This is a genomic window from Micromonospora lutea, assembly GCF_016863535.1.
Lineage (GTDB): Bacteria > Actinomycetota > Actinomycetes > Mycobacteriales > Micromonosporaceae > Micromonospora > Micromonospora lutea.
In genome coordinates this window covers 226,174-266,877 of the sequence record NZ_BOPB01000005.1, presented here as the reverse complement: position 1 = coordinate 266,877, position 40,704 = coordinate 226,174, and the positions used below count along the sequence as shown (strand labels likewise).

Genomic DNA, 40,704 nt, shown 5'->3' with positions numbered 1-40,704 from the left:
TATTCGCTCGCTGCCGCTCGCTCATGCCGGCACCTGCTCCTTCTGCCGCTGCGGTGTCGACTGCGGTGGTGGGGCCCCGTGCCGCCGACGGCGGAACTTGGCCCGGAAGGCCGGCGCCTGGATGAGGCAGACGGCAATGACGACGACCGCCTTGAACAGCAGCGCCGTCTGCGGTGAGATGTTCATGGCGTACACCGTGGTGGTGAGGGTCTGAATGATCAGCGCGCCGATGATCGTGCCGCTGAGGTAGAACCGGCCACCGGCGAGCGAGGTGCCACCGATGACGACCGCGAGGATCGCGTCGAGTTCCACCCACAGGCCGGTGTTGTTGCCGTCGGCGCTGGAGACGTTGGCGGTCATCATGAACCCGGCGATCGCGGCGCAGGCGGCGCTCACGACGTAGACGAGGAAGACGACCCGACCGGAACGGATGCCCGCCAACCGGCTGGCCTCCCGGTTGCCACCCACCGACTCGACGATCATGCCGAGCGCGGTGCGGCGGGTGAATGCCGCGACGAGCAGCGCCGCGGCCAACGCGATGAAGATTGCCAGGGGCAGGGTCAACAGGTGTCCCAGCCCGATCGCCCGGTACGGACCGGAGTTGATGGTGATGATCTGACCCTCGGCGATCAGCTGGGCCAGGCCTCGGCCGGCCACCATCAGAATCAGCGTGGCGATGATCGGTTGGATGCCGATGACGGAGACCAGGACGCCGTTCCAGGCGCCGAGCACCAGCGCCACCCCGAGCGCCATCGCGAGCGCGGTGAACACGGTGACGAGATTGTTCTGATCGGGCGCCCGACTGATGTAGAGGCAGGCGATGGCACCGCTGATCGCGCAGAGCGAGCCGACCGACAGGTCGATGCCGCCGGTGGAGATGACCAGGGTCATGCCCAGCCCCACCAGGATCAGCGGAGCGCTCAGCCGCAGGATGTCGATCGGAGTGCCGTACAGGTGCCCGTTGTTGATTTCCACGGCCAGGAACCCTGGACGGTAGATGGTGTTGGCCGCCAACATGACCACGAGCACGGCGATCGGCCAGAACAGCCGGTGACCGAGCAGGGTCCGGAAGCGGTTCCCGGCGTCGCTCATCGGCTCGCCTCCTTACGCACGGTGCCGCTGGCGATGGTCTGCATGACGCGGTCCGCGTCAACGGTGTCGTCGTTGTGGAGATGGGCGACCATCTCCCGGTCGCGCATCACCGCGATCTTGTGGCTCAGGCGCAGCACCTCCTCCAGTTCGGCGGAGATGAACAGCACCGCCATGCCGCCGTCGGAGAGCTGCACCACCAGCTTCTGGATCTCGGCCTTCGCGCCGATGTCGATGCCCCGGGTCGGCTCGTCGAGGATGAGCAGCCGTGGCTCGGTGATCAGCCAGCGGGCCAGCAGGACCTTCTGCTGGTTGCCGCCCGAGAGGTTGCGTACCGGCATGTCCGGGTTGGCCGGCCGGATACTCAACGCCTTGATGTACCGGTCGACCAGTTCGTCCTGGCGGCGACGCGGGATCGGACGCAGCCAGCCCCGTGCGGCCTGCATGGCCAGGATCATGTTCTCCCGGACCGACAGGTCGGCGATGATCCCCTCCGCGCGGCGGTTCTCGGAACAGAAGCCGATGCCGTGGTCGATGGCCTGCACCGGGTTACGCAGGCCCGCTCGGGCGCCGTTCACCTCGACCTCGCCGCGGTCGGCCCGGTCCGCGCCGAACAACAACCGCGCCACCTCGGTACGCCCGGAGCCGAGCAAACCGGCCAGGCCGACCACCTCACCGGCGTGGATGGTCAGGCTGAACGGGGCGACCGCACCCTTGCGACCGAGCTGCGACACCTCGACGAACGGGGTACCGCCCTCGATGGCCGTCAACTCCGGTCGGGGCTGCTCCTCGATTCGTTCGAGAACGTCGAGCTCCTTGCCGATCATCTTCTCCACCAACGCCAGCTGCGGCAGTTCGGCGGTCGGGTACTCCCCCACGAGCGTGCCGTTACGCAGCACGGTGATCCGGTCGGCGATGCCATAGACCTGGTCGAGGAAGTGGGTCACGAAGAGGATGGCGATGCCCTCGTCCCGCAGTTGGCGCATGATCCGGAACAGTTGCGCGACCTCACCGGCGTCCAGGCTGGACGTCGGTTCGTCGAGGATCAGCACCCGGGCCTGCACGTCGATCGCCCGGGCGATGGCGACCATCTGCTGCACGGCCAGCGAGAAACTCGCCACCGGCGCGGTGACGTCGATGTCGAGGTCCAGGCGGGCCAGCAGCTGCCGTGCCCGCCGCCGGACCTCACCCCAACGGACGGCACCGAAACGGCGCGGCTCCCGGCCGATGAAGATGTTCTCCGCCACGGACAGGTTCGGGCAGAGGTTGACCTCCTGGTAGACCGTGCTGACCCCGGCCGCGGCGGCCTGCATCGGTCCGTTGAAGGCCACCTGCTCGCCGTCGAGGGTGACGCTGCCCTCGTCGATGCCGTAGACGCCCGTCAACACCTTGATCAGAGTCGACTTGCCAGCGCCGTTCTCGCCCATCAGGGCGTGCACCTCGCCGGGAAAGAGCCGGAAGTCGACGTTGTGGAGTGCGCGCACCCCGGGAAAGGACTTGCTGATCCCGGTCATCGTCAGGACCGGACGACTATCCGTCATCCCATCGATCCTCTTCTAATTTTCATCGATGCGGAAGGGCCAATTACCCCGGCACGCCGCCCGACCGGCCTACCGGCCGGTCGGGCGGCGTGGCACGGGATGTCGGGCCAGACGCCCAGCCCGTCCGTCGGGAATGGGCGACGCGGTGGGGCCGCCCGCTGGTGGCGCGGCCCCGTGCGTCATCAGTACTTGCGGTTGGGCAGGGCCTCCTTGGCCTGCTCCTGCGTGAAGGTGGTCTCCTCGGTCTCGATCCGCGGCGGCACCTCCTCGCCGGCGTGCACCTTCTTGGCCAGGTCCATCAGCTGTGGGCCGAGCAGCGGGCTGCACTCCGCGATGAAGTTGAACTTGCCGTCGGCCAGGGCCTGCATGCCGTCCTTGACCGCGTCGATGGTGATGATGGTGATGTCCTTGCCGGGCACCTTGCCTTCAGCGGTGATCGCCTCCAGCGCGCCCAGACCCATGTCGTCGTTGTGCGCGAAGAGCACGTCGATCTTCGGGTGGGCCTTCAGGAACTGCTCCATCACCTGCTTGCCGCCCGCCCGGGTGAAGTCGCCGGACTGGGAGGCGATCACCTTCAACTTGGGGTCGGCGGCGATCGCCTCGGCGAAGCCCTTCTTCCGGTCGTTGGCCGGCGCCGAGCCGGTGGTGCCCTGCAACTCGACGATGTTCACGTCGCCGGTCGCGTCCTTCTTGTTCTCCACCAGCCACTCGCCGGAGAGCCGGCCTTCCTTGACGAAGTCCGAGCCGAGGAAGGTCTTGTAGAGCGACTTGTCGGCGGAGTCCACGGCGCGGTCGGTCAGGATGACCGGGATGCCGGCGTCCTTGGCCTCCTTGAGCACGGTGTCCCAGCCGGACTCCACCACCGGCGAGAAGGCGATCACGTCGACCTTCTGCTGGATGTAGTTGCGGATCGCCTTGATCTGGTTTTCCTGCTTCTGCTGCGCGTCGTCGAACTTCAGCTCGATGCCAGCCTCGGCCGCCGCCTCCTTGATGGAGTTGGTGTTGGCCGTGCGCCAGCCACTCTCCGCGCCGACCTGGGAGAAGCCCAGGACGAGCTTGCCGTCGTCGCCGCCGTCGCCGCCGGTGTCGCTGTTGCCGCAGGCCGCCACGCCGCCGGCGAGCAGCACGGCGGCGACGACCGCCATGGCGCGCCGACGCGCCATGGGGATTCGCATGTTCCTCATCGGATCTCCTCGGGTGGGGGTGCGGTTGTTCACGCCGGCCGCGGAGGTGCCGAAGCGGCCAGCGCTGGTGGTGCGGATCATGTGCGTCGGTTGGTGCCAGCGCCCTGGTTGGCCAGGACCGGTCAGGAATTCGCCGGGGTCGACGAACGTTGGCCGTAGACGTTCTGGTAGCGGTCGTAGAGGGCGTCGATGTCGGCCTGCGCCATCGGCACCGGTTGCCCGAGCGCGCGCGCCAGGTGCGCGGTTCGGGCGACGTCCTCACACATCACCGCGGCCTTGACCGCGGCTCGGGCGTCACGCCCGATGGTGAAGACGCCGTGGTTGCGCATCAGCACCGCGGGCGAGCGGTGCCCGGTGAGAGTGCTGACGATCCCCTTGCCGATGTCGTCGCCGCCGATCAGGGCGAACGGGCCCACCGGGATCTCACCGCCGAACTCGTCCGCCTGCGCGGTCAGATGGCACGGGATCGACTCGCCCCGTGCCGCCCAGGCGGTGGCGTACGTGCTGTGGGTGTGCACGACGCCGCCCACCTCGGGCATGGCGCGGTAGACGTAGGCGTGCGCTGCGGTGTCGCTCGACGGCGACAGCTCTCCCTCGACCGGCGTACCGTCGAGGTCGCAGAGCACCATGTTGTCGGCCGACAGGTCGTCGTAGTCGACGCCGCTCGGCTTGATCACCATGAGGTCATGGCCCGGGACCCGTGCGGAGACGTTGCCGGCCGTCCAGGCGACCAGGCCGTACCGGGTCAGTTCCCCGTGCAGCCGGGCCACGCTCTCACGCAGCTCGCTGATCTGTCGGGTCACGTCGACGTTCATGCGAACACCTCCTGTGGCGACGTCGTCGACTCCACCGCCGCGTTGCGGATCGCCCGCAGGCGCAGCATCACGTCGTTGGCGCCGCGACCGAAGTGGTCGTGCAACGCCCGGTACTCGGCGTAGAGGGCGTCGTACGCGCGTACCCGGTCCGGGTCCGGCTGGTAGACCGCTGCCGCGACCCGACCCATCGCCTGTGACGCCGCGTGGATCGACGGGTGGGCGCCGGCGGCAACGGCGGCGTGGATCGCCGAGCCGAGCGCCGGGCCCTGTGCGGAGCCGATGATCCCCAACGGTCGGTTGGTGACGTCGGCGTAGATCTGCATCAGCAGCTTGTTCGAGGTGAGGCCGCCGGCGACCACCAGGTCGTCGACCGGCACACCGGCCTCGACGAACGCCTCGATGATCATCCTGGTGCCGTACGCCGTCGCTTCCAGCAGAGCCCGGTAGACATCCTCCGGACGGGTGGCCAGGGTCAACCCGACGATCAGGCCACTGAGGTCGTGGTTGACCAGCAGCGACCGGTTGCCGTTCCACCAGTCGAGCGCGATCAGGCCGTGCGCGCCGACGGGCTGCGCGGCGGCCAGTTCGGTGAGCCGCTCGTGCGAGTCGAGCCCGGCGGGGGCGGCGTGCTTGACGAACCAGCCGAAGATGTCGCCTACGCCGCTCTGGCCGGCCTCGTAGCCCCATGCCCCGGAGCTGATGCCGCCGTCGACCACGCCGCACATCCCGGCCACCTCGGCGGGATGGGTGCCGTTGACCACGTGGCAGGTCGACGTGCCCATGATCGCCACCAGCCGACCCGGGTCGAGCGCCTGGGCGGCGGCCGCGGTCACGTGGGCGTCGACGTTGCCGACCGCGACGGCGATCCCCTCGGGCAACCCGGTCCAGGCCGCAGCGGAGGTGGTGAGGCCACCGGCCCTGCCGGCGAGCGGCATCAGCGGACCGTCCAACTTGGCCACGAAGTCCCCGAAATCGGGGTTGAGCGCGGTGAGGTAGTCCACCGACGGGTAGCTGCCGTCCTGGTGGATGCCCTTGTAGCCGGCGGTGCAGACGTTGCGGGTCTCGACGCCGCACAACTGCCAGACGATCCAGTCCGCCGCCTCGATGAACCGCTCGGCCCGGTGGTAGACCTCGGGGTCCTCCTCCAGGATCTGCAGGCCCTTGGCGAACTGCCACTCGGCGGAGATCTTGCCGCCGTAGCGGCCGATCCAGGGTTCCGCACGTTCGTGGGCCAGTGCGTTGATCCGGTCGGCGTGCGGCTGGGCGGCGTGGTGCTTCCAGAGCTTCACCCAGGCGTGCGGCCGCTGGCGCAGCTCCGGCAGCTCGCACAACGGCGTACCGTCGGCCAGCGTCGGCAGCACGGTGCAGGCGGTGAAGTCGATGCCGATGCCGACGACGTCGCTCGGGTCGATCCCGGCGGCGGCCACGGCCGCCGGTACGGCCTGGCGCAGCACCTCGCGGTAGTCCTCCGGGTCCTGCAACGCCCAGTCCGGCGGCAGCGGCGTGCCTCCGTCCGGCAACGCTGAGCTGATCACCGCGTTGCGGTACTCGTGCACCGCGGTTCCCAGCTCGGCACCGTCGCGGACCCGGACCACCAGGGCCCGCCCCGAAAGGGTGCCGTAGTCGACGCCGACGACGTACTTGTCGCCCGCTGCCACACCGCTCATCTTCACCTCCGGCCGATGACGGACCTCAGTGTTAACGCTCACATCCGATGTCGTCAAGACACCTCCCGGCAACAGCTCCGTAACGGACTGCATGGTCGCAGGCTTACCCGCCGGTCGGCTACCCCGGGCCGCCAGATAGCCCTCACTTCCGGCACCGCAGCGCCGTGTTCAGGCCGGCAGACGCGGTGCCGGCGGCGCGGACGAAGGCACGCCGGCGTCCGGCGGAGCAGGGTCCGGCCACACCGCCAACGGATCGTCGAGCAGCCGGGCGAAGCCGAGTTCCGCCGCGCCGACCAGGGTGGCGTCGTCCCCGAGAGCGGCGGTGCGCAGGCGTACCGACTCCCGGGCCACCGGCAGCACGTTGCGGGCGATGCGACCACGCACCTGCGCGGCGGCACCTGGATACAGGTCGCACAGCATCCCGCCGAAGACCACCACGCCCGGGTTGAAGAGGTTGATCAGGTTCGCCACCCCGATGCCGAGCCAGTCACCGACCCGACGCAGCGCCTCCCGCGCCGCCGGGTCCCCACGGTCGGCGTCGTCGGCCACCGACCGGACGGCGTCGCGTCCGAACAGCTCGGCGGGCCGCCCGGCGGCGTCGAGCAGGGCGCGCTCACCGACCTCCGCCTCCAGGCATCCGTGTGAGCCGCAACCACAGGGCCGACCGTCGTACGGGTTGACCACCATGTGCCCCAACTCGCAGCCGTAACCGCCGTCGCCGCCCAACAGCCGCCCACCGACGATGATGCCGCCGCCGACGCCGACGTCACCGTGCAGGTAGATGAGGTTGTCGAGGCCGACCCCCGCGCCGCGCCGCTGTTCCGCCTGGGCACCGAGGTGGGCCTCGTTGCCCACCGCCACCGGCAGGCCGAGGCCGAGCCGGCGGCCGAGTTCGTCGCCGAACGCCTGGTCGACCCAGCCCAGGTCGGGCCCGTACCGCACCATTCCGTCGCCCGGCCGGATCATGCCGCAGTACGAGGCACCCACGCCGACGCACCTCGCGCCGGAGGGTGCCGCCCGGTGCAGCTGACGACCGAAGCGGGCGAGGACCATGACCACGTCGTGCAGGTCCGGCCCGGCGCGCGGACGTACCGCCTCCCGCCGGTCCAGGATCGTCCCGCCCAGCCCGACGCGGGCGGCGACCAACCGGTCCACGGCGACGTCGAAGGCCAGCACGTAGCACCGGTCGGACGCCGGCCGGACCATCAGCGACGGCCGGCCGGCACGGCCGGTGTCCACGGGCGACTCCTCGCGGACGAGGCCGACCCGGCTCAGCTCGGTGGTCAGCGCCATGATGGTGCTGCGGTTCAGGCCCATCCGCTCGCCCAGTTCGGCCCGGGACAGCGGGCCGTCGACATGCACGTGCCGCAGCAGCGTGCCGGCGTTGTGCCGGCGGCTCTGCTCCTGGACCAATCCGACCTCCGGGTCTGTTTCGTGCGACGCGGAGCTGACCCGAGGGAGTGTTTCCAGATCGTGGCGCGACGTCAAGCGCGGGCCGGTGCGCCCCGCCCGGCCGGAGACCGCCGGGCGACCCCGGGGCGGGGGTCACCCGGCGGTGCGAGGATTCCGGCGGTCGTTCAGCGGCTCGCGCCGGCGCGGCGCTTGTTGTAGACGTCGAAGGCCACGGCGACCAGCAGCACGAGGCCCTTGACCACCGACTGCAACGACTGGTCCACGCCCATCAACTGCATTCCGTTGCTCATCACCGCCATGATGAGCCCGCCCACCATCGCGCCGACGACGGTACCGACGCCGCCGGTGACCGCCGCACCGCCGATGAACGCCGCGGCGATCGCGTCGAGTTCGAACATGTTGCCCGCCGCGGGCTGCGCGCCGTTGGAACGTGAGGAGAAGATGATGCCGGCGATCGCGGACAGGAAGCCCATGTTGACGAAGATCCAGAAGTTGACGGTACGGACCTTCACCCCCGACAACATCGCCGCGGAGAGATTGCCGCCGATCGCGTAGACCTGCCGGCCGAAGACCGTACGCCGGGTGAGCAGCCCGTAGACGAGCACCAGGGCGGCCAGGATGATCAGCACGATCGGCAGGCCACGCGCGTGGGCCAGTTGCCAGGCGAACCACATCACCACGGCGCCGACCAGCGCCATCCGGGCGACGAACAGCGCGAACGACTCGACCGGCTGCTGATAACGGACCCGGGCCGCCCGGGTGCGGAAGCAGCTCACCACGTAGCCGGCCACCGCGATGCCGCCGATGAGCAGGGTGAAGGCGTCATAGCCGTCACCACCGATCAGACCGTTGAGGAACCCGGCGGCGATCTTGTTGTACTCGGCCGGGAACGGCGACAGCGAGACGTTGTCCAGCACCCGCAGGGTCAGGCCGCGGAACAGCAGCATGCCGGCGAGGGTCACGATGAAGGCCGGGATGCCGACGTACGCCACCCAGAAGCCGTGCCAGGCACCGACCGCGAGCCCCACCACCAGGGCGGCCAGCACGCCGACCCACCACGGTTGTCCATGCCGGACGACGACCACGGCGGCGACCGCTCCGGTCAGCGCCACCACCGAACCGACCGAGAGGTCGATGTGCCCGCCGATGATCACGATGACCATGCCGATGGCGAGCACCAGGATGTAGGAGTACTGCAGGACGATGTTGGTGATGTTGCCCGGGCTCAGCGAGAGACCGTCGGTCAGGAACGCGAACAGGGCGACGATGACGACGAGGGCGACGAAGATGCCGCTCTGTCGCAGATTGTTCATGATCAGCGTACGGGGGTCGCTGGTGCCGACGTGCAGTGCGGCAGCGGTAGCGCTCTCGGCCGGCTTCTTCTCCACCGAGGAGGGCCTGGTGCTGGTCATCCGACGCTTTCCTTGTCCTTCGCCATGAGTTCCATGAGCTTCTCCTGGGTCGCCTCAGCGACCGGCACCTGGCCGGTGATGCGTCCCGCCGACAACGTGTAGATGCGGTCGCACATGCCGAGCAGCTCCGGCAGTTCGGAGGAGATGATGATGACGGCCTTGCCGGCGGCCACCAACCGGTTGATGATCGTGTAGATCTCGAACTTCGCCCCGACGTCGATGCCCCGGGTCGGCTCGTCCAGGATCAGCACGTCCGGATCGGTGAACAGCCACTTCGACAGGACGACCTTCTGCTGGTTGCCGCCGGAGAGCTTGCCGACGACCGACATCACGCTCGGCGCCTTGATGTTCATGTCGCGCCGGCTGGCCTCGGCGACCTTGATCTCCTCGTTGTCGTGCACCCAGCCCAGCCGGGCGAGCCGGCGCAGCCCGGCCGCCGAGATGTTGCGCCGGATGTCCTCGATGAGATTCAGCCCGAAGCGCTTGCGGTCCTCCGTCGCGTACGCGATGCCGTGCCGGATGGCCTCCGCCACGGTGCGCGCCCTGACCTCGCGGCCGTGCACGAACAACCGGCCGGTGATGTCCCGACCGTAGGAGCGGCCGAAGACGCTCATCGCCAGTTCGGTGCGCCCGGCACCCATCAGCCCGGCGATACCGACCACCTCGCCGGCGCGCACGTTCAGGCTCGCGCCGTCGACGACCATCCGGTCCTGGGTCGGGTGCCGCACCGACCAGTTCTCGATGCGCAGCACCTCCTCCCCCGGGGTGGACACCCGGTCGGGGTAGAAGCTGTTCAGGTCGCGGCCGACCATGCCCCGGATGATCCGTTCCTGGGTCACCTCACCGGCGGCCATCTCCAGTCGCTCCACCGTCCGCCCGTCACGCAGCACGGTGGTGGAGTCGGCGATCGAGGTGATCTCGTTGAGCTTGTGCGAGATCATGATGCAGGTGATGCCCTCGTCGCGCAGGCGTCGCATCAGGTCGAGCAGGTGGGCCGAGTCGACGTCGTTGAGCGCGGCGGTCGGCTCGTCGAGGATGAGCAGCCGGACCTTCTTGGAGATGGCCTTGGCGATCTCCACCAGTTGCTGCTTGCCGACGCCGAGTTGCACCACGGGGGTCACCGGGTTCTCGGCCAGCCCCACCGAGGCGAGCAGCTTCGCCGCTTCGGCGTTGGTGCGGTTCCAGTCGATCAGCCCGCCGGTTCCGCGCTGCTCGTTGCCGAGGAAGATGTTCTCGGCGATCGACAGGTACGGCACCAGGGCGAGTTCCTGGTGGATGATGACGATGCCCCGGCTCTCGCTGTCCCGGATGCCCCTGAAGTGCACCGGTTCGCCGTCGAGCAGGATCTCGCCGTCGTAACTGCCGGACGGGTAGACACCCGACAGCACCTTCATCAGGGTGGACTTGCCGGCACCGTTCTCGCCGCAGATGGCGTGGATCTCCCCGCGGCGTACGGCGAGGGTGACGTCCTGGAGCGCCGCCACGCCAGGGAAGGTCTTGGTGATGCGACGCATCTCGAGGATGTTGTCGTCCGTACGCACCATCCTGAGCCTCCAGATCGTCGTGGGTGGCAGGGGTGACGCCGGGCCCGGTGGCGGGTCGCGCCACCGAGCCCGGCAGCGCCGTCAGCCGGCCTGGCCGGCGGCGACCTCCTCGGCGGTGAAGTAGCCCGAGTCGATCAGGACCGGCTTGATGTCGTCCTTGTACACCGTCTGGACCGGCAGCAGGTACGACGGGACGACCTTGACACCGTTGTTGTACGTCTCGGTGTCGTTGGCCTGCGGGGTCTTGTCGGTCAGGAACGCCTCACCGGCGATGACGGCCTGCTCGGCCAGCAGGCGGGTGTCCTTGAAGATGGTGGAGCTCTGCACCCCGTCGTCGATCAGCTTGACCGAGGCGATCTCGGCATCCTGCCCGGTCACCACCGGGAACTCGGCGCCACGGTAGCCGGCGTTCTGCAGTGCGGTGATGATGCCCCGCGACAGGCCGTCGTACGGCGACAGGACGCCATCGACCTTGGTGCCGTCGTTGTAGCTGGAGGTCAACAGGTCCTCCATCCGCTTCTGCGCGCCCTCCTGCTGCCACCGCAGGATCGCCACCTTGTCGATCGCAGTCTGCCCGGACTTCACCTTGAGGGTTCCGTCGTCGATGAACGGCTTCAGGGTTTCCATGGCGCCGTTGAAGAAGAAGTGGGCATTGTTGTCGTCGAGGGATCCGGCGAACAACTCGACGTTGAACGGACCCTTCGCCTCGCCCTTCGCGCCGTCCTTGGTCTGCACGCCGAGACCGACCAGCAAGGCGGTCGCCTGCGCGACACCGACCTTGAAGTTGTCGAAGCTGACGTAGAAGTCGACGTTCGGGCTGTCCCGGATGAGCCGGTCGTAGGCGATGACCGGGATCTTTGCGTCGGCCGCCGCCTGCAACTGCCCGCTCAGCGCCGTGCCGTCGATCGCCGCGATGATGAGCACGTCGGCGCCCCGAGTGATCATCTGGTCGACCTGCTGGGACTGGGTGGGGATGTCGTCGCCGGCATACTGGAGGTCGACCTTGTAGCCCTTGGCTTCGAGCTTCTCCTTGACCGAGTTGCCGTCGGCGATCCACCGCTCGGAGGTCTGGGTCGGCATCGAGACACCGATGGTCAGGTCGGCCGGCTTGTCGCCGTCGTTTCCGCCGCTGCCGGCGCCCTCACCGCTACAGGCCGCCATGCTCAGCGCCAGGACGGCGCTACCGAGAGCGGCCAGGATCTTTCTGTTCACTGGCATCCCCAATCTGGAACTCGCGCCGTCGAACCGGCTGCGCGGGTCGCACTTGGGGCCCAAGTGTTAGCGCTCACAATGCTGTGGTCAACACCTGGTTCGAAATACTGCGGTCACGGTCTCGTAACGAACACCCGACCCCGTCCAGCAGCCACATCGCCGCAGGTCAAGCCAGCGATCCCGCGACCTGGCCACGGGGTCCGCGCGAGCCGACCCGGCGACATTATCGACGTCCGAGAATACGGCAGCTCGGGGCCGGCGGCCACCCCGGGTCGACCACCGCCCGCGCCGACCCTCGCCCGCTTGGAGCGGGCCCGCCGGTCACGACAGGGATGTCGTGGCCGGCGGGCCCGTCAGGACGGTCCGCTGGATCTGTCGGCGGTGATGTAGGGACCGCCCTCGACCGTCAGCCGCCGATCGCGATCGCGAAGACGTGCATGGTCGGCACGTTGGCCGCCGGACGTGCGCTGATGTTGGGCAGTTCCACCCGGTTCACCGGCTTGTTCTGCAGGGCCACCCCGACGTAGTAGACGCAGGCGGCGGTGTTCTGCCGCTGGTTGCCGGGCCGGTTCTGGTACGCCATCACCACCGCGGCCGTGCCACCGGAGTGTGGTCCGCCGTACCAGTCGGGGGTGCTGAGCGTGAACGTCTGCCGGGTGCCGTCGGCGTAGACCACGGCACCGGTGCCCGACACGGCCCCGTAGGTGCCGGTCGCGAGGAAGCCGAGCGTACGGCCGGTGCCGGTCAGACCGATCGACTGGCCGGAGGCGATGGCGTTGTCGGCACCGCCCGGGGCGACGTTGGGCCAGCGGAAGGTGACCCCGTTGCGGCTCAACGTGCTGCCCGGGGTGACCCCGGCCTGGGCCAGGGCCTGGGCGGAGAGGGTGGCGCCGTTGCCGTCGAAGTTCCCGGCCCCGGTGTTGTTGTCGTTGGTGGTGCTGACGTTGGTGAAGCTCTGCTCCAGCGGCGGCGCGGTCGGCGCGCTGCCGGACCCGGTGGCCCGGTAGGTGCGCCCGGCCGCGACGGTGACCTCGATCAGGTCGCTCTCGATCTTCGTGGTCCGGGGTGCGGTGCCGTCGGCGGCGTCGACCACGGTGTGGTCGCCGGCGAACATGCGGCCCCGCAGCCGGACGGTGCCGGACCGGTCCGGCCGGACGAGGATCTCGGTGGCCTGACCGTTGCGCCAGGTGATGCCGACGGTGTGACCGCCCCGGCCGCGCAGGCCGCTGACCTGCCCGTTCGGCCAGGCCGCCGGCAGGGCCGGCAGGATGTGCAACTCGCCGACGTGGCTGTGCAGCAGCATCTCGGCGATGCCGGCGGTGGCGCCGAAGTTGCCGTCGATCTGGAACGGCGGATGCAGGTCGAACATGTTCGGTGCGAGCCGGGCCGGGGTGGCGAGGTAGCGGATCAGATCGTGGGCCCGGTTGCCCTCCTCCATCCGGGCCCAGAAGTTGATTTTCCAGGCGAGTGACCAGCCGGTGCCGTCGTCGCCCCGGATCTGCAGGGTGCGCCGGGCCGCCTCGAACAGCGCCGGGGTGCCCCGGCGGGTGATCTGGTTACTGGGCGCCAACCCGTACAGGTGCGAGACGTGGCGGTGGTTGCGCTCGGTCTCGACCCAGTCGTAGAGCCACTCCATGATGTTGCCGCGCGACCCGATGCGGTTCGGCGCGAGCCGGTCCCGGGTGGCCCGGACCTGTGCCCGGAAGGTGGCGTCGGTGTTGAGGACCTCGCTCGCTCGGGCGCATCCGTCGAAGAGGTCGCGCAGGATCTGGTTGTCCATCGTCGGCCCCGCGCACACGCTGGCGTCGGCGTGGTGGCCGATCTCCGGCGAGTTCGACGGGTTGGTCACCAGGTAGCCGAGGCTCGGCTCGGTCACCAGAGTGTCGAGGAAGAACTGCGCCGCGCCCTTCATCGCCGGGTAGTTCGCCCGGAGGAACTCGATGTCCCCGGTGAACAGGTAGTGGTCCCAGATCAGGGTGGCCAGCCAGGCGCCGCCGGTCTGCCACATGCCCCAGAACGCGCCGTCGACCACGGAGGTGGCTCGCCAGGCGTCGGTGTTGTGGTGGGTGACCCAGCCACCGGCGCCGTACTGGACCTGGGCGGTGCGGGCCCCCGCCACCGCGAGGTCTCTGATCATGTCGAAGACCGGCGCGTGGCACTCGGACAGGTTGGTGGTGTTGGCCGGCCAGTAGTTCATCGGCAGGTTGGCGTTGATGGTGTACTTCGAGTCCCAGGCCGGGGTCAGCGAATCGTTCCAGATGCCCTGGAGATTGGCCGGCTGGGTGCCCGGCCGGGACGACGAGATCAGGAGGTACCGACCGAACTGGAACAGCAGCGCGGCGAACTGCGGGTCGTTGACGCTGTTGTGCTGGGCGATCCGGACGTCGGTCGGCTGGTCGGCGGCGGAGGTACGCCCCAGGTCGAGGGTGACCCGCCCGAACAGCGCCTGGTAGTCGGCGACGTGCCGGCTGCGCAGTTGGTCGTAGCTGCTGGCCCGGGCTGCGGTGAGGTGCCGGCGCGCGATGCCCTGGTAGTCGCCGCCGACGTTGCGGTAGTTGACGTAGCTGGAGCCGATCGAGATCAGCAGGGTCACACTGGTGGCGCCGGTGACCCGCAACGTGCCACCGGAGCTGCTCACGCTGCCGCCGCTGACGGTGGCGTTGGCCAGCGCCAGGAAACGCACCGCGCCGTTGACACCCTCCTGGTTGCCGGAGACGCCGTCGAGGGCGATCGTGGTGGCGTCCGGGCTGGAGACAGAGTTCCGCTGCGGGCTGTCGAACGTGGCGGTGAAGGTGATTGATCCGGTCCGGTCGGCGGTCAGCCGCATCGCGATGACCTGGTCTGGCGCGCTGGCGAAGGTCTCCCGCTGGTACCGCACGCCGTTCATCACGTACGTCACGGTGGTGGTCGCGGTGGTCAGGTCCAACTGCCGGTCGTACCCAGACACGCCACCGGAGGTCGGAAAGGCCAGCCGGAGGTTACCGACGGTCTGGTACGCCAACTGTCCGACCGGGTTGCCGAGCATGTTCTGGTTGATCAGGTTCTGCGCCTGGGTCCACTGGTTCGCGAACACGAGCCGCCTGATCTCGGCCAGGGCCCCCAGACCACGCGGGTTGCTCGGTTCGTGCGGTCCACCGGCCCAGACGGTGTCCTCGTTGAGCTGTAACCGCTCCGTGTCGGTATTGCCGAAGACCATGGCGCCGAGCCGGCCGTTGCCGATCGGCAGCGCCCGCAGCCAGTCGGTGCCGGCCGGCTCGTCGTACCAGAGCGCCAGGTCACCGGCGGCCAGCACCTGCGGCGGTGCCGAGGAATCCGCTCGGGCCACGGCGGTCCACGGCACCGGTAGCAGGGCGCCACCCGCACCCGCCACGCCGATCTTGAGGGCCTGCCGTCGAGTCAGGTCTGACATCGATCCTCCAACCGTGACCGTCCGGCCAGGCGAAGCCTCACTGATCGCCGGCAGGCCCAGAACGGCCAGACATCTGAGGTGTTTCGCGAATGTTACCGCCGCGCAACTCGATAGGCAATGGTCGATCAGTACCACCGATCCATCGCTCCACAATCCACCAAGGCCCCCGCGCAAACCCTGGTTCAGCAGCGGTTTTATGATTTCGGGCAGCATGATGCCCGACCCGCGGGGCGGTCCGATCGGACCGGATCACACGTCGGGCGAGGTGCGATCTAGGAACGCTATTCATCAGATGTCATCGGCGAGACCGACCTCAGTGTCGATGCGTCACGGCGCTCCCGTCCGTGGTGCGACGAGCCCCGACGGCCGGGCACCGGGACCTGACCGGCATCGCCGGCAAACGTCCGATGTCTCTATAGTGGTGAGGGCCGCCGGTGCAGACCGCGGGCACCGGGTTCACGTCGGTGGCGTGCGGCTGACCGGTCCAGAGGGGGCGTGGATGGCACTGACCGACGACGCGATCGCGAAGATCCGGAGCATGATCCAGAGCGGTGAGCTGCCCCCTGGGACGCGGCTGCCACCGGAGCCACAGCTGGCCGCCCAGATGGGACTGTCGCGCAGCGGAGTCCGGGAAGCGGTCAAGGTGCTCGAATCGGCCCGGGTACTCGACGTGCGGCGCGGCGACGGGACGTACGTGACGAGCCTCGCCCCCCGCCTGCTGCTGCAGGGGCTCGGCGTCGCGGTGGAACTGCTGCGCGACGACACGCTCCTGGAGGTCATGGAGGTACGTCGGATGCTGGAGCCGATGGCGACCGGTCTGGCGGCGTTGCGGATGACTGACGCCGACCTCGACGAGCTGGGTCAGATCCTGGAGGACATGCGGGCGGCGGCCGACGACGCCGAGAAGCTCATCCAGTTCGACACCGCCTTCCACCACACCGTCATCGCCACCACCGGCAACGAGACCCTCACCTCGCTGCTCGACGGACTCTCCGGTCGTACGCTGCGGGCCCGGGTGTGGCGCGGGTTGATAGAGGGCAACGCGGCGCACCAGACGATCGAGGAGCATCACACGATCTACCTGGCCCTGCGTGCCCGGGATCAGTTGCTGGCACAGGCCAGCGCCCTGCTGCACGTCAACACCTCCGAGGCGTGGCTGCGTACGGTGCTCGCCGCCAAGTCGGCGGGCGGATAGCCGCCGACGGGCCCGGCGGGTGCGGCTGTGGCGGAGGCCGGCCACCGGAGCGCCGCGCACCGCCCGAACCGACCAGGCGCAACCGTCCAGCCGGAGCCAAACGTCAGACGATCCGAACCGAATGACGTCGGCGGTCATGTCGTCGGCGCTCCCGCCATCACCGGGGCGTCCGCCCATGCCGGGCCGTCGGGGAAGCGGTACTGCGCCAACGAGTCGGGCAGGATCTGCGCGCTCATACCGGGCGCTTCGGGCACCCGGTACCGGCCGCCGCTGATGCGTACCGGGTCGACGAAGTGCTCATGCAGGTGGTCGACGTACTCGATGGCCCGGTCGTCGGTGCTGCCGCTGAGGGCGACGAAGTCGAACATGGCCAGGTGCTGCACCAGCTCGCAGAGCCCCACTCCCCCGGCGTGCGGGCAGACCGGCACCTCGAACTTCGCCGCGAGCAGCAGGATCGCCAGGTTCTCGTTGACCCCGGCGACGCGGCAGGCGTCGATCTGCACCACGTCGACGGCGTCGGCCTGGAGCAACTGCTTGAACATCACCGCGTTGTGCACGTGCTCGCCGGTGGCCACCTTGACCGGAGCGAGTGCCTTGCGTACGGCGCCGTGCCCGAGCACGTCGTCCGGCGAGGTCGGCTCCTCGATCCAGTACGGGTCGAACTCGGCCAGTTCCCGCATCCAGCGGATCGCCTCCGGCACGCCCCAGATCTGGTTCGCGTCGACCGCGATCCGGATGTCCGGGCCGACCACCTGCCGGGCGATGCCCATCCGGCGTACGTCGTCGGCCAGGTTGCCGCCCACCTTGAGCTTGATCAGCCGGTAGCCCGCCGCCACCGCTTCCCGGCAGAGTCGGGCCAGCTTCTCGTCGTCGTAGCCCAACCAGCCCGGGGTGGTGGTGTACGCCGGGTAGCCCTCGGCCCGGAGCCGCCGCTCGCGTTCACCCCGTCCCGCCTCGGCGGCCCGCACCAACGCCACCGCCTCGTCCTCGGTGAGGGCGTCGCGCAGGTAACGGAAGTCGACCTGGGCGACCAACTGTTCCGGGGTGAGGTCGGCGAGCAGCTTCCACAACGGCTTGCCGGCCCGCCGGGCCGCGAGATCCCACACCGCGTTGACCAGACCACCGGCGGCCATGTGCACGACCCCCTTCTCCGGCCCGAGCCAACGGATCTGGCTGTCACCGACGAGCCGACGGGCCAGCGCCCCCGGGTCGGCGACCAGGTCGTCGACCCGCAGGCCGACCACCATCGGAGCGAGCGCCCGCACCGCCGCCACCTGGAGGTCGGTGCCACGACCCACGGTGAAGACCAGCCCGTGTCCCTCGGCGCCGGCCGATGTCCGCACGATGACGTACGCGGCGGAGTAGTCGGGGAACGGGTTCATCGCGTCCGACCCGTCGCGGTGCCGGGACGTGGGGAACCGTACGTCGATGGTTTCTACGGACGAGATGCGCTCAGTCACCACAACTCCTGGGAGGTCGAACAGGTGGGCCTGGTTGCCTGCCTCGCAATGAGGGCCGGCCGGCGGGCGGGCCGCCTCACGTCTGCGCCTTACCTCCGGTGATACGGGAGACCACGAGGGCCACCAGGATGACGGTGCCGTTGAGGAAGTTCGTCCACTGCGCGGGCACCCCGGCCAGGGTCAACACGTTGATGATCATGAAGAGCAGCAGGACGCCGGTGAAGGCGCCGAAGACGCTGCCCCTGCCGCCGTTGAGGCTGACGCCACCGATCACCGCCGCCGCGAAGACCTGGAAGATCGCACCGCTGCCCTGGGCCGACGGCACCGCCGCGAGCCGACCGCTGATCAGCAGGCCGGCGAGGGCCGCGAGCACACTGGCCACGATGAGGGCCATCCAGAGCACCCGGTCGGTGCGGATACCCGCCGCACGGGCGGCGTCGGCGTTGCCGCCGATCGCGTACAGCGCCCGACCTGCGCGGGTGTAGCCGAGGACGACGATCCCGACGGCGAACAGCAGCAGTGACAGCCAGATCGAGGCCGGCACGCCGGCCCAGGTGGCGGAACCGAGATAGGTCATCGACTCGGGCAGCATGAAGAAGGTCTGGCCACCAGAGATGCCGGTGAGCAGACCGCGCAGGACGATCAGCATGCCCAACGTGACGATGAAGCCGTTGAGGCCGAAACGGACGATGAGCAGGCCGTTGAAGGCACCCACGAGAGCGCCGACGAGCAGCACCACCGGGACCGCCCAGGCGTCCGGTAGCAGGTCGAGTCCGAGGCCCCGGGTCAACGCCGGGTCCACGACCAGCCAGGCCGCGATACCCGGTGCGAGGCCGAAGGTGGACTCCAGCGACAGGTCCATCTTGCCGGTGATCAGCACGATGGTCTGGGCGAGGACCACGATCGCGATCTCCGACATGCTCTGCAGCACGTTGATGATGTTGTCGGTGCTGAGGAAGACCGGGCTGACGATCGACCCGACGATCGCGACCGCGATGATCGCCGGTACCAACGCCAGGTCACGGAGTCGCGCGATGGCCAGGCTGCGCGACGAGGCGCCCGGTGGAGGTGGTGGCGGCGTGGCGGTTGGCCGCGCGCTGGTGGAGAGCGTCTCAGACATGGTGGAGGTCCACCCCTTCCATCGCGGCTACCAGGTCGTTGTCGCTCCAGCCGTGGGGCATCTCGCGGACGACCCGTCCCTGGAACATCACCAGTACGCGATCACAGATCCGCAGGTCGTCGAGTTCGTCCGAGACGACCAGCACGCTGGTGCCGCGACGGCGTACCTCCTCGACCACACCGAGCAGCGTCTGCTTGGAGCGCACGTCCACCCCGGCCGTCGGGGTGATCAGGACCAGCACCTTCGGATCACTGGCCAGTGCCCGACCCATGACCACCTTCTGCTGGTTGCCGCCAGAGAGGTCGGAGACCGGCACCTGCGGCCCGGCCGCCTTGATCGCCAGATCGGCGATGGTGTCCCGGGCCAGGGCATCACGCCGGGCGGGCGAGATGAGTCCGCGCCGACCGATCCGACGCGGGACGGTCATGGTGACGTTCTCGGCGATGGACAGCAGCGGAACCAGCCCTTCGCGGTGCCGGTCCTGCGGCACCAGCCCGACACCAGCGTCGAGAGCGTCCGGCACGCTGCCGGGACGCAACGTCCGACCATCGACGACGACCGTCCCGCCCGCCCGCCGGGCCAGGCCGACGATCGCCTCGGCGGCCTCGACCTTGCCGCTGCCACCGCCGCCCGCGATGCCCACCACCTCGCCCGCCCGAGCCTCGAAGGAGAGCTCGGCACCGGAGACGGTGACCAGGTCACGAACGGACAGCAGCACCGGCGCGTCGACGGTCAGCCGCCGATGATCGGCCTCGGGCAAGGTCACGTCCTCACCCGTCATCGCGGCGACCAACGCCGATCGGCTCAGCTGCGCCACCGGGGCGGTGACGATGTGTCGGGCATCGCGGAAGACCGTCACCTGGTCGCAGATCTCGTAGATCTCCTGCAGGTGATGACTGATGAACAGGAAGGTCACGCCCTGCGCCCGCAGCTCCCGGATCCGCTGGAACAGGCGGTTGATGCCGGCGCCGTCGAGCTGGGCGGTCGGTTCGTCGAGAATGATGAACCGGGCGCCGAAGGAGAGCGCCCGGGCGATCTCGACGAACTGCCGCTGCTCGACGGAGAGAGTCGACGCGGGCTGGCGTACGTCGACCTCCACCGACCACGCCGCCAGCAGTTGCTCCGCCTCACGTCGCAGCCGCGACCAGCAGATGAACCCGGCCCGGCTGCGGGCGTGCCGGTTGAGGAACAGGTTCTCCGCGACGGTGAGCGCGCCGATGATCGTGGATTTCTGGTAGACGCACGCCACCCGCCTGCGCCAGCCGTCCCGGTCGCCCAAGGGCGGTGCCGGACGTCCGTCGAAGGCCACCGCGCCGTTGTCGGCCGCCTGCAACCCGGTGAGGATGCTGACCAGCGTGGACTTGCCAGCGCCGTTGCGCCCGACCAGGGCGTGGGTCTCGCCACGACGGACCACGATCCCCGCGTCGGCCAGCGCCACCGTCGAGCCGAACCGTTTGGTGATGTGCACGGCCTCGACGACGGGCTGGTCGGCACCGGCCAGCCCGTCGGTCGGCCCTTGCGGGATGACGCTCATGCGTTGTTGCCCCACAAGGAAGCGTCGTCGAACTTCAGGGTGGGCTCACCCGCGATCGGCGCACCGTCCGCCGTCACCAGCGGTGCCGGCAGTTGGTCCTCCAGCAGGCCGTCGCGCACCTGGATGATGGTGCTGCCGTGCTCGGTCGGGCCCGGCTGGAACGTCTTGCCCTCGACCGCCGCCTGCACGTACTCCAGGCCGTACCTGGCGTAGAGGTCGGCGGGCTGGCTGACGGTGGCGTCGATCAGCCCGGCGCCGATGTTCTTCAGCTCCTCGGGGATGCCGTCGTTGGAGACCACGAAGACGTGCTTGGGGTCGCTCGGCGGCACCTGGAGACCCCGCTGCTTGAGGATCTGGAGGGTCCCCGACAGGGCGAATGACGACTGCATGTAGATGCCCTTGATGTCCGGGTCGGAGGCAAACCGGGTCTGCAGCTTCGACGCCGCCACGTCCGCCTTCCAGTCGGTGGCCTCGCCGAAGACGGTGATGCCGGGGAACTCCTTCTGCATGCACTCGTTGAACGCCTCGGTGCGGTCCCGACCGTTGATCGAGTCCAGGCCGCCCTGGAGCATGACGACCTTGCCGTTGCCACCGAGCTTGGTGCCGAGGAACCGGCACGCCTTCGTGCCGTAGGCGCGGTTGTCGGCCCGGACGACCATGAACACGTTGCCGGTGTCCGGCCGGGTGTCGATGGTGACCACCGGGATCTTCTTGCTGTCCAGTTGGGACAGCGTCGGTGCGATCGCGGCGGTGTCCTGTGGCGCCATCACCACACCCTTGACGCCCTGACTGATGAAGGTCTGGGTGTTCGAGATGAGGTTGGCGATGTCGTTCTGCGAGTTCGTCGTCTTGACCTCGACGCCCAGGTCGTCGGCGAACTGCGGGACGTATCTGATGTAGGAGTTCCAGAAGTCCGTGTCGGAGCGGGGATAGTCCACCCCGATGACCGGGGAGCCGCCCGATCCGGTTCCGTCGGCCGCGCCCTCACCGCAACCGGCCGCGACGGTGGCCGCAGCGCCGAGGATCAACGTCAGGCTCAGCCTCAGTAGTGCCCTATTTTTCATGGTCGTTCCTCCATATCCGGGACGGGACATGGCGATCCCTCCAAGAAACGCGGTGGCGGAGTGGTGGAACTCACGTGCTTAGACATCAGACGTTAGAGGTTTCCGCCGCGCAACGTCAACGCCCATGAATCGGGTGTGAAGATACGAAGCCGACAGAACGATGACTCGGAGGGATCCAGACATCAGATGGATCGCGCCCAGCGGGCGAGGCTTCCCACAACTACCGCGACGCTCACCGTCGGCCGACACACACCACCGGAACGGCCGCGTGGCGCGGCGGATGACCGCCCGCGAGCCCTCGGGTCCTGAATGTTGACGATCACATCAAGGTGCCTGCTGCCGCCGTGCCAAGTGCGGGAGCATCGCCTGCGCACGTTAACATCGATAAGGTTGAGAATGCTAGCGTCGTCTCCGACGATCAGGAGGGCGCCGAGGTCGCTCGTCGGCACCGCACCGGCCAACCTGTCAGACCTGGCTGGCAGGGTGGTCCCCGGACGCAGGAGCGATTGGAGCAATGTGATGAGCCGCCACATCCAGGTCACCTTCGACGCCCACGACCCCACGGCGTTGTCGACGTTCTGGCGGGAGGCACTGGGCTACGTCCACCCCGGCCCACCCGGAGTCGACCTTCCCGAGGGTGCCGACCCGCTGGCCGCGTGGGACGACTTCCTCGCCGGGATCGGCGTACCGCCCGAGCAGCGCAACACCAGGGCGGCCATTGAAGACCCGGAGGGGCACGGTCCACGGCTGTTCTTCCAGCAGGTGCCGGAGGACAAGGTCGTCAAGAACCGGGTGCACCTCGACGTGCGGGCTGCCCCCGGGCTCACCGGAGCGGAGCGCGGATGACCGCGCTGCAGGCCGAGTGTGATCGGCTGGTCGCGTTGGGCGCCACGCAGTTGCGTCGGGTCGAGCCCGCGCCGCCACTCGAAGCGGGCTTCATCGTGTTGACCGACCCCGAGGGCAACGAGTTCTGCCTCGACTGACGGGAGCGACGTCCCGGTCCCGTCCGGGCTACCCCTGCTCCGCGATGAGCGCCAGCAGATCGGCGTGCGTACGCGCGTCGGCCGCCGCGACGAGCCCGCCCACGCTGCTGCGCCACGGCCGGCCGTCGATTCCGGTCACCACGCAACCGGCTGCTTCGCAGAGCGCGATGCCCGCCGCGAAGTGCACGTTGTCGCGGAGCTGACCGTCGGTCACGTACGCCGCGCGCCGCCCGGCCGCGACCCACGCCACCGCGAGCGTGGTCGAGACGACCCGCGGCCGGAACCGCTCGCCGAACCTCTCGTGGGCGAGCAGCCGGGCGGTCCGGAACACCGACCTGTTGGGAAACGGTGGATCGAGATTGACGTCCACCAACCTCGATTCGGCCGATGGAACGAGCCGCTGATCGACGCCGGCGCTCCGCACGCCGGCTTCGACGCCGTCGGTCCAGAAGGTCTCCTGCGCGAACGGGTCCGCCGAGGCCGCCACCACAACCCGCGTTCCGACCCGCAAGGCCACGTTGACCGAGACCAGCATGGTGCGTACGGCGAAGTTCAGCGTCCCGCACAGCGGGTCGACCAACCAGAGGCGTTCGCTCCCGCCGGTTCCGGTGCGACCGCTCTCCTCCGCGAGCACGGGGTCGTCGGGACGGGCGGCCCGCAGGACGGCGAGGATGGCCTCTTCCGCCTCGACGTCGGCGGTTGTGGCGAAGTCCCCGGCCGACTTCGCGAAACGAACCACCGATGTTCCGTAGTGGGCACGTACCACCGCCGCACCGGCCTCCGCCGCGTTGATGGCCAGGTCCCGGTCACTGATCGACATCCCCGCTCCTTTGTCCAACGAAGGCCGACAAGCAGAAGGTCTCCTGCGCGAACGGGTCCGCCGAGGCCGACGCTGACCCTGACCGAGCGGGATCGTGGCCACGCCGTACGCCTCGTACCGCTTTGGCTCGGCGGTGACAAGGGGTCACCCCAGGCAGTTCCGCACCGCCGCGGCGAGCAGGTTGCCCCGCTCGTCGTCGACTCCGCCCATCTGGTTGACGACATAGCCGAAGCCGACCTGGTGGGTGTCGTCGCCGAAGGCCAGGTGCCCACCCGCGCCGTCGTGACCGAAGCTGCGCTCACCGAGCATCGGGCGCGGCGACGAGTGGACGAGGAACCCGGTGCCCCAGCGGTGACCGGCGTCGGGGTGCCCGTACACCTGTTGACCGGCGGCCCGGACGGTGATGGCGTCGTCGACGGACGCGGTGGTGAGCAGCCGGGGTCCGTTGATCTCGGAGACGCAGGCGCCGTAGAGGCGGGCCAGGCTCTCGGCCGTGCTGATGCCGCCCGCGCCGGGGACCTGCGCGGCCTGGATGGCCGGGTCGTTGAAGCTGACCTCGTTGTTCTCGTCGGCGGGGAAGGGGAAGGCGCCGCCCATGGTGATGGCCCGGTCGGAGACCGGGTCGATGTCCGGGCCGGTGTCGCCGATCGGCCCCAGCATCCAGGCGACCGCGCCGCGTTCGGCGGCCGGTAGCCCGATCCAGGTACGCAGGCCGAGCGGTTCGCCGAGGGTGCGGGTGAGGAAGGCGCCGGGCATCTCACCGGTGATCCGGCGGACAACCTCGCCGATCAGCCAGCCGTAGGTGATCGGGTGGTAGCTGTGCGCCGTGCCCGGCTTCCACAGTGGAGTCTGCGCCTCGATCGCCTTGATCACCGGATCCCAGGCGAGCACCTCCTCGCGGCTGAACGGCTTGTCCAGCGCCGGCAGACCGGACTGGTGGGTGAGCAGCCAGCGCACCGGGATCTCCGCCTTGCCGTGCTGGCCGAACTCCGGCCAGTAGCGGGTGACCGGGGCCGCCAGGTCGAGCCGGCCCTGCTGCACCAGCAGGTACGCGCAGATCGCCATGATCCCCTTGGTGACGGAGAAGACCACGGCGGGCGTGTCCGCGCGCCAGGGCCGGCCGGAGCGGGGGTCGGCCAGTCCGCCGTACAGGTCGACGACCTTGCGGCCGCGCAGGTAGACGGCGACGGCGGCGCCCACCTCACCCCGGCTGGCGAAGTTTTCCCGGAAAACGTCGGCGACCGGGCCGAAGCCCTCGTCGACGTGCCCGTGGATCTGCGGGTCGGTCAACTCGCTATCCCTTCACGGAGCCCTGGAGCAGGGCCTTGATGAACTGTCGCTGGAAGATCAGGAACACGATCAGGGTAGGAGTGAGGATAAGCAGCGATCCGGCGCAGAGCAGCACCAGATCCGTCCCCCACTGGCCCTGGAACGCGCCGAGCGCACCGGCCATCGTCCGCTTGGTGGCATCGTCGACCATGACGATGGCGAGCAGGAACTGGTTCCAGGTCCAGAGGAACAGCAGGATGGTCAGCGAGGCGATGGCCGGCCGGGCCAGCGGCACGTGGACCCGCCAGAACAGTTGCCAGGTGTTGCTGCCGTCGACTCGGGCCGCCTCGGAGAGTTCGGGTGGCACGTTGATGAAGTGCGCCCGCATCCAGAACACCGCGAACGGCATGTACAGGCCGATCAGCGGGAGGATGATCGCCCATCGGGTGTTGAGCAGGCCAAGGTCGCGCATCTGGTAGTACAACGGGGTGACCACCGCCTCGAAGGGCAGGGTCAGGCCGAGCAGCAGCAGTGCGAAGGCGATGTGACCGCCGGGCACCCGCAGGTGGCCGAGCCCGAAACCGGCCATGGTGGCGATGAGTACGCCGATCGGCACCACCCCGGCCACGATCAGCAGGCTCGACTTCAGCAGGGCGCCCATGTTCGCCGCGGTGAAGGCGTCGGCGAAGTTGCCCCACTGCGGATCCGACGGCCAGGCCAGGCCGGTGGGTACGGTGCCGCGCGGTTGCAGCGCCGCCGACAGCATGCTCAGGAACGGCAGCAGGGTGACAACGACCAGCGCGATCAGGAAGATCCGGCCGGTCAGCCGCTCACTGCGACTGGTCAGGTTCACGCCTTCTCCCCTCGGGTCAGTCGCTGGATCGGCAGGACGCAGAGCACGACCAGCAGCATCAGCACGACGCCCAGCGCCGAGGCGAGCCCGACCTGCCGCTGCGAGAAGGCGAGCCGGTAGATCTCCAGGCCGGGCACGGTGGTCTGGATGCCCGGGCCACCGCTGGTGGAGATGTAGACGATGTCGAAGCTGGCCAGAGCAGCGATGATGGTCACGGTCAGGCAGACGCCGATCTCCTGGCGCAGGCTGGGCAGGGTGACGGCGAAGAACTCCCGGATCGGGCCGGCGCCGTCCATCCGGGCTGCTTCGTAGAGCGACGGGTCGATCTTGCTCATGCCGGTGACCAGCAGGATCGTGCAGAGGCCGAGCATGACCCAGGTGCCGATCACCCCGACCGCGGGCAACGCGGTGGTGAACTCACCGAGCCAGGAGCGGGTGAGCGCGTCCAGCCCGACGGCGCGCATCGCCTGGTTGACCAGACCGCTGCTGGACAGCATCCAGCTCCAGGCGATGCCGGCCGCCACCAGCGGAATCACCTGGGGCAGGAAAAGCACGGTACGGACCAGGGTGCCGCCCGGTCCGGTGGTGATCCGCCGCACCAGGCTGGCCACCAGCAGGCCGAGCAGGACGGGGATGAAACTGAAGAAGATGATCAGTACGAACGCGTTCGTGATGATCTTCAGCAGGTCCCGGTCGGTGAAGACGGTCAGGTAGTTCTCGAAGCCGACCCAGCGCGCCGGCCCGATGCCGTTCCAGCGGTACAGCGAGTACTGCACGGTCATCGCGAGCGGGCGCAGCACGAAGAACCCGTACATGATCAGCGCGGGCAGGACCCACAGCCAACCGATCCACCGGGCCGTGCGGCCCCACCGCTTCCGGTGGGGCCGCACGGGCTGGTCGGGGTTGCCCCCGCCGGATCGGGGCGTGATGCCCGACCCGGCGGGGGCGCTGCCGAGGGCAGACGTCATCGGGACAGTTCCTTCTCGTACTCGGCCTGGACCGCCTTCACATAACCTTCGGGGGTCTGCTGGCCGGCGATCAGCTTCTGCATCTCCGGAGTGATGGCCGAGGCGAAGATGCCACCGGTCGCGTTCGCGGTGAAGTCGACCGCGCCGTTGTCGGCACCGAGCTGCTGCGAGGCCTTGAGGGTCTCGGCCAGCACGGTGCCTTCGTTCACCGCCGGCAACGGCAGGTCGGCCGGGCCGCCCGGGTGCGAACCGCCGATCTGGACCGCGATCTCCCGGGCCTTCTCGTTGGTGTGCGCCCAGTTGAGGAAGAACACGGCGGCGTCGGCGTTCTTGCCCCGTGCACCGACGCCGAAGGTGTTCGGCGCGGACATGGCCACCCGCTTGGCGTCGGCGGTCTCGCCCGGGAAGAGGAAGAACCCGACCTCGCCGGCCATGTTCTTGTCCAGGTTCGCCGACTCCCAGTCGCCGTTGAACATGAACAGACCGTTGCCCTTCTGGAACTCGCCCATCATCGCGGTGTAGTCGATGGCGTTGGCGTCCTTCGGGAAGTAGCCGGCCTGGGCCCACTTCTGGATGGTCTGGGTGGCCTTGAGCGCGGCCGGGGTGTCGAAGGTGGCACCCTGCTTCTGGAAGATCCAGTCGGCGATCTGAGTCGGGTCGCCGAAGTGGTTCTGCAGCGCCTGGTGCGGGAAGTTGATGCCCGCGGTGTTCTTGTTGAACTGCATGATCGGCTGCAGGTTGGTCGCCTTGGCCTTGGCCAGCAACTCCTCGAACTCGGCGATGGTGGCCGGCGGCTGGGTCATGCCGATCTGCTGGGCCTGCTTCTTGTTGTAGAACACGCCGGTGACGCTGTAGCCGAGGCCCATGCCGTAGAGCGAGCCGCTGCCGCGCTCCGCGCCGCCCTCGGTGAGCCGCAGCTGCACCAGCGAGGAGGCCGGGAACTTGTCCCATCCGTACGCGTCGAAGTAGGGGTCCAGGTTCTTCAGCAGCCCGTCCTTGACCAGGTCGACCATGGTGGGCAGCCGGATGATGTCGGGTGCGTTGTCCGAGGCGAGCACCCGGGGGGCGTTCTCCGTAATCACGGTGAACTGGTCCTCGCGAATGTTGAACGTGACGTTCGGGTGCTGCTTCGTGAACTCGTCGGCGAGGGCCTTGGCCAGCGGGAAGCCGGTCTCGGCGTACATCTCCAGAGTGATCGGGTCGGTACCCAGTTCGGTGCTGACCGGGGTGTCGGAGTCCCCCGTGGGGGTCTGCTCCGAACCGGGCGCACTACAGGCCGTGATGGCCAGACTGACGCCAAGTAGTGGCGCCAGCAGCGCCAACCGGCGTCGGATGAATGTCGTCGGGAACTCCGGCACCTCTAGCTCCTTGACTAAAACGCGTCGCTAAACTGATTTAGCAGAGCATGCGCGCGTCACCGGTGACTGTCAAGGACGAGTTCGCAACGGTCTGGAAACGGATCTGCTCCATCGGCTCGCGCAGCGCCTGGACGCGGCCCGTGCACACGGAGGCGACGCGACCCGCCATGATGGGACGGCGGCGGCGTCGTTACGCACCGCCGTGAACGGAGGACGCAATGGGTCGGGAGAGAGCGACACTGGCCGACGTGGCGCGACGCGCGGGTCTGTCCAAGACCGCCGCGTCGATGGTGCTGAACGGGCGCGAGGGCACCCGGCTCTCCGCCGAGGCGCACCAGCGGGTCTTCGCGGCCGCGGAGGAGCTCGGCTACCGCCCCAACGTCGCCGCCCGCAGCCTACGCACCCGCAAGACCGCCACCATCGCGTTCGTCTCCGACATCGTCGCCACCACCCGCTTCGCCGGTGGTCTCATCCGGGGCGCCCTGGACGCCGCCCGCGAGCGTGACCACGTCCTGCTGATCACCGAGACGCAGGGCGACGCGACGTTCGAGCGGTACGCCATCGAGGCGATCCTCGACCGTCAGGTCGACGGTGTGATCTACGCGGCCATGGCGACCCGTCGACTGGCGGTGCCGCCGGCCATCCTCGGCGGGCCGGTGGTGCTGCTCAACGCCACCAGTCCAGAGTCGCTGCCCTGCGTACTGCCCGACGACGAGGGCGCCGGCGCGATGGCTGCCGAGACACTGCTCGCTGAGGGCCACCGGGACCGGATCGCCGTGATCGGTCGCAACCGGCAGAAGGAACGTGACCCGGAGATCTCGCTGGCCGCCGATGCCCGGTTGCGTGGCATCCGGGGCGCCCTCGCCGCCGCCGGCGTTTCCCTGCTCACCGAGAGCTTCTGCCCGGAGTGGCTGCCGGAGCACGGCTACGACGCCATGCGTACGCTGCTGGACCGCCCAACCCGCCCCAGCGCGGTGATCTGCATGAACGACCGCCTCGCCTTCGGCGCGTACCAGGCGCTCGGCGAGGCCGGGCTGACCATTCCCGGGGACCTTTCAGTGATCTCCTTCGACGACGACCCGATCGCCGCGTGGCTGCGTCCGGGGCTGTCCACCGCGGCGCTGCCACACGAGGAGATGGGCCGCCGCGCGGTGGAGGTGCTGCTCGACGGCGGGGACGGTGGCGCGTCGTTCGTCCCGATGCCGCTGCGTCGACGGCGATCCGTGGCTGCCCCTGCCGCCTGATCCGCACGTCCCCTGGTCAGGGTGGGCAGCACCCACCGTGGCCGCTAAACCGATTCACTGGTACGTTTCCCGCCATGCTTCGACTGCCCGACCACTGGGTGTGGGACAGCTGGTACGCCCAGGACGACGCCGGCCGCTGGCACGCGTTCTTCCTGCGCGCCTCCCGGGCACTGCTCGACCCGCACCGTCGGCACCGGCGCGCCTCGATCGGCCACGCGGTCTCCACCGACCTCCGCTCCTGGCAGCTGCACGCCGACGCCCTCGTACCGGCCGAGGCGCCCGCCTGGGACGACCTGGCGACCTGGACCGGCTGCACGGTGCGCGGACCGGACGGTCGGTGGTACCTCTTCTACACCGGGGTCAGCCGGGCCGAGGACGGCCTGGTGCAGCGCATCGGCCTGGCCGTCTCCGACGACCTGGTCAGCTGGCACCGGCACGGCGACGCGCCACTGCTGGAAGCCGACCCGACCTGGTACGAGCTGTTCGACCGCGAGATGTGGTACGAGCAGGCCTGGCGCGACCCGTGGGTCTTCCCGGACCCCGACGGCGACGGCTGGCACATGCTCATCACCGCCCGTACCAACCAGGGACCGGGTGACGCACGCGGTGTCATCGGCCATGCCACCTCCCCCGACCTGGTGAACTGGACGGTCCGGCCGCCACTGACCACCCCGGCCGGGTTCGGTCACCTGGAGGTGCCGCAGGTCGCCGTCGTCGACGGGCAGCCGCTGCTGCTGTTCTGCACCAACGCCTTCGCCGCCGGCCGGGAAGCCGGGCAGCGGCTCTGGGTGGCCACCGGTCCCACGGTGCGGGGACCGTGGGACATCGCCGCCGCCCGGCCGGTTCCGCAACCGCACCTGTACGCGCCGCGCCTGGTTCCCGACGGTGACGGATGGTCCCTCATCGGCTTCGTCGAGCACGCCGACGGCGAGTTCGTCGGTGAACTCAGCGATCCCGTCCCGGTCCGCTACGACCCCGCCGTCGGCCTGGTTTCCCGGATCGCAGCCACCGTCGCCGAGTGAGGTACCGGCAACGCCCGTCCACCTCGCCCCCCGCCCAGTCCCCGCTGACCATCGAAACCACCTCGAACCCGTGCCCCAGCACCACCCACCGCTAGTGGGCAGGGGCCAGGGTTGGGGTGGGGGGCAGGGTTGGGGTGGGGGTGTTGGGGGCGATGCGGAGTCGTACGTCGGTGCCGATCCCGATGCCGAGGGCGAGAAGCTCGTTGCGGGTGAGGGTCACCGTGACCGGCTGTCCGTCGGCCGTGGTGACCTCGACCCGGATCTCGAAACCGATCCGGGTGACCCGGGTGATCCGGCCGGGCACGCCGTCGCCGCCGTCGGTCGTGAGCTGAAGGTCGTGGGGACGCACGAGTTGGTCGCCGAGCTGGGTGACCGGGCCGAGGAAGCGCATGACGAACTCGTTCGCCGGGCGGTCGTACAGGTCGTCCGGCGCGCCGACCTGTTCCACTCGCCCGTCGTTGATCACCACGATCTCGTCGGCGACCTCAAGCGCCTCCTCCTGGTCGTGGGTGACGAAGACGGTGGTGACGTGCACCTCGTCGTGCAGCCGGCGCAGCCAGTCCCGCAGTTCCTTGCGGACCTTCGCGTCGAGGGCGCCGAACGGCTCGTCGAGCAGCAACACCGTCGGCTCCACGGCCAGGGCGCGGGCCAGCGCCATCCGCTGCCGCTGCCCGCCGGAGAGCTGCGTGGGCAGCCGGTCGCCGAACTGTCCCAGATGGACCAGGGCCAGCAGTTCGTCGACCCGCCGTCGGATCTCCTCCTTGGACCGCTTGCGGATCTCCAAACCGAAAGCCACGTTGCGGCGTACCGACAGGTGTTTGAAGGCCGCGTAGTGCTGGAAGACGAACCCGACGTTGCGCTGCTGCGGAGGCAGCCTGGTGGCGTCCACCCCGTCGATCTCGACCCGCCCGGTGTCGGCGCGCTCCAGACCCGCGATGATCCGGAGCAGGGTGGACTTACCGCCGCCGGAGGGACCGAGCAGCGCCGTGAGCCGACCGGCCTTGATGCTCAACGACACGTCGTCCAGTGCGACGAAGTCCGCGAACCGCTTGCCGACGTGGGAGATCTCGATGCTCAACGCTCTTCCTTCGGCCTGAGAACGGACACGACGATGATGCAGGCCACCGCGACGAGTGCGAGGAGGAAGGCGGTGGCGTACGCCCCGCCCTTGTCGAAGTTGAGGTACTTCTCCTCCACCACGAGGGTGGCCGTACGGGTGTCACCGAGCACGTTGCCGGACACCACCTTGACCGCGCCGAACTCGCCGAGCGAGCGGGCGAGGCTGAGCACGACCCCGTAGATCACGCCCCACTTGATGGACGGCAGCGTGATCCGACGGAACGTCTGCCAGGCATTGGCGCCGAGGCTGCGGGCGGCCTGTTCCTGCTCGTCGCCGACCTCCTGCAACACCGGCACGACCTCCCGGATGACCAACGGCAGGGCGACGAACACCGTGGCCATCACCATGCCCGGCACCGCGAAGATGATCTGGAACCCGGCCGCCTCCAGGGTCGGACCGAACCAGCCGTCACGACCGCCGTAGACCAGGATCAACGCGAGCCCGACGACGATCGGTGAGACCGACAGCGGCATGTCGAGCAGGGCGTTGAGCGCCCGCTTGCCGGGGAAGTCGTAGCGGACCAGCAGCATCGAGATGCCGACACCGAACACCGTGTTGATGACCACGGCGACCACCGCGATCACCACGGTGAGTTGCAACGCGTGGGTCACGTCGGGGTCGGTGAGGATGGCCCGGAAACTGGCCAGCCCGTCGGCGAAGGCGTTGCGCCCCACCAGATACAACGGCCAGGCCACCAGGAAGAACAGGTAGGCCACCACCACGGCGCGCAGGACATGGCGGGCGGGACGGCGACCGACCGGGGTACGGGCGGCGATCGAACTGTCAGCCACGGCGCACCACCCTCCGCTGGATGACGTCGAGGAACACGATGACGGCGAGCGAGACGGCCAGCAGCACCACCGCGACCGCTGCCGCGCTGTCCGGGTTGTCGTTCTCGACGCTGCTGAGGATCCGCACCGAGGCCACCTCGGTACGCATCGGCAGGTTGCCGGAGAGCAGGACCAGGGAGCCGTACTCACCGACGGCGCGGGCGAAGGAGAGCGCGGCGCCGGCGGCGATGGCTGGGATGAGGCTGGGCAGGATGATGCGTCGGAACGTGACGAGCCGGCTCGCGCCCAGCGAGGCTGCCGCTTCCTCGGCCTCCGGATCAAGCTCGGCCAGCACCGGCTGCACCGTCCGCACGACGAACGGCAACGTGACGAAGAGGAAGGCGAGGAACACCGCGATCCTGGTGTTGGCGATGTTGACGCCGAGCGGGCTGTCCGGCCCGTACAGCGACAGCAGCACCAGACCGGCGACGATCGTCGGCAGCGCGAACGGCACGTCGATGAGGACTTCGAGGGCCCGTTTGCCGACGAAGTGGTCCCGTACCAGCACCCAGGCGATCAGGGTGCCCATGACGACGTTGACCAGCGTGACGAGCAGCGCGGTACCCACGGTGAGCCGCAGCGTGGCGGCGGTCTGCTCGTTGGTGACCGTTCGCCAGAACCCCGCCCAGCCGCCCTCGGCGGCGGTCGCCACCACGGCGGCTAGTGGGATCAGCACCAGCAGGCTGAACCACACCATGGCGACGCCGAGGCCCAGACCGGAGACCCGGGTCAGCGGCAGCCCGGCCCGGGCCGGCCGACGGTCACCCGCCGGCCGGTCCGGTACCAGAGTCGTCGAGGTCACTTCGCCTTCCCGGAAGCCGCGATGACCTTGGTGACGATGCCGTCGCTCTCGTCGAAGAACTTCTTCGACAGCGCCGACCAGCTCTCGAAGTCCGTGTCGACCGTCAGCAACTTCCGCGGTGCGGGGAACGGGTCGTTCGGGTCGAGGGCCCCCTCGATGCCACTGGTGTCGACGCCGTCGATGATCGGCCGGAAGCCGGTCAGCGCGAACTGCCGCTGACCCTGCGGGCCGAGCACGAAGTCCAGCCACTCCTTCGCCTTCGGGTCGGCGTCGGTGAGGATGGCACCCGGGTTCTGGATCAGGATGGTGGTGGGCGGCAGGACCCAGTCGAGGTCCTCACCGTTCTGCCGGGCCAGGATCGTCTCGTTCTCGTAGGCCAGCAGGACGTCGCCGGTGCCGCCGAGGAAGGTGGTGGTGGCGTCCCGGCCGCTGCCCGGCAACGACACCACGTTGGCGAAGAGCTTGGTGAGATACTCCTCGGCCTGGGCCTCGGTGCCGCCGTTGGCGGCGATGTGCCCCCAGGCGGCGAGGGCGTTCCAGCGGGCGGCACCCGACGACGCGGGGTTCGGCGTGACGATGCCGATCCCCGGCTTGATCAGGTCGTCCCAGCCCTGGATGTTCTTCGGGTTGCCCTTGCGTACGGCCAGGACCACGACCGAGGACGAGACGATGCCCTTGTTCGGCCCGTCGTCCCAGCTCTCCTCGACGAGTCCGGCCTCGACCAACCGGGTCACGTCGCTGCTGACGGAGAAGTGCACGTAGTCGGCCTTGAGGCCGGAGACGACGGCCCGGCTCTGGTCGCCGGACGCACCGTACGAGGTGCGGAATCGGACCCCCTTGCCCGCCTCGGTCTTGTTCCATTCCGCGGCGATGGCCTTGTTCGCCGCCTCGGGTACCGCGAAGCCGACGATGCTCAGCGTGGCGGAACTGCCGGCGGCGTCCCCGCCACCGCAACCCGCCAAGGCCATGCCGACGACCACGGCCAGGGCGCTGACTGCTCTGATCCGGTGCCTCATCTGCGAACCCGTCCTCCTCCAGTGCGCCCGCACTAAATAAAACCGATTGGTTAAATAGGTAATTTGCCCAGCACGTTCCCATCGCAGGGACGGCTCGCGCACCGAATATCCCACTAACTTGACAGGTTTTCAAGCCTTCATGACGGTCGTTGGCCGCCGCACCGTCAGCACGGCTCGCTACGGACAGTTGTTGCTGGTCAACCGGACCGTGTACTCGGCGTCATCCACAGTGATGCCGGACGGGGTGCCGTCGAAGAAGGTCTCCACCTTCTGCCAGCCCCGCCGCTGCTCGTAGTGCAGGTGGGGAGCGCCGGAGTTGCCGGTGCTGCCGATCCGGCCGATCTGCTGGCCCTGGACCACCCGCTCGCCGGCCTCCACCATCGGCGGCTCCAACAGGTGCAGGTACTGCGTCTCCCACCGCCCACCGTGGTCGATCTTCACCCAGTAACCACCGCCACGGCCCCGGGGACCGTCCGGGTTGTCCGGGGTACGACCACCCAGCGACCCGTTGATCCCGGCCACGGTGACGATGCCCTCGTACGAGGCGAGCACCGGCTGACCCCACGGGTCACCGGAGAGCGGGAAGAAATCCACATCGTATTCGCCGTGCCCCGGATAGGTGCCGACCTGCCACGTCTCCCCGCAGGTGACCGGCATCTGGAACAACGGTCGAGGCCCCGCCGGACGCAGCACGATCACGGCCGCCACGACCAGGGCGATCACGATACCCAGGGTGAACAGGAGCCCGAACCTGGTCCGGCGGGCGCGGCGGCGGGAACGGGGTTGGCCGGTCGTCACGGCCCAGAGCATGGCAGAGACCGGCAACCTGTCTTGTGGCGCCTCACGATCACTGATAGACATCACATGTCTTGCCGGATCATACGTGACGCGGTATCAGGGGGCGACGGTGAAGCTGCTGCGAGTAGGACCGCCAGGACAGGAGACGCCGGCGTTGCTCGACGAGGCCGGCCACCTTCGTGACCTCAGCGGCGTGATCAGCGACATCGACGCCGGTTTCCTGGCGGCCGACGGCCTGGCTCGGCTGACCGGCCTCGTCCCGCACGACCTGCCACCGATCGACGGCGCCGGGCTACGGATCGGCCCCCCACTGCGACCCGGAAAGATCGTCTGCATCGGGTTGAACTACCGCGACCACGCGGCCGAGACCGGGGCGGCACTACCCGCCGAACCGGTGGTCTTCCTCAAGGCGGCCGACACGGTGGTCGGTCCCGACGACGCCGTGCTGGTGCCCCGCGGCAGCACCAGGACCGACTGGGAGGTCGAACTCGCCGTCGTCATCGGCCGCAAGGCGCGCTACCTGCCGTCGGTCGAGGCGGCGTGGGACTGCGTCGCCGGATACGCCATTTCCCACGACGTCTCCGAGCGGGAGTTCCAGCTCGACCGGGGCGGCCAGTGGGACAAGGGCAAGTCCTGCGAGACGTTCAACCCGCTCGGCCCGTGGCTGGTGACCGCCGACGAGGTCCCCGATCCACAGGATCTGCGGCTGCGGCTCTGGGTCAACGGGGTGCTGCGGCAGGACGGCACCACCAAGGACATGGTCTTTCCGGTGGCCGAGATCGTCCGCTACCTGAGCCAGTTCATGGTGCTCTACCCCGGTGACATCATCAACACCGGCACCCCGGCCGGTGTCGCCCTCGGGCAGCCGGAGCCCAAGCCGTACCTGGTCGCCGGTGACGTGGTCGAGTTGGAGATCGACGGCCTGGGCCGGCAACGTCAGACGTTGACACCGGCGTGACCGGGGATTTCACCGGCCTGTCGGCGGTGGTCACCGGCGGGGCCTCCGGCATCGGCCTGGCCACGGCCACCCTGCTCGCCGAGCGTGGTGCCCGGGTGGCCTGCCTGGATCTGAACCCGCAGCAGGTACCCAAGCCGTTGCTCGGCCTGGCCGCCGACGTGACCGACGACGCGTCCGTGCGGGCCGCGATCGCCGCCGTCCACGTCGCGTTCGGCGGCCTCGACGTCCTAGTCAACAATGCCGCCATCGGCGCGGTCGGCACCATCGAGGCCGACACCGACGACGAATGGCACCGGGTGCTCGACGTCAACGTGGTCGGCATCGTCCGGGTGGCCCGGGCCGCGCTGCCGCACCTGCGGGCCTCGACGCACGCCGCGATCGTCAACATCGGCTCCATCGCCGCCTGGCTCGGCCTGCCGCAGCGGGCCCTCTACAGCGCCAGCAAGGGCGCGGTGCAGGCGCTCACCCTGGCGATGGCCGCCGACTACGTGACCGCCGGTATCCGGGTCAACTGCGTCAACCCCGGCACGGCGGACACCCCGTGGGTGCGCCGACTGCTCGACGCCGCCGACGATCCGGCGGCCGAACTGGCCGCGTTACGGGCCCGCCAGCCCATCGGTCGCCTCACCACCCCGCAGGAGGTGGCCGCCGCCGTCGCGTACCTCGCCAGCCCGCTGTCCGCCGCGACCACCGGCACCGTGCTCGCCGTCGACGGCGGCATGCACGGCCTGCGACTGCCCAGCCCGCGCCCGGAAGCGTAGCGAGGAAGGCACCCTTGTTGCCGCCTCAGGTGTAGCAGGGCCTCCCTGACAATTGAACAACTGGCGAGAGGAATGAATGAGCCTTGAATTGAGGAGCCGCAGGGGCTCACGAATGGCTGTGGCCGCCGTCGCGATCGGGGCGGTTCTCGCCCTCGCCACGGTGGTGACTGCGGGCACGCGTGATCGCGGCCCGGCCCGCCAGCAGGAGGTCGCCAGCAACGGGGTACGGATCTCGGTGCCGGCGGGGTGGCCGCGCAACGCCACCAAATGCGGTACGCCAATGAGCAACACCTACATCGTGGATGTCGACCTGATCGCGGGCTGTGCCGTGTTGCCGAGACCTCGCGTCGACTACGCCGAGATAAAGCGCGCAAATCTCGATCTCGACCCGGAGGCTCAGCTCGCGACCGAGGCGGGTGAAGCATTCGGCCACCCCGTCCTCCGCGGCGGCGACGTGCTGTCGGATGGCCGGACACGGCAAGTGGTGGTGGTCCCAGACCATCAGGTAGTCCTCGTCGCCGTGTCCAGCAACCCGGCGCTCGCCGAAGCGATCACCCATTCACTCCGAGTCGACTGAGATCTTGGAAATCTACCGTTAGCTGCTAACGGGAACTGTCCAAGATCTCGTGCCAGCCTCTCAGCACGGACGTTACCGACCAGGCGGAGGCTGGGGCGTTACTCGGATTCGCGCTCCGGCTCGGCCACGTACACGCCCTTCCCGGGATGCCCTTCGACCAACTCTCTGTCTTTGAGCAACGACATGACACGGTGGATCGTGGAGATGTGCACACCGTGCTGCTCGGCGAGTTGGCGCGTGGACGGTAGCTTCTCCCCCGGTGCGAGCTCGCCAGATTTGATCTTGCTTGTGATCTCGTTCGCTATGCGGCGGTAGTCGACTCTCTCGGTGGGCATGTCGCTCTCCGTCGGTTCCCTGGCTTCGGCACGCCAATCTGATCACGAGGGAACCTGTTCCAGCAAGTTGCATGATCTAGCTATATGCGCCTCCTTGACCTACTTCAACTTGTTGGAGTAGGTTGCTGTCCGGGCCGGTTCCCTGGTTTCGGCAAACTCCTCGGTTCCGGCCCGCATACCCACCTCGGACAGTGCCACGCCCACCTTCGGAGTGGGCACCTATTCGACACCGGGCGGAAGGTGCCAGATGGTCAACCCCGTTGACATGCAGTTGAACGCCGTTGGACCTCCGAACAAGATCAGTGTCTTGGACCATCACGGAGAGGAACGGCGGGGACTGGCGTTCGACCCCCTCAAGTGCTCCCGGTCGGCAACCCATGGGTAGTCCACGCACAGTCGAACAGGAACGCGGCGTGGAGAGCGACGCGGTGCCGATCGGGCGGCGGGTGGCGTACTGGCGGGCGCGGCGGCGGATGTCGCAGCAGGTGTTCGCCGATCGGCTCGGTAAGTCAAAGAGTTGGGTGGACAAGGTGGAGCGTGGGGCGCGGGCCCTGGACAAGGTTTCCACGTTGCGGGAGATCGCCGCTGCGCTGCGCATCGACCACGCGTTACTGCTCGGGCAGGACAGTCGGCCCGCCGACGCGGCCACGCGGATCGAGGGCGTGGAGGTGATCCGGGCGGCACTGTCCGCGTACGACATTGCTTTGGATCGGCCGGCGGCGCGGCGTGACGTGCCGGACGCGGCTCGGCTGGCGCGCGGCGTCGCGCATGCCTGGACCAGTTTCCAGCATGCGCGGTACCCGGCGTTGCTCGGTCTGCTGCCGGAGTTGCTGGCCGGGGCGCAGCGCGGTCATGCCCACGATCCGAAGGCGGGCCGGGTGTCGCTGGTGGAGGCGTACCGGGTGACCGCGTCCCTGCTGGTGAAGCTCGGCGAGACCGAGTTGGCCTGGCTCGCCGCCGACCGGGCGATGGCCGTCGCCACCGGTGATCCGATGGTGGTGGCCGCCGCCACCGTGCAGCTCGGCCAGGTGTTGCGGGCCGCCGGTCGGACGCGGGAGGCGAGCACGGCGACGCTGGCGGCGGCGTACCGGATCGGCCAGGCCGACCTCGATGTGGTGCGCATGTCGCTGTGCGGGACGCTGCTCGTGCAGGCGGCGCTCGCGGCGGCCCGGCAGGGCGACGAGCGGGCCGCCGCCGCTCGGGTCGACGAGGCCGCCGACCTGGCCGCCGAGGTCGGCGACGGCAACGACCACTATCGCACCAGCTTCGGACCGACCGCCGTGGCGCTCGCCCGGGTCACGGTCGCGATCGAGTTGGGTACGACGGACGAGGCGATCGCCCAACACGAGAAGGCTGTCGGGCGGGACGGCTGGCGGTGGCTACCACCCGAGCATCGCGCCGCACACCTGATCGACGCCGGTCGCGCGTACCTTCAGGTTGCCGACCCGGTCAACGCGGCCCGGGTGCTGCTGGAGGCCGACCGGACCGCGCCCGCCGAGGTACGCCACCGGCCCGCCGCCCGCACCGTGCTCACCGGCACGGTGCGCCATCCTGATGCGCCGGCCACGATCGTCGCGTTGGCCGCCAGTCTCGGGGTGGGCAGCGCCTGACCGCGTCTGACGGGTTCACGGTGGTGGGGCCGGGACGGGTGCGAGCAGGCGTTGCCGCTCGGCGGCCACCACTTCCTGGACGAGCTCCGCCTCGGACAGGTCCACCGCTTCCGGACTTGCCTCGGCCATGTCGCTGACCCGGGCGTACTCGTCGAAGATGCGCCGCTTGCCCGCCAGCAGTTCGGTGATCCGCTGGTCGACGCCCTCCTCGGAGAGCAGCCGGTGCACCTGCACCGACCGGACCTGCCCCATGCGGTGCGCCCGGGCGACAGCTTGCGCCTCGGTGGTCGGCTTGAGCTGAGGTTCACAGATGACCACGACGGACGCGGACTGGATGTTGAGCCCGACGCCACCGGCCACGATCTGGGCCACCAGGACCGCACCGTGGCGGGCGGCCGAGAAATCGTCCACCATCTGCTGACGGTGGTTGGCGGGCACCGATCCGGTCAGCGGCCCGAACACCGGCCCGGGCACGGCACCGGCAACCACGTCGAGCACCGCCCTGAAGTGCGAGAACACGAGGACCCGACGCTTGTTCTCGGCCGCTTCCCGGACAATCTCGACGAGTCGCTGCAGCTTGGTCGACTGGGCTGCCTGAAGCATGGCCGCCTGACGCATCTGCATGAAGTTCCCACTCATGACCGCCTCGCGGTAGCGCTCCGTGTCCGCCGGGGACATCGGCAGCCACTCCTGCACCTCGATGAGTTCGGGTAGTTCGTCGAGCACGTCGTCCTGGTTACGGCGTAGGTACGCCGGTGCGATCTGCCGCCGGAACCGTGCGGGTGTCAGGTCGGTGGCGTCGACCGTGAGGTCGGGGCGTACGAAGGAGGCGAGGTTGCGGAACTCGTCGACCTTGTTCTCCAGGGGCGTACCGGTGAGCAGGATGGCCCGTTCGGCACGCGCGACGAGTTCCTTCGTCCTGATCGACCGCTGCGCCTGCGGGTTCTTGACGTAGTGGGCCTCGTCGACCACGACACACCCCAGGTCGGGGTGGTCGCGCAGGGCCGACTCCCACCAGGCGAGGGTTTCGTAGGTGGTCACCGCCACGCCCCCGTGCCGCATCCAGGTGCGGGCCGCGGCGTCGCGTTCCGGGCCGTGCACCCGGTACGGGCGCAACGTCGACTTGCCAGTGATCTCGCGGACCCAGTTGGTGACCACGGCCGCCGGGCACACCACCAGGAAATGGGTGCTTCCCCGGCTGCTCAGATGTGCCAGGACCGCGATCGCCTCGACGGTCTTACCGAGACCCATCTCGTCCCCAATGATGATCTTGCGCTGGACGAGGGCGAAGCGCGCGGCGAAGCTCTGATAGCCGCGCAGGGACGCGGTCAGATGTTCGCCGTCGAGCGCCTGGTCGCGTACCGCCTTGACGATCTCGTCCGGGAGGTCGCCGTGCACCGCGTTGTCGTCGTGGGTGGCGAATCCCAGCTCCGAGAGCATGGCGAAGTAGTCGGCGGGTCGGGTGAGGAAGTCGTCCCACGGATCGGCGCGCACGCTTCGCCGGCCGGGTGCGGACGACCGCTTGAGCAGCTCGGCCCGTCGTATGACGAGCTGGATGCTCTCGCGTAGTCCGGTGACGGCGAGTCCCCGGGTCGGCACCACGAGCAGATGACTCGTCCTGCGGTCGATGGTGCTGCCCAGCGACGCGAGTTCGGCGGCACGTTCGAGGTCGGCTGCCGCCCCACGCGTCCTCCGGTGCGTGTCCCACTCGGCGAGGCATC

General features: G+C 69.2%; 33 protein-coding genes and 1 pseudogene (1 of these 34 only partly in view). 8 read left to right on the top strand and 26 right to left on the bottom strand.

The features are described 5' to 3' along the window. Positions 1–21: 21 nt before the first annotated feature. The 10 genes from Vlu01_RS06475 to Vlu01_RS06430 form a co-directional block, all read right to left on the bottom strand. Complete coding sequence (locus Vlu01_RS06475; RefSeq protein ID WP_203995392.1) at positions 22–1,092, bottom strand: ABC transporter permease; 1,071 nt, start codon at positions 1,090–1,092, stop codon at positions 22–24. Continuing rightward, positions 1,089–2,630, bottom strand: a complete 1,542-nt coding sequence (locus tag Vlu01_RS06470) for a sugar ABC transporter ATP-binding protein (protein WP_203995390.1) — start codon at positions 2,628–2,630, stop codon at positions 1,089–1,091. Before Vlu01_RS06470 ends, Vlu01_RS06475 begins: the two co-directional genes overlap by 4 nt. Before the next feature lie 182 nt (positions 2,631–2,812). Continuing rightward, positions 2,813–3,814, bottom strand: coding sequence for an ABC transporter substrate-binding protein (locus Vlu01_RS06465; RefSeq protein ID WP_373307296.1), 1,002 nt, complete (start codon positions 3,812–3,814; stop codon positions 2,813–2,815). Positions 3,815–3,936: 122 nt separating this feature from the next. Further along, positions 3,937–4,629 carry an L-ribulose-5-phosphate 4-epimerase gene (locus Vlu01_RS06460; RefSeq protein ID WP_203995389.1) on the bottom strand — a complete coding sequence of 231 codons (693 nt, stop codon included), beginning with the start codon at positions 4,627–4,629 and terminating at the stop codon, positions 3,937–3,939. Further along, positions 4,626–6,296, bottom strand: coding sequence for a ribulokinase (gene araB / locus Vlu01_RS06455; RefSeq protein ID WP_203995388.1), 1,671 nt, complete (start codon positions 6,294–6,296; stop codon positions 4,626–4,628). The genes Vlu01_RS06460 and araB overlap by 4 nt, the downstream gene beginning before the upstream one ends. A 168-nt stretch (positions 6,297–6,464) precedes the next feature. Next, entirely contained in the window at positions 6,465–7,709 is a 1,245-nt protein-coding gene (locus Vlu01_RS06450) for an ROK family transcriptional regulator (RefSeq protein ID WP_203995387.1), read from the bottom strand. A 164-nt stretch (positions 7,710–7,873) separates the two neighbouring features. Continuing rightward, entirely contained in the window at positions 7,874–9,121 is a 1,248-nt protein-coding gene (gene mmsB / locus Vlu01_RS06445) for a multiple monosaccharide ABC transporter permease (RefSeq protein WP_203995386.1), read from the bottom strand. Further along, a complete protein-coding gene (gene mmsA / locus Vlu01_RS06440) occupies positions 9,118–10,665 on the bottom strand; it encodes a multiple monosaccharide ABC transporter ATP-binding protein (RefSeq protein ID WP_203995385.1) in 1,548 nt (515 codons plus the stop codon). Before mmsA ends, mmsB begins: the two co-directional genes overlap by 4 nt. 81 nt (positions 10,666–10,746) lie before the next feature. Beyond that, positions 10,747–11,883 carry a multiple monosaccharide ABC transporter substrate-binding protein gene (gene chvE / locus Vlu01_RS06435; protein WP_203995384.1) on the bottom strand — a complete coding sequence of 379 codons (1,137 nt, stop codon included), beginning with the start codon at positions 11,881–11,883 and terminating at the stop codon, positions 10,747–10,749. A 400-nt stretch (positions 11,884–12,283) separates the two neighbouring features. Next, complete coding sequence (locus Vlu01_RS06430) at positions 12,284–15,286, bottom strand: glycoside hydrolase family 95 protein (RefSeq protein ID WP_203995383.1); 3,003 nt, start codon at positions 15,284–15,286, stop codon at positions 12,284–12,286. Positions 15,287–15,785: 499 nt separating this feature from the next. Here Vlu01_RS06430 and Vlu01_RS06425 point away from each other — a divergent pair, with 499 nt between their 5' ends. Next, entirely contained in the window at positions 15,786–16,481 is a 696-nt protein-coding gene (locus Vlu01_RS06425; RefSeq protein ID WP_203995382.1) for a FadR/GntR family transcriptional regulator, read from the top strand. Positions 16,482–16,615: 134 nt separating this feature from the next. On the opposite strand, the gene Vlu01_RS06420 is transcribed toward Vlu01_RS06425, so the two are convergent. The 4 genes from Vlu01_RS06420 to Vlu01_RS06405 all read right to left on the bottom strand — a co-directional run bounded on the left by Vlu01_RS06420 (position 16,616) and on the right by Vlu01_RS06405 (position 21,659). Next, positions 16,616–17,944: an enolase C-terminal domain-like protein gene (locus Vlu01_RS06420; RefSeq protein ID WP_203995381.1), complete on the bottom strand. Its 1,329-nt coding sequence runs from the start codon at positions 17,942–17,944 to the stop codon at positions 16,616–16,618. A gap of 73 nt (positions 17,945–18,017) precedes the next feature. Further along, a complete protein-coding gene (locus tag Vlu01_RS06415) occupies positions 18,018–19,061 on the bottom strand; it encodes an ABC transporter permease (RefSeq protein WP_203995380.1) in 1,044 nt (347 codons plus the stop codon). Then, a complete protein-coding gene (locus Vlu01_RS06410) occupies positions 19,054–20,595 on the bottom strand; it encodes a sugar ABC transporter ATP-binding protein (protein ID WP_203995379.1) in 1,542 nt (513 codons plus the stop codon). Before Vlu01_RS06410 ends, Vlu01_RS06415 begins: the two co-directional genes overlap by 8 nt. Then, positions 20,592–21,659: a sugar ABC transporter substrate-binding protein gene (locus Vlu01_RS06405; RefSeq protein ID WP_203995378.1), complete on the bottom strand. Its 1,068-nt coding sequence runs from the start codon at positions 21,657–21,659 to the stop codon at positions 20,592–20,594. The genes Vlu01_RS06410 and Vlu01_RS06405 overlap by 4 nt, the downstream gene beginning before the upstream one ends. Before the next feature lie 519 nt (positions 21,660–22,178). Here Vlu01_RS06405 and Vlu01_RS06400 point away from each other — a divergent pair. After that, positions 22,179–22,642 (top strand): annotated as a pseudogene (locus tag Vlu01_RS06400) (VOC family protein). A 28-nt stretch (positions 22,643–22,670) separates the two neighbouring features. On the opposite strand, the gene Vlu01_RS06395 reads toward Vlu01_RS06400, so the two are convergent. From Vlu01_RS06395 to Vlu01_RS06375, 5 genes are all read right to left on the bottom strand, one after another. Then, entirely contained in the window at positions 22,671–23,462 is a 792-nt protein-coding gene (locus Vlu01_RS06395; protein WP_203995377.1) for an inositol monophosphatase family protein, read from the bottom strand. Positions 23,463–23,606: 144 nt separating this feature from the next. Further along, entirely contained in the window at positions 23,607–24,752 is a 1,146-nt protein-coding gene (locus tag Vlu01_RS06390) for a serine hydrolase domain-containing protein (protein ID WP_203995375.1), read from the bottom strand. Positions 24,753–24,756: 4 nt separating this feature from the next. Beyond that, positions 24,757–25,584 (bottom strand): carbohydrate ABC transporter permease, encoded by an 828-nt coding sequence (locus Vlu01_RS06385; protein ID WP_203995374.1) that lies wholly within the window; start codon positions 25,582–25,584, stop codon positions 24,757–24,759. Continuing rightward, entirely contained in the window at positions 25,581–26,552 is a 972-nt protein-coding gene (locus tag Vlu01_RS06380) for a carbohydrate ABC transporter permease (protein ID WP_203995367.1), read from the bottom strand. Before Vlu01_RS06380 ends, Vlu01_RS06385 begins: the two co-directional genes overlap by 4 nt. Beyond that, the gene (locus Vlu01_RS06375; RefSeq protein WP_203995365.1) at positions 26,549–27,910 is read right to left on the bottom strand and encodes an ABC transporter substrate-binding protein; all 1,362 of its coding nucleotides are present in this window, start codon (positions 27,908–27,910) and stop codon (positions 26,549–26,551) included. Before Vlu01_RS06375 ends, Vlu01_RS06380 begins: the two co-directional genes overlap by 4 nt. Positions 27,911–28,128: 218 nt before the next feature. Between Vlu01_RS06375 and Vlu01_RS06370 the strand changes: the two genes are divergently transcribed. Continuing rightward, the gene (locus Vlu01_RS06370; protein ID WP_203995363.1) at positions 28,129–29,154 is read left to right on the top strand and encodes a LacI family DNA-binding transcriptional regulator; all 1,026 of its coding nucleotides are present in this window, start codon (positions 28,129–28,131) and stop codon (positions 29,152–29,154) included. A gap of 74 nt (positions 29,155–29,228) precedes the next feature. Then, the gene (locus tag Vlu01_RS06365; RefSeq protein WP_203995356.1) at positions 29,229–30,176 is read left to right on the top strand and encodes a glycoside hydrolase family 68 protein; all 948 of its coding nucleotides are present in this window, start codon (positions 29,229–29,231) and stop codon (positions 30,174–30,176) included. Positions 30,177–30,267: 91 nt separating this feature from the next. On the opposite strand, the gene Vlu01_RS06360 is transcribed toward Vlu01_RS06365, so the two are convergent. From Vlu01_RS06360 to Vlu01_RS06340, 5 genes are all read right to left on the bottom strand, one after another. After that, positions 30,268–31,254 carry a sulfate/molybdate ABC transporter ATP-binding protein gene (locus Vlu01_RS06360; protein ID WP_203995349.1) on the bottom strand — a complete coding sequence of 329 codons (987 nt, stop codon included), beginning with the start codon at positions 31,252–31,254 and terminating at the stop codon, positions 30,268–30,270. Beyond that, a complete protein-coding gene (locus Vlu01_RS06355; RefSeq protein ID WP_203995345.1) occupies positions 31,251–32,087 on the bottom strand; it encodes a sulfate ABC transporter permease in 837 nt (278 codons plus the stop codon). The genes Vlu01_RS06360 and Vlu01_RS06355 overlap by 4 nt, the downstream gene beginning before the upstream one ends. Then, positions 32,080–32,928 (bottom strand): sulfate ABC transporter permease subunit CysT, encoded by an 849-nt coding sequence (gene cysT, locus Vlu01_RS06350; RefSeq protein WP_203995343.1) that lies wholly within the window; start codon positions 32,926–32,928, stop codon positions 32,080–32,082. Before cysT ends, Vlu01_RS06355 begins: the two co-directional genes overlap by 8 nt. Continuing rightward, positions 32,925–33,944, bottom strand: coding sequence for a sulfate ABC transporter substrate-binding protein (locus Vlu01_RS06345; RefSeq protein WP_203995341.1), 1,020 nt, complete (start codon positions 33,942–33,944; stop codon positions 32,925–32,927). The genes cysT and Vlu01_RS06345 overlap by 4 nt, the downstream gene beginning before the upstream one ends. A gap of 177 nt (positions 33,945–34,121) precedes the next feature. Beyond that, positions 34,122–34,742 (bottom strand): M23 family metallopeptidase, encoded by a 621-nt coding sequence (locus tag Vlu01_RS06340; RefSeq protein ID WP_239095732.1) that lies wholly within the window; start codon positions 34,740–34,742, stop codon positions 34,122–34,124. Positions 34,743–34,827: 85 nt separating this feature from the next. Here Vlu01_RS06340 and Vlu01_RS06335 point away from each other — a divergent pair, with 85 nt between their 5' ends. The 3 genes from Vlu01_RS06335 to Vlu01_RS06325 all read left to right on the top strand — a co-directional run bounded on the left by Vlu01_RS06335 (position 34,828) and on the right by Vlu01_RS06325 (position 37,038). After that, on the top strand, positions 34,828–35,700 hold the full coding sequence (locus Vlu01_RS06335; protein WP_275409260.1) for a fumarylacetoacetate hydrolase family protein: 873 nt from the start codon (positions 34,828–34,830) through the stop codon (positions 35,698–35,700). After that, on the top strand, positions 35,697–36,461 hold the full coding sequence (locus Vlu01_RS06330) for an SDR family NAD(P)-dependent oxidoreductase (RefSeq protein ID WP_203995337.1): 765 nt from the start codon (positions 35,697–35,699) through the stop codon (positions 36,459–36,461). The genes Vlu01_RS06335 and Vlu01_RS06330 overlap by 4 nt, the downstream gene beginning before the upstream one ends. Before the next feature lie 112 nt (positions 36,462–36,573). Continuing rightward, positions 36,574–37,038, top strand: coding sequence for a hypothetical protein (locus Vlu01_RS06325; RefSeq protein ID WP_203995336.1), 465 nt, complete (start codon positions 36,574–36,576; stop codon positions 37,036–37,038). Between the two features lie 98 nt (positions 37,039–37,136). Here Vlu01_RS06325 and Vlu01_RS06320 read toward each other — a convergent pair whose 3' ends face one another. Then, complete coding sequence (locus Vlu01_RS06320; RefSeq protein WP_203995335.1) at positions 37,137–37,373, bottom strand: GntR family transcriptional regulator; 237 nt, start codon at positions 37,371–37,373, stop codon at positions 37,137–37,139. A 413-nt stretch (positions 37,374–37,786) separates the two neighbouring features. Here Vlu01_RS06320 and Vlu01_RS06315 point away from each other — a divergent pair, with 413 nt between their 5' ends. Further along, positions 37,787–38,983 carry a helix-turn-helix domain-containing protein gene (locus Vlu01_RS06315; RefSeq protein WP_239095731.1) on the top strand — a complete coding sequence of 399 codons (1,197 nt, stop codon included), beginning with the start codon at positions 37,787–37,789 and terminating at the stop codon, positions 38,981–38,983. 15 nt (positions 38,984–38,998) lie between these two features. Here Vlu01_RS06315 and Vlu01_RS27770 read toward each other — a convergent pair whose 3' ends face one another. Beyond that, positions 38,999–40,704, bottom strand: the 3' portion of a protein-coding gene (locus tag Vlu01_RS27770; protein ID WP_275409259.1) for a DEAD/DEAH box helicase. Its footprint extends 964 nt past the window's final position; the window shows 1,706 of its 2,670 coding nt (coding positions 965–2,670); the start codon falls outside the window, past its right edge; the stop codon is at positions 38,999–39,001.

What these genes read in the sequence shown, in the direction of transcription:
- Vlu01_RS06470 (WP_203995390.1), bottom strand. Translation starts at nt 2,630, where the DNA reads ATGACGGATAGTCGTCCGGTCCTGACGATGACCGGGATCAGCAAGTCC.
- Vlu01_RS06465 (WP_373307296.1), bottom strand. Translation starts at nt 3,814, where the DNA reads ATGAGGAACATGCGAATCCCCATGGCGCGTCGGCGCGCCATGGCGGTC.
- Vlu01_RS06410 (WP_203995379.1), bottom strand. Translation starts at nt 20,595, where the DNA reads ATGAGCGTCATCCCGCAAGGGCCGACCGACGGGCTGGCCGGTGCCGAC.
- Vlu01_RS06380 (WP_203995367.1), bottom strand. Translation starts at nt 26,552, where the DNA reads ATGACGTCTGCCCTCGGCAGCGCCCCCGCCGGGTCGGGCATCACGCCC.
- mmsB (WP_203995386.1), bottom strand. Translation starts at nt 9,121, where the DNA reads ATGACCAGCACCAGGCCCTCCTCGGTGGAGAAGAAGCCGGCCGAGAGC.
- Vlu01_RS06365 (WP_203995356.1), top strand. Translation starts at nt 29,229, where the DNA reads ATGCTTCGACTGCCCGACCACTGGGTGTGGGACAGCTGGTACGCCCAG.
- Vlu01_RS06320 (WP_203995335.1), bottom strand. Translation starts at nt 37,373, where the DNA reads ATGCCCACCGAGAGAGTCGACTACCGCCGCATAGCGAACGAGATCACA.
- Vlu01_RS06425 (WP_203995382.1), top strand. Translation starts at nt 15,786, where the DNA reads ATGGCACTGACCGACGACGCGATCGCGAAGATCCGGAGCATGATCCAG.
- Vlu01_RS06370 (WP_203995363.1), top strand. Translation starts at nt 28,129, where the DNA reads ATGGGTCGGGAGAGAGCGACACTGGCCGACGTGGCGCGACGCGCGGGT.
- Vlu01_RS06395 (WP_203995377.1), bottom strand. Translation starts at nt 23,462, where the DNA reads ATGTCGATCAGTGACCGGGACCTGGCCATCAACGCGGCGGAGGCCGGT.
- Vlu01_RS06325 (WP_203995336.1), top strand. Translation starts at nt 36,574, where the DNA reads ATGGCTGTGGCCGCCGTCGCGATCGGGGCGGTTCTCGCCCTCGCCACG.
- Vlu01_RS06405 (WP_203995378.1), bottom strand. Translation starts at nt 21,659, where the DNA reads ATGAAAAATAGGGCACTACTGAGGCTGAGCCTGACGTTGATCCTCGGC.
- mmsA (WP_203995385.1), bottom strand. Translation starts at nt 10,665, where the DNA reads ATGGTGCGTACGGACGACAACATCCTCGAGATGCGTCGCATCACCAAG.
- Vlu01_RS06475 (WP_203995392.1), bottom strand. Translation starts at nt 1,092, where the DNA reads ATGAGCGACGCCGGGAACCGCTTCCGGACCCTGCTCGGTCACCGGCTG.
- araB (WP_203995388.1), bottom strand. Translation starts at nt 6,296, where the DNA reads ATGAGCGGTGTGGCAGCGGGCGACAAGTACGTCGTCGGCGTCGACTAC.
- chvE (WP_203995384.1), bottom strand. Translation starts at nt 11,883, where the DNA reads ATGCCAGTGAACAGAAAGATCCTGGCCGCTCTCGGTAGCGCCGTCCTG.
- Vlu01_RS06460 (WP_203995389.1), bottom strand. Translation starts at nt 4,629, where the DNA reads ATGAACGTCGACGTGACCCGACAGATCAGCGAGCTGCGTGAGAGCGTG.
- Vlu01_RS06415 (WP_203995380.1), bottom strand. Translation starts at nt 19,061, where the DNA reads ATGTCTGAGACGCTCTCCACCAGCGCGCGGCCAACCGCCACGCCGCCA.
- Vlu01_RS06430 (WP_203995383.1), bottom strand. Translation starts at nt 15,286, where the DNA reads ATGTCAGACCTGACTCGACGGCAGGCCCTCAAGATCGGCGTGGCGGGT.
- Vlu01_RS06345 (WP_203995341.1), bottom strand. Translation starts at nt 33,944, where the DNA reads ATGAGGCACCGGATCAGAGCAGTCAGCGCCCTGGCCGTGGTCGTCGGC.